Origin of the sequence: Amycolatopsis sp. NBC_01480 (assembly GCF_036227205.1) — a bacterium.
Lineage (GTDB): Bacteria > Actinomycetota > Actinomycetes > Mycobacteriales > Pseudonocardiaceae > Amycolatopsis.
On the sequence record NZ_CP109442.1, the window covers coordinates 6,689,836 to 6,745,645 of the forward strand.

The 55,810-nt window shown below is 70.5% G+C and carries 53 protein-coding genes (2 of these 53 running past the window's edge); 34 read left to right on the forward strand and 19 right to left on the reverse strand.

Going from position 1 to position 55,810, the window contains the following annotated elements:
- A protein-coding gene (locus OG371_RS31960; protein WP_329059195.1) for a helix-turn-helix transcriptional regulator crosses the window boundary here: on the reverse strand, window positions 1-174 show its 5' end (the start). 1,089 nt of this gene lie to the left of the window's left edge; the window shows 174 of its 1,263 coding nt (coding positions 1-174); it begins with the start codon at window positions 172-174; its stop codon lies off the left edge, out of view.
- A gap of 147 nt (window positions 175-321) precedes the next feature.
- On the opposite strand from OG371_RS31960, the gene OG371_RS31965 reads away from it, so the two are divergent.
- Window positions 322-1,407, forward strand: a complete 1,086-nt coding sequence (locus tag OG371_RS31965; RefSeq protein ID WP_329059196.1) for an S-(hydroxymethyl)mycothiol dehydrogenase — start codon at window positions 322-324, stop codon at window positions 1,405-1,407.
- Window positions 1,404-2,036: an MBL fold metallo-hydrolase gene (locus tag OG371_RS31970; RefSeq protein WP_329059197.1), complete on the forward strand. Its 633-nt coding sequence runs from the start codon at window positions 1,404-1,406 to the stop codon at window positions 2,034-2,036. The genes OG371_RS31965 and OG371_RS31970 overlap by 4 nt, the downstream gene beginning before the upstream one ends.
- Before the next feature lie 54 nt (window positions 2,037-2,090).
- Here the strand turns inward: OG371_RS31970 and OG371_RS31975 are convergent, their stop codons facing one another.
- The 4 genes from OG371_RS31975 to hxlA (OG371_RS31990) all read right to left on the reverse strand — a co-directional run bounded on the left by OG371_RS31975 (window position 2,091) and on the right by hxlA (OG371_RS31990) (window position 5,034).
- Window positions 2,091-3,293, reverse strand: a complete 1,203-nt coding sequence (locus OG371_RS31975) for an NAD(P)/FAD-dependent oxidoreductase (protein ID WP_329059198.1) — start codon at window positions 3,291-3,293, stop codon at window positions 2,091-2,093.
- 72 nt (window positions 3,294-3,365) lie between these two features.
- On the reverse strand, window positions 3,366-3,980 hold the full coding sequence (locus tag OG371_RS31980; RefSeq protein WP_329059199.1) for a GPR1/FUN34/YaaH family transporter: 615 nt from the start codon (window positions 3,978-3,980) through the stop codon (window positions 3,366-3,368).
- Window positions 3,981-4,044: 64 nt separating this feature from the next.
- Window positions 4,045-4,335, reverse strand: a complete 291-nt coding sequence (locus OG371_RS31985; protein ID WP_329059200.1) for a hypothetical protein — start codon at window positions 4,333-4,335, stop codon at window positions 4,045-4,047.
- A 72-nt stretch (window positions 4,336-4,407) separates the two neighbouring features.
- Entirely contained in the window at window positions 4,408-5,034 is a 627-nt protein-coding gene (gene hxlA, locus OG371_RS31990; protein ID WP_329059201.1) for a 3-hexulose-6-phosphate synthase, read from the reverse strand.
- Between the two features lie 594 nt (window positions 5,035-5,628).
- Between hxlA (OG371_RS31990) and pqqB the strand changes: the two genes are divergently transcribed.
- From pqqB to OG371_RS32035, 9 genes are all read left to right on the forward strand, one after another.
- On the forward strand, window positions 5,629-6,531 hold the full coding sequence (gene pqqB / locus OG371_RS31995; RefSeq protein ID WP_329059202.1) for a pyrroloquinoline quinone biosynthesis protein PqqB: 903 nt from the start codon (window positions 5,629-5,631) through the stop codon (window positions 6,529-6,531).
- Window positions 6,528-7,223: a pyrroloquinoline-quinone synthase PqqC gene (pqqC, locus tag OG371_RS32000; protein WP_329059203.1), complete on the forward strand. Its 696-nt coding sequence runs from the start codon at window positions 6,528-6,530 to the stop codon at window positions 7,221-7,223. Before pqqB ends, pqqC begins: the two co-directional genes overlap by 4 nt.
- Window positions 7,223-7,498 carry a pyrroloquinoline quinone biosynthesis peptide chaperone PqqD gene (gene pqqD, locus OG371_RS32005; protein WP_329059205.1) on the forward strand — a complete coding sequence of 92 codons (276 nt, stop codon included), beginning with the start codon at window positions 7,223-7,225 and terminating at the stop codon, window positions 7,496-7,498. Before pqqC ends, pqqD begins: the two co-directional genes overlap by 1 nt.
- Window positions 7,499-7,503: 5 nt before the next feature.
- The gene (gene pqqE / locus OG371_RS32010) at window positions 7,504-8,601 is read left to right on the forward strand and encodes a pyrroloquinoline quinone biosynthesis protein PqqE (protein ID WP_329073331.1); all 1,098 of its coding nucleotides are present in this window, start codon (window positions 7,504-7,506) and stop codon (window positions 8,599-8,601) included.
- Window positions 8,602-8,938: 337 nt separating this feature from the next.
- Entirely contained in the window at window positions 8,939-9,235 is a 297-nt protein-coding gene (locus OG371_RS32015) for a hypothetical protein (protein ID WP_329059206.1), read from the forward strand.
- 577 nt (window positions 9,236-9,812) lie between these two features.
- Entirely contained in the window at window positions 9,813-10,796 is a 984-nt protein-coding gene (locus OG371_RS32020) for a LysR family transcriptional regulator (RefSeq protein WP_329059207.1), read from the forward strand.
- Window positions 10,783-11,760, forward strand: coding sequence for a class I fructose-bisphosphate aldolase (locus tag OG371_RS32025; protein WP_329059208.1), 978 nt, complete (start codon window positions 10,783-10,785; stop codon window positions 11,758-11,760). Before OG371_RS32020 ends, OG371_RS32025 begins: the two co-directional genes overlap by 14 nt.
- A gap of 123 nt (window positions 11,761-11,883) precedes the next feature.
- Window positions 11,884-12,909 (forward strand): fructose-bisphosphatase class II, encoded by a 1,026-nt coding sequence (locus OG371_RS32030; protein ID WP_329059209.1) that lies wholly within the window; start codon window positions 11,884-11,886, stop codon window positions 12,907-12,909.
- Entirely contained in the window at window positions 12,902-13,960 is a 1,059-nt protein-coding gene (locus OG371_RS32035; protein WP_329059210.1) for an HAD-IIA family hydrolase, read from the forward strand. Before OG371_RS32030 ends, OG371_RS32035 begins: the two co-directional genes overlap by 8 nt.
- A gap of 94 nt (window positions 13,961-14,054) precedes the next feature.
- On the opposite strand, the gene OG371_RS32040 is transcribed toward OG371_RS32035, so the two are convergent.
- Window positions 14,055-14,525, reverse strand: coding sequence for a ribose-5-phosphate isomerase (locus OG371_RS32040; protein WP_329059211.1), 471 nt, complete (start codon window positions 14,523-14,525; stop codon window positions 14,055-14,057).
- A gap of 335 nt (window positions 14,526-14,860) precedes the next feature.
- Between OG371_RS32040 and OG371_RS32045 the strand changes: the two genes are divergently transcribed.
- The 6 genes from OG371_RS32045 to OG371_RS32070 all read left to right on the forward strand — a co-directional run bounded on the left by OG371_RS32045 (window position 14,861) and on the right by OG371_RS32070 (window position 20,810).
- Window positions 14,861-15,034, forward strand: a complete 174-nt coding sequence (locus OG371_RS32045; protein ID WP_329059212.1) for a hypothetical protein — start codon at window positions 14,861-14,863, stop codon at window positions 15,032-15,034.
- A 170-nt stretch (window positions 15,035-15,204) separates the two neighbouring features.
- On the forward strand, window positions 15,205-15,759 hold the full coding sequence (locus OG371_RS32050; RefSeq protein ID WP_329059213.1) for a manganese efflux pump MntP: 555 nt from the start codon (window positions 15,205-15,207) through the stop codon (window positions 15,757-15,759).
- Window positions 15,760-15,776: 17 nt separating this feature from the next.
- Window positions 15,777-18,014: a catalase/peroxidase HPI gene (gene katG, locus OG371_RS32055; protein WP_329059215.1), complete on the forward strand. Its 2,238-nt coding sequence runs from the start codon at window positions 15,777-15,779 to the stop codon at window positions 18,012-18,014.
- A gap of 290 nt (window positions 18,015-18,304) precedes the next feature.
- On the forward strand, window positions 18,305-18,760 hold the full coding sequence (locus OG371_RS32060; RefSeq protein WP_329059216.1) for an MSMEG_3727 family PQQ-associated protein: 456 nt from the start codon (window positions 18,305-18,307) through the stop codon (window positions 18,758-18,760).
- A 16-nt stretch (window positions 18,761-18,776) separates the two neighbouring features.
- Window positions 18,777-20,456 carry a PQQ-dependent dehydrogenase, methanol/ethanol family gene (locus OG371_RS32065; protein WP_329059218.1) on the forward strand — a complete coding sequence of 560 codons (1,680 nt, stop codon included), beginning with the start codon at window positions 18,777-18,779 and terminating at the stop codon, window positions 20,454-20,456.
- Window positions 20,457-20,603: 147 nt separating this feature from the next.
- Window positions 20,604-20,810, forward strand: coding sequence for a recombination activating protein 1 (locus tag OG371_RS32070; protein WP_329059219.1), 207 nt, complete (start codon window positions 20,604-20,606; stop codon window positions 20,808-20,810).
- A gap of 25 nt (window positions 20,811-20,835) precedes the next feature.
- On the opposite strand, the gene OG371_RS32075 is transcribed toward OG371_RS32070, so the two are convergent.
- Window positions 20,836-22,230: a DNA-binding protein gene (locus OG371_RS32075; protein WP_329059221.1), complete on the reverse strand. Its 1,395-nt coding sequence runs from the start codon at window positions 22,228-22,230 to the stop codon at window positions 20,836-20,838.
- A gap of 483 nt (window positions 22,231-22,713) precedes the next feature.
- Between OG371_RS32075 and OG371_RS32080 the strand changes: the two genes are divergently transcribed.
- Window positions 22,714-24,165: a DNA-binding protein gene (locus tag OG371_RS32080; protein WP_329059222.1), complete on the forward strand. Its 1,452-nt coding sequence runs from the start codon at window positions 22,714-22,716 to the stop codon at window positions 24,163-24,165.
- Window positions 24,166-24,216: 51 nt separating this feature from the next.
- Here the strand turns inward: OG371_RS32080 and rpe are convergent, their stop codons facing one another.
- Window positions 24,217-24,897: a ribulose-phosphate 3-epimerase gene (gene rpe / locus OG371_RS32085; protein ID WP_329073332.1), complete on the reverse strand. Its 681-nt coding sequence runs from the start codon at window positions 24,895-24,897 to the stop codon at window positions 24,217-24,219.
- A gap of 167 nt (window positions 24,898-25,064) precedes the next feature.
- Between rpe and hxlA (OG371_RS32090) the strand changes: the two genes are divergently transcribed.
- The 5 genes from hxlA (OG371_RS32090) to OG371_RS32110 all read left to right on the forward strand — a co-directional run bounded on the left by hxlA (OG371_RS32090) (window position 25,065) and on the right by OG371_RS32110 (window position 31,226).
- Entirely contained in the window at window positions 25,065-25,691 is a 627-nt protein-coding gene (hxlA, locus tag OG371_RS32090) for a 3-hexulose-6-phosphate synthase (protein WP_329059223.1), read from the forward strand.
- A gap of 110 nt (window positions 25,692-25,801) precedes the next feature.
- On the forward strand, window positions 25,802-27,904 hold the full coding sequence (gene tkt, locus OG371_RS32095; RefSeq protein WP_329059224.1) for a transketolase: 2,103 nt from the start codon (window positions 25,802-25,804) through the stop codon (window positions 27,902-27,904).
- A 302-nt stretch (window positions 27,905-28,206) separates the two neighbouring features.
- Window positions 28,207-28,794, forward strand: a complete 588-nt coding sequence (gene hxlB, locus OG371_RS32100) for a 6-phospho-3-hexuloisomerase (protein ID WP_329059225.1) — start codon at window positions 28,207-28,209, stop codon at window positions 28,792-28,794.
- 52 nt (window positions 28,795-28,846) lie between these two features.
- Window positions 28,847-29,815, forward strand: a complete 969-nt coding sequence (glpX, locus tag OG371_RS32105) for a class II fructose-bisphosphatase (protein ID WP_329059226.1) — start codon at window positions 28,847-28,849, stop codon at window positions 29,813-29,815.
- Window positions 29,816-29,846: 31 nt separating this feature from the next.
- Window positions 29,847-31,226, forward strand: a complete 1,380-nt coding sequence (locus tag OG371_RS32110) for an ATP-dependent 6-phosphofructokinase (RefSeq protein ID WP_329059227.1) — start codon at window positions 29,847-29,849, stop codon at window positions 31,224-31,226.
- Between the two features lie 11 nt (window positions 31,227-31,237).
- Here OG371_RS32110 and OG371_RS32115 read toward each other — a convergent pair whose 3' ends face one another.
- Both OG371_RS32115 and OG371_RS32120 read right to left on the reverse strand, forming a co-directional pair.
- Window positions 31,238-31,885: a CBS domain-containing protein gene (locus tag OG371_RS32115; RefSeq protein WP_329059228.1), complete on the reverse strand. Its 648-nt coding sequence runs from the start codon at window positions 31,883-31,885 to the stop codon at window positions 31,238-31,240.
- Between the two features lie 19 nt (window positions 31,886-31,904).
- Window positions 31,905-32,303 (reverse strand): VOC family protein, encoded by a 399-nt coding sequence (locus OG371_RS32120; protein ID WP_329059229.1) that lies wholly within the window; start codon window positions 32,301-32,303, stop codon window positions 31,905-31,907.
- A gap of 162 nt (window positions 32,304-32,465) precedes the next feature.
- Here OG371_RS32120 and OG371_RS32125 point away from each other — a divergent pair, with 162 nt between their 5' ends.
- Window positions 32,466-32,648: a hypothetical protein gene (locus tag OG371_RS32125; protein ID WP_329059230.1), complete on the forward strand. Its 183-nt coding sequence runs from the start codon at window positions 32,466-32,468 to the stop codon at window positions 32,646-32,648.
- Between the two features lie 632 nt (window positions 32,649-33,280).
- Here OG371_RS32125 and OG371_RS32130 read toward each other — a convergent pair.
- Together OG371_RS32130 and OG371_RS32135 are read right to left on the reverse strand one after the other, a co-directional pair.
- Window positions 33,281-33,988, reverse strand: a complete 708-nt coding sequence (locus tag OG371_RS32130) for a hypothetical protein (protein ID WP_329059231.1) — start codon at window positions 33,986-33,988, stop codon at window positions 33,281-33,283.
- Window positions 33,985-34,620 (reverse strand): TetR/AcrR family transcriptional regulator, encoded by a 636-nt coding sequence (locus tag OG371_RS32135; protein ID WP_329059232.1) that lies wholly within the window; start codon window positions 34,618-34,620, stop codon window positions 33,985-33,987. The genes OG371_RS32130 and OG371_RS32135 overlap by 4 nt, the downstream gene beginning before the upstream one ends.
- Before the next feature lie 82 nt (window positions 34,621-34,702).
- Here OG371_RS32135 and OG371_RS32140 point away from each other — a divergent pair, with 82 nt between their 5' ends.
- The 5 genes from OG371_RS32140 (at window position 34,703) to OG371_RS32160 (ending at window position 39,107) form a co-directional block, all read left to right on the forward strand.
- Window positions 34,703-35,452, forward strand: coding sequence for a hypothetical protein (locus OG371_RS32140; protein ID WP_329059233.1), 750 nt, complete (start codon window positions 34,703-34,705; stop codon window positions 35,450-35,452).
- Window positions 35,453-35,633: 181 nt separating this feature from the next.
- Complete coding sequence (locus OG371_RS32145; RefSeq protein WP_329059235.1) at window positions 35,634-36,176, forward strand: YbaB/EbfC family nucleoid-associated protein; 543 nt, start codon at window positions 35,634-35,636, stop codon at window positions 36,174-36,176.
- 13 nt (window positions 36,177-36,189) lie between these two features.
- Complete coding sequence (locus OG371_RS32150; protein ID WP_329059237.1) at window positions 36,190-36,522, forward strand: hypothetical protein; 333 nt, start codon at window positions 36,190-36,192, stop codon at window positions 36,520-36,522.
- Window positions 36,519-38,108, forward strand: a complete 1,590-nt coding sequence (locus OG371_RS32155) for a WXG100 family type VII secretion target (protein ID WP_329059240.1) — start codon at window positions 36,519-36,521, stop codon at window positions 38,106-38,108. The genes OG371_RS32150 and OG371_RS32155 overlap by 4 nt, the downstream gene beginning before the upstream one ends.
- A 174-nt stretch (window positions 38,109-38,282) precedes the next feature.
- Entirely contained in the window at window positions 38,283-39,107 is an 825-nt protein-coding gene (locus tag OG371_RS32160; protein WP_329059241.1) for an alpha/beta fold hydrolase, read from the forward strand.
- Between the two features lie 76 nt (window positions 39,108-39,183).
- On the opposite strand, the gene OG371_RS32165 is transcribed toward OG371_RS32160, so the two are convergent.
- Window positions 39,184-39,804 carry a TetR/AcrR family transcriptional regulator gene (locus OG371_RS32165; RefSeq protein WP_329059242.1) on the reverse strand — a complete coding sequence of 207 codons (621 nt, stop codon included), beginning with the start codon at window positions 39,802-39,804 and terminating at the stop codon, window positions 39,184-39,186.
- 192 nt (window positions 39,805-39,996) lie between these two features.
- Between OG371_RS32165 and OG371_RS32170 the strand changes: the two genes are divergently transcribed.
- On the forward strand, window positions 39,997-40,251 hold the full coding sequence (locus OG371_RS32170; protein WP_329059243.1) for a hypothetical protein: 255 nt from the start codon (window positions 39,997-39,999) through the stop codon (window positions 40,249-40,251).
- A 20-nt stretch (window positions 40,252-40,271) separates the two neighbouring features.
- Here OG371_RS32170 and OG371_RS32175 read toward each other — a convergent pair whose 3' ends face one another.
- The 3 genes from OG371_RS32175 to OG371_RS32185 are packed head-to-tail and all read right to left on the reverse strand — an operon-like array spanning window position 40,272 to window position 44,677.
- Window positions 40,272-41,036, reverse strand: a complete 765-nt coding sequence (locus tag OG371_RS32175) for a class I SAM-dependent methyltransferase (protein ID WP_329059244.1) — start codon at window positions 41,034-41,036, stop codon at window positions 40,272-40,274.
- Window positions 41,037-41,066: 30 nt separating this feature from the next.
- Window positions 41,067-43,811 (reverse strand): molybdopterin-dependent oxidoreductase, encoded by a 2,745-nt coding sequence (locus OG371_RS32180; RefSeq protein ID WP_329059246.1) that lies wholly within the window; start codon window positions 43,809-43,811, stop codon window positions 41,067-41,069.
- Between the two features lie 8 nt (window positions 43,812-43,819).
- Window positions 43,820-44,677 (reverse strand): FAD binding domain-containing protein, encoded by an 858-nt coding sequence (locus tag OG371_RS32185; protein WP_329059247.1) that lies wholly within the window; start codon window positions 44,675-44,677, stop codon window positions 43,820-43,822.
- 122 nt (window positions 44,678-44,799) lie between these two features.
- Here OG371_RS32185 and OG371_RS32190 point away from each other — a divergent pair, with 122 nt between their 5' ends.
- The 3 genes from OG371_RS32190 (at window position 44,800) to OG371_RS32200 (ending at window position 54,043) form a co-directional block, all read left to right on the forward strand.
- Window positions 44,800-46,200: a helix-turn-helix domain-containing protein gene (locus OG371_RS32190; RefSeq protein WP_329059249.1), complete on the forward strand. Its 1,401-nt coding sequence runs from the start codon at window positions 44,800-44,802 to the stop codon at window positions 46,198-46,200.
- Between the two features lie 474 nt (window positions 46,201-46,674).
- A complete protein-coding gene (locus tag OG371_RS32195) occupies window positions 46,675-49,035 on the forward strand; it encodes an HAD-IC family P-type ATPase (protein ID WP_329059250.1) in 2,361 nt (786 codons plus the stop codon).
- 202 nt (window positions 49,036-49,237) lie between these two features.
- The gene (locus OG371_RS32200; RefSeq protein ID WP_329059252.1) at window positions 49,238-54,043 is read left to right on the forward strand and encodes a DUF6531 domain-containing protein; all 4,806 of its coding nucleotides are present in this window, start codon (window positions 49,238-49,240) and stop codon (window positions 54,041-54,043) included.
- Between the two features lie 35 nt (window positions 54,044-54,078).
- Here OG371_RS32200 and OG371_RS32205 read toward each other — a convergent pair whose 3' ends face one another.
- The 3 genes from OG371_RS32205 to OG371_RS32215 are packed head-to-tail and all read right to left on the reverse strand — an operon-like array spanning window position 54,079 to window position 55,526.
- The gene (locus OG371_RS32205; protein ID WP_329059254.1) at window positions 54,079-54,699 is read right to left on the reverse strand and encodes a dihydrofolate reductase family protein; all 621 of its coding nucleotides are present in this window, start codon (window positions 54,697-54,699) and stop codon (window positions 54,079-54,081) included.
- Window positions 54,699-55,187 carry an SRPBCC family protein gene (locus OG371_RS32210; protein WP_329059256.1) on the reverse strand — a complete coding sequence of 163 codons (489 nt, stop codon included), beginning with the start codon at window positions 55,185-55,187 and terminating at the stop codon, window positions 54,699-54,701. Before OG371_RS32210 ends, OG371_RS32205 begins: the two co-directional genes overlap by 1 nt.
- Window positions 55,188-55,190: 3 nt before the next feature.
- A complete protein-coding gene (locus OG371_RS32215; RefSeq protein ID WP_329059258.1) occupies window positions 55,191-55,526 on the reverse strand; it encodes an ArsR/SmtB family transcription factor in 336 nt (111 codons plus the stop codon).
- Here OG371_RS32215 and OG371_RS32220 point away from each other — a divergent pair.
- On the forward strand, window positions 55,525-55,810 hold the 5' portion of the coding sequence (locus tag OG371_RS32220) for a nucleotidyltransferase family protein (RefSeq protein ID WP_329059261.1). Its footprint extends 239 nt past the window's final position; the window shows 286 of its 525 coding nt (coding positions 1-286); its start codon is at window positions 55,525-55,527; the stop codon falls past the right edge of the window. The genes OG371_RS32215 and OG371_RS32220 overlap by 2 nt on opposite strands.

The window sequence follows — 55,810 nt, forward strand, 5'->3', positions numbered from 1 at the left end:
GACTTTGCGCGGCCGGCCGGTGCACTCCCGGGTGAAGACGACGAGAGCGCGGTGCGGCCAGAGGTCGGCGAGGAAACGGGAGAACCGGCCGGCGATCTCGTGCAGCGGGCCGTCGACGACATCGCGGAGCGCGCGCAGGTCGACGGCGGCCGGGGAGTCCTGGTCAGCAGCCATCGCGGTCAGCCTAACCCGGCGGCCACCTGGTCGGAAGACCAGTAAATCCTCGACTGTCGGACGGGCGGCGGCCGGCCGCCGCCGGGTTAGCGTCGAGGACGTATGCGCTCCGGCGCACGGCTTGTCGCTCGGCACGAAGGAAGAGGAATGCCACAGCAGGTGCGCGGTGTGATCGCCCGTTCGCAGGGCAGCCCGGTGGAATTGGCCGACATCGTGGTCCCGGACCCCGGGCCCGGCGAGGTCGTCGTCGACGTGGCGGCCTGCGGGGTCTGCCACACCGACCTGACCTACCGCGAGGGCGGGATCAACGACGAGTTCCCCTTCCTGCTCGGGCACGAGGCCGCGGGCACGGTGGAAAGCGTCGGCGCCGGCGTCGACTCCGTGCGGCCCGGCGATTTCGTCATCCTGAACTGGCGCGCGGTGTGCGGCCAGTGCCGGGCGTGCCGGCGCGGGCGCCCGCAGTACTGCTTCGACACCTTCAACGCGACGCAGCGCATGACGCTGGCCGACGGCACCGAGCTGACCCCGGCGCTGGGCATCGGCGCGTTCGCGGACAAGACGCTGGTGCACGCCGGACAGTGCACCAAGGTGGATGCCGCCGTGGACCCGGCGGTCGCGGGCCTGCTGGGGTGCGGCGTGATGGCGGGCCTCGGCGCCGCGGTGAACACCGGCGCGGTCGGACGCGGCGACTCGGTCGCGGTGATCGGCTGCGGGGGAGTCGGGGACGCGGCGATCGCCGGCGCCCGCCTGGCCGGGGCGACCACGATCATCGCGGTGGACCGGGACGAGCGGAAGCTCGAGTGGGCACGTGACCTCGGCGCCACGCACACCGTCAACGCGTCCGAAACCGACACGGTCGCCGCGGTGCAGGATCTCACCGGGGGTTTCGGCGCCGACGTGGTCATCGACGCCGTCGGCCGTCCGGAGACCTGGAAGCAGGCGTTCTACGCCCGCGACCTCGCCGGCACGGTGGTGCTGGTCGGCGTGCCCACGCCGGACCTGCGGCTGGACATGCCGCTGCTCGACTTCTTCTCCCGCGGCGGCGCGCTGAAATCCTCCTGGTACGGCGACTGCCTGCCGGAGCGGGACTTCCCGATGCTGGTCGACCTGCACCGCCAGGGCCGGCTGCCGCTCGAGAAATTCGTCTCCGAGCGCATCGGCCTCGCCGACGTCGAGAAGGCGTTCCACGCAATGCACGCCGGCGACGTGCTGCGCTCGGTGGTGGTGCTGTGAGCGGGGCGCTGCGGATCGAACGGGTCGTCACCTCGGGCGTTTTCCAGCTCGACGGCGGCACCTGGGACGTCGACAACAACATCTGGCTGATCGGCGACGACCAGGACGTCGTGATCGTGGACGCCGCCCATGACGAGAAGGCGATCACCGAGGCCGTCAACGGCCGCAATGTGGTGGCCGTGGTCTGCACGCACGGGCACAACGACCACGTCACGGTCGCGCCCGCGCTCGGCGCGAACCTGCACGCCCCGGTGCTACTGCACCCCGGCGACCAGGCGCTCTGGGAGCTCACCCATCCCGGGCGGAAGTTCTGGCCCGTGCAGGACGGCGAGCGGATCGCGGTCGCGGGGACGGAGCTGCAGGTCGTCCACACCCCGGGGCATTCGCCCGGCTCGATCTGCTTGCACCTGCCCGAAGCCGGCGCGCTGTTCTCCGGCGACACCTTGTTCTCCGGCGGCCCCGGCGCGACCGGACGGTCCTTTTCGGACTTCCCGACGATCATCTCCTCGATCCGGGACCGGCTGCTCGCGCTGCCCGGCGACACGAAGGTCCACACCGGACACGGTGACGGCACGACCATCGGTGCCGAGGCGCCGCACCTGTCGGAATGGATCACGCGCGGGCATTGATCCGATCGGGCCGGCCGGGAGCCGTCCGAAATGGACGATTACCGGCCGGCCCGGTCAGGCGGCGCCGATTTCTTCGAGCGGCCGGCCGAGGTCGGCCAGGCGGTCCGGATCGACCGGGCGGCCGGAGCGGATGAGCGCGCCGATCGGTTCGACGACGTCCCAGACGTTGACGTTCATCCCGGCGACGACGCGGTTTTCCTTGAGCCAGAAGGCGATGAACTCGCGGCCGGGCACGTCGCCGCGGTACACGACACGGTCGTAGCCCTCGACGCTGCCGACGAATTCCATGCCGAGGTCGTACTGATCGGTGTAGAAGTAGGGCAGTTTCTCGTAGACCTCGTCCTTGCCGAGCATTCCGGCCGCCGCGACCACGGGCTGGTTGAGCGCGTTCGCCCAGTGCTCGACGCGCAGATGCCGGCCCAGCAGCGGGTGGTAGGCGTTGGCGACGTCCCCGGCGGCGAAGATGTCCGGGTCGCTGGTGCGCAGGCTCGCGTCGACCAGCACGCCGTTGCCGACCCGCAGCCCGCAGGCGCGCGCGAGGCCGGTGTTGGGCTGGGCGCCGATGCCCGCCACGATCGCGTCGGCCTCGAACTCCCAGCCGTTGGAGAGCGTGGCCCGCTTGCCCCGTTCGATGCTCTCGACCCGCACGCCGAGGTGCAGGTCGACGCCGTGCTGAAGGTGCAGGTCGGCGAAGACGGCGCCGACCTCCCGGCCGAGCGCGGACAGCAGCGGCAAGGGGAGCGCTTCCGCGACGGTCACGTCCAGCCCGGCCTGGCGGGCGGCGGCCGCGATCTCCAGCCCGATCCAGCCGGCGCCGATCACCGCCAGGCTGGCGGCGGTGGTGAACAGGCCCTTGAGCCAGTCCGAATCCTCGACCCGGCGCAGGTAGTGGACCCCGGCGGCACCGGGCAGCGTGCGCGGCCGCGCGCCGGTGGCCAGGAGCAGCTTGTCGTAGCCGAGGCCGCCGCCGTCCGAGAGCCACACCCGGTGGGATGCCCGGTCGATGGCGGTCGCGCGGACGCCCGGGCGCAGTTCGATCCGCTGCTCGGCGTACCAGGTGGCGTCGTGGACGTACAGGCTGTCACGGGCGGCATTGCCGGCCAGATAGTCCTTCGACAACGGCGGACGGTCGTAGGGCAGGTGGTCTTCGTCGCCGACGATGGTGATCTCGCCGTCGAAACCCTTGTCCCGCAAAGCTTCTGCCGCTTTCGCCCCGGCGAGGCCGGCGCCGATGATGAGGAAGGTCGGCGAGGTCACAGATGAACTCCTTCGGCGATACGTACGGATGCGGGCGGGCGGCCGAAAACCGGCCGCCCGCCCCGCCTCCGCTCAGGTCAGCACCGGACGGCCCAGCGGCAGCGGACTGCCGCCCGTCGCGGCGGACAGCGCGCCGGCGAACAGGTACACGCCGACGGCGGTGAACGCGAACACCACGTAGCCGCCCAGGGTGGTGAGACCGGTGGACCCGTTCAGGGTGCCGACCAGCACGAGCGCGAGCGCGAGGTCGATCAGGCCGAACAGAAGCGTGAACGCGGCGGGCAGCCGCAGGCTGGCCAGCGTCAGCAGGACGATCATGATCAGCCAGGCGGTCAGGAACAGGCCCTGGGTGGAGACCGCGGCGTCGGGGGCGATGCCGAACCAGTTGTGGGTCAGGCCGAGCACCAGCACCGCGTAGCTGATCCAGAACCCGGCGAAGATGCCGAACACGGAGGCGACGGCGCTCTGGCCCAGCGCCGCGGCCCACACCGCGGCGACGAGCTGGCCGAGGCCGGTGGCGGGCAGGATGATCGCGATCGAGGCCCCGACGGCGCCGGCCGGGACGTACCCGGTCAGCACCAGGCCGAGCGCGGTCGCGCCGACGATGAAGGTCGGCACGCCGATCAGGGACGGGTCGCCCTCGGGCAAGGCCCGGGCGGGCGCCTCGGTGGCTTCGGCATTGGTCATCGTGTACTCCTCGTTGAGTTGCGATTGATCCTCGAGTGCGGCCGGGCCGGCCGGCGGCCGTGGGTCAGGCCTTCGGCCACAGATGGGAAAGCTGGGGGTTGTCGTCGTCGAGCAGGCGGTGCGCGAGCGCGATCGCCTCTTTCGGATCGATGTGGTCGAACTCGGGCGACCCCTGGGCGATGCCCTCGAAGACGGCCGCCAGCTCGGCCGCCGCGTCCGGCGACAATGCCTTGTCCCGGCTGCATTTCACATAGCGCAGCCGGAGCACGCCCGCGGCCTGCAGCATCAACGAGCCGTAGCTGTCGCCCGCGGCCGGTGCCCGGCCGTCTCGAGCGCTTGATTTCCGTCCTTCCACGCCGACTCCCTTCCTCTTCGCTGATCGTGCGTTTCTGCCGTAGCCGGACAGCGTGCGGCGGGATGGTTGTGTTCAGGCGGCGAGTTTTTTGAGTTCCTTCGCGGCGGCGGCCGGATCAGGGGCGTTGTAGATACCGCCACCGACCACCGCGACCGTCGCGCCCGCCTCCCGCACCGCACCGATCGTCGCGGCCTTCACCCCACCCGCGATCGAGAACGCCACCCCCGCCTCCCGGCCATCCGCCAGCAAATTCTCGATGCTGTACCCCGCACGCGCCTGCTCGTCCAAACCCGCATGAATCTCCACGAACGACACCCCCAGCTTCGCCACCTCCCGGATCCGCGCCACCCGACCCACAGACACCGCGATCATGTCCGCCACCACCTCCTTGCCGTACCTCCGGCCCGCCGCCACCGCACCCCGCACCGTGTCGTCATCAGCCACCCCCATCACCGTCACCAAATCCGCCCCCGCCTCAAACGCCAACCCCGCCTCCAACTCACCCGCATCCGCCGTCTTCAAATCCACAAACACCAACTTGTCCGGATGCGCCGCCTTCACCGCCGACACCGCACCCATCCCCGCCGCCTTCACCAACGGCGTCCCCAACTCCAAAATATCCACAAACTCCGCCACCTCACGCGCCAACCCCAACGCCGAACCCAAATCCACCACATCCAACGCCACCTGCAACCGCATCACAAAACTCCTTCGCGATAGAAAGGGAAAAGTGCTCCGTACCCGACCGCCACGCCAAGGAACGTGACAGGTCACCAACCATCACCCCGGCGACCGCACCCGGCAACACCCGGCCACATGCGCAAATACAATCCCCTGATAGGCATAATCGATAACCGCCCGCCGTGTGGTGGTGATTTACCGTGGGCGCGCCCCCGGGCAAGGGGTTGCGGTCGCGAGCCGGCCGTCCCGCGGCTCGGCTCTCCGGAAGGCCGCGGCCGCAGCACCGGGGAATCGCTGGTCAGCGACCCCAAGGACCGGGTGTTCGGCGCCCTCGCCCTCGCCGCCCCGCTCGTCGCGGCGCGGCCGCCGTTCGTCCGTGATTCGGCTCCGGTCGTTTCCGATCGGTTGCCACGCCCGGCGCGAGCGAAGAAGCTCTCGGAGAGAATAGCCGAGTTCAGGGCGGGCGAAAGCCGGCAATCGCGCGGTCTGAACCCTCGGCGGGCAACGCGGCCCGGTGCGCGGCCGCTGTCACCGGTCGACAGTGAGGGAGACGCCATGAGGCGCGAAATTCCGGATTTCCCGGTGGCCGATTCCCGCGGCCGGCGTTGACAGATGTTGATTCACTGCCTCGGAGCCGCCGCGGGCGGAGGCTATCCACAGTGGAATTGTGCCTGCGCCGGGTGTGTCAAGGCGCGTGCCAAGCCGGAAGCCGCGACGGCGCACGCGGGGATCGCGGTCTCCGGCGACGGCGAGAAGTGGTTGCTGTTCAACGCCACCCCGGACGTCCACCATCAGATCGCCGCGGATCCGGCCTTGCACCCCGGTCCGGGCATCCGCGAAACGCCCATTGCCGGCGTCGTCCTGACGGACGCGGAATTCGATCACACCATCGGCCTGCTGATGCTTCGCGAGGAGTCGTCGCTGACGGTGTACGGGACGGATCCCGTGCTGGAGGCGCTGACCTCGTGCTTCCCGGTCCGGGCGCTGCTGGGCGATTACGCGGACCTCGCCTGGTCTCGGGTCGGCATCGGCGAGCCGCTGGACCTGGACGACCGGCTGCGCGTCACGCCCTTCCAGACCGGGTCCAAAGCGCCCCGCTACGTGGGAGCTTCACAGCTGCGCACCTCCTCGTCGGAGTGGGAGGTGGGCTACCGCCTGGAGGACAAGCTGACCGGCGGGACAGCGGTGTACGCGCCGACGTTGCCCCGATGGGACGAGAAGTTCGCGCACCAGCTGGCTTCGGCTGACTGCGTCTTCGTGGACGGAACCTTCTGGACGGACGACGAAATGTCCAGCACCGGCGCGGGAAGCCGGACCGGGCGGTCCATGGGGCACATGCCGGTCAGCGGCGCCGAGGGCTCCGCCCGCGCGCTGGCCGCACTGCCCGCGAAGCGGAAGATCTACACGCACATCAACAACACGAACCCGATTCTCGACGAAGCGTCCGCGGAACGACAACGGGTCACGGAGCTGGGTATCGAGATCGGCCGAGCCGGCTTGGAGGTGGAAGTATGAACGCCAGGTCTGCCGAAGAGTTCGAGGCGCACCTGCGATCGATCGGCGAAAAGCGGTACCACCATCTGCACCCGTTCAACGAACGGATGCACGCGGGCGAGCTGTCCGAGGCGGAGTTCCGCGGATGGGTCCGGAATCGCTTCTACTACCAGATGAACCTCCCGAAGAAGGACTCGTTCATCCTGACCAAGCTCCCCGGCCGGGACGACCGGCGCCGGTGGATCACGCGCATCACCGACCACGACGGGCGGACCGGCGACGAGGGCGGCATCGAAAAGTGGGTGCGCCTCGGCGAAGCGGTCGGGTTGAGCCGCGAAGAATTGTTCGACGTGGACACGGTGCTGCCGGGCGTGCGGTTCGCCGTGGACGCCTACGTGGATTTCTGCCGCGAGAAGCCGTGGCTGGAAGCGGTGGCCTCGGCGCTGACCGAACTGTTCGCCCCGGGTCTGCTGAGCCGGCGGATCATCGACGTCGAGAGGCATTACCCGTGGATCGCGCCGGCCGGCCTGGAGTACTTCCGGGCGCGCCTGGTCCAGCAGCCCAAGGACATCGCGCACCTGCTCGAGCTGGTGATCGAAAACGCCGGGACCAAGGCACAGCAGGACGCGTGCGCCCGAGCGCTGGAGTTCAAGTGCGACGTGCTCTGGAGCCTGCTGGACGCCGTCGAACTCGCCTACCGCAAGAGCTCGTGATGGACCGGCCCGAGCTGACCGCCATCCCGAAGCTGGCGACGAAGGCGATGCTGAAGCACGACAATGTCCGGGACGTGGAACTGCTCCTGCTGCCGGAACGAGTGGTGCTGCTGAACAAGTCCGGGGCGGCGATCCTGGGCCTGTGCGACGGCAGCCGGACGGTGCGCCAGGTGGTCGACCAGCTGGAGCGGGACTTCGAGGCCGACGATCTCGCGAGCGACGTGATGAAGTTCCTCCAGGACGCGCGGGGACGGGGCTGGGTGGTGGTCGCGTGAACGGGATTCCGCAGCCGTACGGCCTGCTGGCCGAAGTGACGCACCGGTGCCCGCTGCACTGCGTGTATTGCTCGAACCCGTTGGCGTTGCTCGACCGGCAGGACGAGCTCGGCACCGAAGACTGGCTCCGGGTGATCCGCGAGGCAGCCGGGCTCGGCGTGGTGCAGGTGCACTTGTCCGGCGGCGAACCGCTGGTGCGCGGCGACCTGGAGGCGCTGGTCGCCGAATGCCGCCGCCTGGGCTTGTACACCAACCTGATCACCAGCGGCCTCGGCCTGACGGCGAGCCGGGCGGAAGCGCTGGTCGCGGCGGGGCTCAACAGCGCCCAGCTGAGCATCCAGGGCGACGCCGCCGAATCGACGGACCTGGTCGCCGCGAGCAAGCGGTTCGACAAGAAGGAGGCCGCCGCGCGCATCATCCGCGATGCCGGCCTGCCGCTGAACATGAACGTGGTGCTGCACCGGCTGAACCTGGACCGGCTGGACGCGATCATCGACGTCTGCGTGGCGTGGGGCGCCGAGCGGCTGGAGCTCGCCAACAGCCAGTACTACGGCTGGGCGTTGCGCAACCGCGACCTGCTGATGCCGGGCAAAGCCCAGCTGGACGACGCGGTGGCCGTCTACGAACGCCGGAAGGCGGAGCTGGGGGAGCGCATGGAACTCCTCTGGATCCTGCCGGACTACTACGAGCCGTACCCGAAGCCGTGCATGGGCGGCTGGGCGCAGAACGCGCTGACCGTCGCGCCCGACGGCACCGTGTACCCGTGCCCGGTGGCGGCGGAGATCACGACGATGGCCTTCTCGTCGGTGCGGGACCACGGCCTGGAGTGGATCTGGGCGAAATCCGAGTCGTTCCAGGCCTTCCGGGGAACGGACTGGATGCCGGACCCGTGCCGGAGCTGCCCGCGCAAGGAGATCGATTTCGGCGGCTGCCGCTGCCAGGCGTTCGCGCTGACCGGCGACGCGGCGCGAACCGATCCGGTGTGCCAGCACTCGCCGGACCACCACCTGGTGCAGGACGCTCTGGTCCGTGCCAATCAGGACCACGGCGAAGCGGCGGAACTGGTTTACCGGCGTCCGACGGTGCCGGCGCGCGGGCGCTGACGGATGCCGTTGGCGGGAACGAAGCTCACGAGCGGCGAGGCAGCCGCGCGTTCGGCGAGGGTCTCCGAGGTCCGGTACGAGGTGGAGCTCGACTTGACGGCGGGCGAGCGCGAGTTCGCGACCACCACCGTCATCCGCTTCCGGCATTGTTCCGCCTCGCGTCGATCGGCAGCGACCTCGACGGGCTGGTGGACGTCGCGATGGGCGTGGATCCGGGGGACAGCGGCCGCCGGAACGCCCTGACGGTGGCCGCTGCTCGCCCCGACGCGGCCGGCAAGGAGGAGACTGGCAGCGGTTGTTCAGGGACGGCTTTTCGCTCGCGGAAAAGAAAGCGATCATGGCGGGCCTGCGGCAGCCGGCGCAGGAGGAGTTGCTCACCCCGTACGCGGATCGCTACCTGCGGGCGGTGGAGAGCATGCCGGGTGCCGTCGCGCCGGAGTTCGCGGTGGCGTTCGCCCGCGCGCTCTATCCCCGGTTCACGAACGCCGGGCAGAGCGTGCTGACGGGTACGGACCGCCTGCTGGAGAGCGACCTGCTGGCCGAAAACGTGGTGAAGGTCCTCCGGGAGGAACGGACCGAGCTCGTCCTCCTGCGAGCGGCGCGCGAGTGCGACGCCGCGTACCCGAGGCATTAGCGGGCCGGACCGGGCGGTGGAAGGCGCAAGGCTCCAGTTACGCTGACATCCTGGAGCCTTGCGCCGGCTGGAGTCGCCCTCAGCCCCGGTAGAAGTAACCCGTGGCTTCAGCGCAAACCTCGACGACGGTGTATTCCGGCGATTCCCACTTCACGGTATTTCCTCCTGGTGAGCGATTCTCGCGAGTGCTTCGGCGCGAAGCATCTTCGAAGCGGCGAAAGCGGGGCTACCGAAATGAAACAGGTGGCCTCGATTCGGTGACGAACGGTGCCGTCCTCGCCACGAAAGGCTCGGAGTTCCTTGTCTGGCAAGGCTTTGCGCCACTGGGTGCCTGCTCGGCGCCGACGGCTTCAGCGCCGGCCGCCCCGCAGGTGACGTACTGCACACCGTTCATGTCCGCAGGGCGCACGTTCGTTTCCCGCGGATTGACCAAGCGGGCCGGCCGGGGCACGCTCATGGCACATCACGGGTCACGGCGCCGGCCGATGACCGCGCATTCCGCGCACAACGAGTGTTCTGATCGCGCAGTACGACGCATTCCGGAGCGAGAGGGGAAATCGTGGTTCTTCCATCAAAAATGCCTCAGCTCGCCGATCTCGATCTGCTGCTGTCGGTCGAACATTACGGCAGCGTGGGGAAGGCGGCGCAAGCGCACAGTCTTTCCCAGCCGGCGGCCAGCATCCGGATCAGTGCCATGGAACGCCGCCTCGGCCTTCGGCTGCTGGAGCGGTCCCCTACTGGTTCGAAGCTGACTGAGGACGGGGAGATGCTCGCGAAGTATGCCCGCAACGTGATGCACGCGGCGCGGGAGCTGCTGGAGTTCGGGTCCGGATCCCAGTCCGCCGGCGCCGAGCGGCTGCGGCTCGCGGGCAGCCCGGGCGTGGCCGAGCACCTGATCCCGGAATGGCTGAACCGCTCCGGGTTCTCGTTCGGCGAGGTGCGGGTGGAGGTGCAGACCGGCGGCGTCGACGAGCTGCGCCGGCTGATCCGGGCCGACCGCGTCGACCTCGCGTTCGTCGACGGCTGGTGCCAGGCCGGAAGCCCGGTGCCGAAACAGTTTCGCGAGGACTTGGTCACCCAGTACATCTGCGACGACCGGCTGGCCGTGGTCGTCGGCGCGCTGCATCCGTGGGCGCGGCGGGCCGGTCCGGTCACGGTGCGGGAACTGGCGTCGGCCCAGTTGGTGCTGCGCGAGCGGGGATCCGGGCTCCGGGAGTTCACGGACGAGCTGCTGGGTTCGGCGCGCGCTTCGCGAAGCTACGTCGAACTCCCTTCCAGCGCGGCGGTCAAGCAGGTGGTCGCCACGGGCCAGCGGGTGACCGTGCTGAACATCTCCACCGTCCGGTCCGAAATCGCGGATGGCCGGCTGCGGCTGGTGCCGGTCGATCAGGAGATGCCGGCGAAGCCGATCTACGCGGCGTGGAGCGAACGCCGGGGACTGCCCGGGCATGCGCGCGAACTGGTCGATATCGCGGCGTCGAAGGGCAGTCCGATGCCGGGCGCCGAGCTCGGCCCGAAAGTCACGAGCACAGGAGGAATGACAGTCGATGTCCACTCTTAACAAGATCGCTCGCATCATGGTCTCCGAACGGCGGGGAATCCTCGCCGCCGACGAGAGCATCGGGACGATGTCTTCCCGGCTCGAAGGGGTGGGCGTCGAGGCGACCGAGGAGAACCGGCGCGTGTACCGGGAACTGATCGTCACGACCCCGAAGCTCTCGGAGTCGGTCAGCGGCATCATCCTCGCGGACGAGACGTTCCACCAGCGGCTGTCCAACGGGCAGACCTTCCCGGCGTTTCTGGCCGATCTGGGCATCCTCGCCGGGATCAAGGTCGACACCGGGGCGAAGCCGCTGGCGGGCGCACCGGGCGAGAACGTTACCGAGGGGCTCGACGGGCTGCGCGAGCGCGTACGGAATTACGCGGCGCTCGGGGCGACGTTCGCCAAGTGGCGCGCGACCATCACGATCGGCGACGGCCTGCCGTCGGACCGCGCGGTGCGGGCCAACGTGCACGCGCTGGCGCGGTATGCCGGCCTGTGCCAGGAAGGCGGCGTCGTGCCGATCGTCGAGCCCGAGGTGCTGATGGACGGGTCGCACTCGCTGGCGCGGTGCAAGCAGGTCACGACGTCGGTGCTGCGGTCGCTGTTCGACGAGCTCAACCTGATGCAGGTGCAGCTCGACGGCATCGTCCTCAAGCCCAACATGGTGGTCGCCGGGAAGAACTGCCCGGAGCAGCCGTCGGTCCGGGAAGTCGCCGAGGCCACAGTGGACGCGCTGCGGGAGACGGTGCCGACGTTCGTGCCGGGCATCGCCTTCCTGTCCGGCGGGCAGAGCCCGGAGAAGGCGACCGAGCACCTCGCGGCGATGCAGCGGCTCGACCCGCTCCCGTGGGAGCTCACCTACTCGTTCGGCCGGGCGCTGGTCGGGCCGGCGCTCGAGACCTGGCGAGGCGACAACGGCAAGCGGGAAGCCGCCCAGAAGGCGCTCTCCGACCGGGCCGTGGCGAACGCCGCCGCCCGCTGAGCGGCCGAGGGGATTGCTCGGCCGGTGCCCGTGGAAGCGGCATCGGCCGAGCCGGCCTTTTCCCGGCGCTTCGAGCGTCGGAGCACTTCACCCGCCGTCGCTCGAGCAAAGGGATTGATGTCGATGAGAACTCATGAACGGGGCACCTCCGAGGCTCCCGGCCGCGCCGCGGCAGCGGAAGGGGTGTTCGCCTGGAACGGGGGACTCGACGACGCCCTCGCCCTCGAACTCGTGCCGGTCACCGAGGCGGCCGCGCTCGCGGCCGGACGATGGGCCGGGCACAGCGGCGACAGCGCCAGGCTCGCCGCCGTCGACGCGACGCACACCGGCCTGCGGTCGGTCCCGATGCGCGGCGTTGTCGTGCTCGGCGCGGGCGCGCGCGAAGACACGCCCGCGCTGTTTCACGGCGCGGAGGTCGGCTACGGCGACGGGCCGGCGTGCGACGTCGGGATCAGCTTCGGAGACGGCGCGCTTTCGGAGACACGGGACGTACCGTGCGCGCTGACTGCGATCGCGGTGGCGGAGCGCGGCGCGATGCTCGACCCGCCGCCGGAGTTCGACCTGGAGAAGCTGGTCGTCGCCGCTGATTTCGCCGATGTCGTCGACCTCACCCGCCCGGTCGCGGAGAACGTGCGGATGCTCGCCGCGGCCAAAGGCGTTCGGGTGTCCGATGTGGTCGTCGCGGTGCTCAACCGGCCCCGGCACGTGGCTCTCGCACGGGAAATCCAGGACGCCGGCGCGCGCCTGCACCTGCTGGAGGGCGGCGAAATCGCGGGAGCCGTCGCCACCGCCCGGGCCGAGCGCCAGGTGGACCTGCTGCTGGGCACCGGGAGCGCGGCGCAGGGGGTCATCGCCGCGGCCGCGCTGTCCTGCCTCGGCGGATCGATGCAGGCCAGGCTGGTGCCCCGAGACGCCCGACGGGCAGGAGAGCCCGGCACCGGCGGGGTCCTGCGCACCGAAGACCTGGTGCGCGGGGAGAACGTCGTGTTCTGTGCCACCGGGGTGACCAGCAGCGAGCTGCTGGGCGGGATCCGGAACGAGGGCGCGGGGCGCGCCATCGCCCAGTCCGTCGTGCTGTGCTCGAACCCGGACACGGTGCGGACAGTCCGATCCGAACACCGGTACGCCAGGCCGTCCGGGCATGAGTGAGATCGCCGCCTCGGCCGGCAGCGCCGAACCTCTGCTTGCCCGCTACCGCGGGCTGATCTGCGACCTCGACGGCGTCGTATACCGCGGTGCGGCCGCGGTTCCGCACGCGGTCGAGACCTTGAACCAGGTGACCGAGCGCGGCGTCCCGGTCGTCTTCGCGACCAACAACGCGTCCCGGGCACCCGCGGACGTCGCCGATCACCTGCGTGAGCTGGGGATCGCCGGGGCCGGCTGGTCGGTGGTCAACAGTTCCCAGGCCGCAGCGGCCTATCTGGCGCGGCGGCTGGCTCCCCGGGCGCGCGTCTGCGCGGTCGGCGGGCCGGGAGTCGCCCACGCGCTGGCCGAAGCCGGGCTGACGCCGGTCCGGGTCGCGGACCTCGACGGCGCGCCGGTCGAAGCGGTCGTGCAGGGCCTGGGGTACGACATCACCTGGCGCGAACTGGCCGCGGTCGGCTACCTGGTGGAAGCCGGCGCTGCCTGGGTGGCCACGAACGTCGACCGCACACTTCCCACGCCGTACGGGAAAGCGCCGGGCAACGGCGCGCTGGTCGCGTTGGTGCAGACCACGACCAGCGCCTCCCCGCACGTGGTCGGCAAGCCGAAGCCGGCGTTGTTCGAGTTGGCCCGCGCCCGGCTCGGCACCGGGCAGCCGGACACGCTGGTGTGCGGGGATCTGCTGGGCACCGACATCGAAGGCGCCGGCTCCGCGGGTCTCGACTCGCTCTTCGTGTTGAGCGGATCTTCCCGGCTCCGCGATCTGGCGTTCGCCGAGCGCGGTGCGCGGCCGACGTACGTCGCTGCCGACTTGAGCGGGCTGCTCGCACCCGCGCTGCGGCTGGACGGCACCTCGGCCCAGTGTCTCGTCGAGCTCGGGCCGGACGACGTTCCCCGCCTGCCGAGCGCCGGCGACCACGGCAGAGTGCTCCAGTCCGTCGTCGCCACGGTGTGGGCGGCGCGCGACGACGGCCGGACCGTCTCTGACGACGCGCAGCTGTGGGAACGGATCGAAAAGCAGCTCGGTGTCGCCGGTCCGGGGCGACCCACGCCGTGATCCGGGCCGTGGTCTCGCCCGGCCACGCGGACCCGGATCTGAAGGGGCCTGCCGATCCCCGCTGAGCACCGGGTGAGATCGCGGCTGCCGCGGGTCAATCTCCGGGCAGGGCAGGCGGTTCGCCGGTGCGTTCGTACTCCGACAGCAGGTCGATCCGGCGCTGGTGCCGCCCGCCCTCGAATTCGGCGGCGAGGAACGCGTCCACGATGCGCTCGGCCTCCTCGACCGTGTGCATCCGGGCGCCGATGCCGGCCAGCAGGGCGTTGTTGTGCCGTCGCGCCAGCCGGGCGGTGTCCACGCTCCAGGCCAGCGCGGCGCGGGCCCCGGGCACCTTGTTCGCGGCGATCTGCTCCCCGTTGCCGGAACCGCCGATGACGATGCCGAGGCTGCCCTCGTCGGCGACGACGCGCCGTGCCGTCTCGACGCAGTACGGCGGATAGTCGTCGCCGGCGTCGTAGCCGGCCGGGCCGACGTCGGTCACCTGGTGGCCGAGCCGCGAAAGTCGTTCTGCGAGGTGGGTTTTGAGTTCGAGCCCGGCATGATCGGAGCCAACGTAGATTCGCACGCCGGCAAGTCTAATGTCGCCTTCGCGAATCCACGGGGAAACATTCGTCCGGCAGGCATTTAAATGCGTTATAGGCCGGACGGGGTCGCGGGCGGCCCCGGCGCCGTTGAGGTGCCCGCAGGACGCGTCGTAGGCTACGGCTCGCGGTGCGCCGCTCTGTCCCACGACCGGCCGTGCCCTGGGCGAGGCCGGGCCCGGCGCACGTCAGCGCGGTTCGCGCCGCCGGTGGCCATGCCCTTCCCACTCGTGCGCCTCAGAGCGCCGTTCAGCACTGGTTGCCCGCCGCTGGTGCCCCGTCGGTTGCTGCCGCTCTGTTAAGTCGAAGAAGCTGTTTCATGACCGTGAGATTTCGTGACGTTGTCGTCGAAATTGCGCGGATCACTTGTCCGGTGTCCGCCCGGGTCGTCGGGTGCAGCCAGCAGAAGGAGAATGACATCATGTGGGAAACTCCGGAGTACACGGTCATCGAGGTGTGTGCTGAGGCCACCGGCTACTTCTACCGGCGCTGACAGCCCGGCCGTACCGGCCGATTTCTCGGTTTCTCGTAGTAGCGGCAAATATCTGTAAGTCCGCGACGAAGCTACGTCCGCGCCGGCGCGAGGTCCCGGGCCCCGGGACCTCGCGCCGTTCGCCGAACGCGCGTTCGCTCGCGACGAGGCTCCCTGAGTAGGCGGTGCACGTGAATCTCGAATTTCTTCCGCTGGTGGCGCTGGCGTTCGGTCTCAGCCTCGACAATTTCCGCTCGTCGATCGCGATCGGCACCATTCCCTTCGGCTGGCGGCGCGCGGTGCAGGTCGCCCTGGTGTTCGGGGTGTGGGACGCGCTGGGCCCGCTGGTGGGCGGGTTCGTCGGCCGCTACCTCGGCGAGGTCATCGGCGACTGGTCCGAATACATCGGCGTGGCCGCGCTGGGGTTGTACGGCCTGTACTTCATCGTCTCGGCGATCCGGAATCCCGAGCCGGAGACCGAAGACCTGGACCATCCGTGGGCGACGCTCTTCGGCATGCCGCTTTCGCTGAGCGTGGACAACTTCATCGCCGGCGCCGGACTGGGGGTCGCCGGTTTCTCTTTGCTGGTCCCGATGTTCACGTTCGGCGCGATGACCGTGGTCATGTCGCTGGCCGGGCTGTTCGTCGGGCGGATGGCGGCCAAGGTCGTCCGGATCCGGTCGGACCTGTTCGCCGGCATCGCGCTCGTCGGGGCGGCGATCCTGCTGCCGCTCGCCTTCGACTGAACGGAGGGAGGGGCGCGATGCCCGAGAATCCCGACACTCACGTCTACCGCACCTACGACAAGGTCCTGGCCGGGTCGAAGGCGGCCGGGCGGCGGAATCCTCCGGTGGCGGGCGGGAAATCCGACGACTGGTGGCCGAGCCGGGTCGATGTCCGGGTGCTGCACCGGAATCAGCCCGCGGGCGATCCGCTGGGCCCGGATTTCGACTACGCCGAGGAATTCGCGACCCTCGATCTCGACGAGCTCGCGCGCGAGGTCGACGAGGTGCTCACGACCTCACAGGACTGGTGGCCGGCCGACTTCGGCCATTACGGACCGCTGGTGCTGCGCATGGCCTGGCACGCCGCGGGAACCTACCGCGTCAGCGACGGCCGAGGCGGTGCCGGTGCCGGCATGCAGCGCTTCGCTCCGCTGAACAGCTGGCCGGACAACCGGAACCTGGACAAGGCCCGCCGGCTGCTTTGGCCGGTGAAGCGCAAGCACGGCCGCAAGATCTCCTGGGCGGACCTGATGGTCTTCGCGGGCAACCGCGCGCTGGAGTCCATGGGCTTCAAGACTTTCGGGTTCGGCGGCGGCCGGGCGGACGTGTGGGAGCCCGACGAGACGTACTGGGGCCCGGAACGCAAGTGGCTGGCCGACGAACGGCACTACGGCCTGCACGAGCTCCAGCAGCCGTTGGCGGCCTCCGAAATGGGGCTGATCTACGTCGATCCGCAGGGCCCGGCCACCAATCCCGACCCGGTGCTCGCGGGCCGCGACATGCGCCAGACCTTCCGCCGGATGGGCCTGACCGACGAGGAGACCGTGGCGCTCATCGGCGGCGGGCACACCTTCGGCAAGACGCACGGCCCGGCGGACCCGAACGTGACCGGCGGCCGCGAACCCGAGGGGGCGCCGTTGACGGCGCAGGGGCTGGGCTGGCTCGGCGGGTACGGCACGGGCACGGGCCCGGACGCGGTGACCAGCGGGCTGGAAGGGATGTGGACCCGCACACCGGTCACCTGGGACCACACCTTCTTCGAGACCCTGTTCCAGTACAAGTGGGACGTCGAGCTCAGCCCGGCGGGCCTGTGGCAGTGGATTCCGGCCGACGGGCAGGGCGAAGGCACAGTGCCGGACCCGTTCGACCCTGCCGTGAAGCACCACCCGGTCATGCTCACCACCGACCTTTCGCTGCAGCAGGACCGGTTCTACGAACCGATCTCACGGCGGTTCCTGGAGCACCCGGACCAGTTCGAGGACGCGTTCGCGCGGGCCTGGTTCAAGCTGACGCACATCGACATGGGCCCGATCGGGCGCTACCTGGGCCCTCTCGTCCCCGCGGAACGGATGATCTGGCAGGACCCGGTGCCGGAGGTGGACCACGAACTGGTGGACGCCGGCGAAATCGCTGCCCTCAAACGCGAAATCCTCGGCTCGGGCCTGACCGTCGCGCAGCTCGTCTCGACGGCGTGGGCGTCCGCTTCGACCTATCGCGACAGCGACAAACGCGGCGGGGCCAACGGGGCGCGGATCCGGCTCGAGCCGCAGCGTGGCTGGGCGGTCAACGAACCCGCGCAGCTGGACGCGGTTCTTCCTGTGCTGGAAGGGATTCAGGAGCGATACGGCGCATCCCGCAACGGCGGCAAGCGAATCTCATTGGCGGACGTGATCGTGCTCGGCGGGTGTGCCGCGGTGGAACAAGCGGCCGCCGCGGGCGGGCATCCGGTCGAGGTCCCGTTCCGGCCCGGGCGCACGGACGCGACCCAGGAATGGACCGACGTCGAGTGGTTCGGTGCGCTCGAGCCCGCCGCTGACGGCTTCCGGAACTACCTGGGCGACGGTTTCCGGCTGCCGCCCGAGCATTTGCTGATCGACCGGGCGGACCTGCTCACGTTGTCCGCGCCGGAGCTGACCGTGCTGATCGGCGGCCTGCGAGTGCTCGGCGCGAACCACCGAGGTTCCCCGGCGGGCGTTCTGACCGCCGCGCCGGGTTCGCTGACGAACGACTTCTTCACCGCCCTGCTGGACATGGGGACCGAATGGCTGCCGCGAGCGGGCGGAAACGTCTGGACCGCGGGATACGAAGGCCGTGACCGGCGGACCGGCGAGCTCAAGTGGACCGCGAGCCGCGTCGACCTCCTCTTCGGCGCGAACTCCGAGCTGAGGGCGATCGCCGAGGTCTACGCGAGCGAGGACGCCGGCGGGAAGTTCGTGCGGGACTTCGTGTCCGCGTGGGTGAAGGTCATGGAACTCGACCGATTCGACCTGCGCTGATGTCCCAGCGGGCGAGTGCGGCGACGGTGGCTTTGGTGTCTATTGTGGACACTCAGATTGTGGCGCGGGGCACACGAACGGTAGCTCCTGCCGGGGGAGCGGTGGCCACCGGCCGGCCGGTGGTCATCGATATCGGAACGGGTTGTCCGGGAGTAGCGTCGAAATTCGTTACAGGATCAGGAACCGACGAAATCGATCCCTGTAATCGACGCGCCGTGTCCACTGCGGACGCGGTGCGTGTTCCGGGAAATCTGTCAGAAGGTTCACATGCGCGGAGGAGGTGACGTCCGATGACGACTACCGAGGATCGAGAAGATCTCCTTTCGGAGCTCAGCGGACAGAACAAGGCAACCATCGGTGCCGTGCTCGGCACCGGCTCGATCGGCAAGGCGACCGAGCGCGCCGACGGCGTGATGGAAGCGACCATCCGAATTCCGGAGGACGCGATGCAGTGGGATCCGGGGATCCTGATCCTGCCACATGGCGGCATCCTCGAGCTGACGATCATCAACGACGACAAGAACACCCACGCCTGCCTGCTGCCCAGCAACGGCGACCGGCAGTTCATCGGCCTGCTGAACCACTCGAAGGGCCGGGCGACGCTCGAACTGGACGGCCCCGGCTGCTACTGGTACGGCTCGCCCGCCGGCAACGACGAGGGCCGCGGCCTGACCGGCGCCATCGTCGTGAGCGGTGAAGTGCCGCCGGAGGCCAAACTCGACCGACCCGCCCAGCCGCGGCCGTAGCCAGGGAGGAACAACCATGACCATCGAATACGTCGATGCCGGCGAGGCCTTCGACCACGCCAAGCTTTCCAATATGCCGCACAGCGCCCCGGATGTGACCAGGGGCATCAACTACGAGCGCATCCTCCAGGCGCGCAGCGAGTCGCACAACTGGATCACCTACTACGGCGACTACGACGGCAAGCGGCACAGCCTGCTCGACCAGATCAACGCCGACAACGTCAAGAACCTGAAGGTCGCCTGGATCCACCAGGCGAGCGCGACCGGCGTCATCGCCTCCACTTCGACCTACGCGTTCGAGGCCAGCCCGCTGGTCGTCGACGGCGTGATGTTCGTGACCGGCTGGGACGGCTGGCTCTGGGCGCTCGACGCGCGGACCGGCGAGCAGCTGTGGCGCTACAAGCACGCGGTCCCGGTGGACGTGACGCTGTGCTGTGCCAACGTCAACCGCGGCTGCGCGGTGGCGAACGGCAAGGTCTACATGGTGACCCAGAACGCGCAGCTGGTGGCTCTCGACGCCACCACCGGGCGGAAGGTCTGGCAGAAGACGATCGGCGACGTGCGCGCGGGTGAAAGCGCTTCGATCGCTCCGCTGGTCATCAAGGACACGCTCATCACCGGTTCCGCCGGCGGCGAGTACGGCGTCCGCGGCCACATCGACTGCTGGGACCTCGAGACCGGCGAGCAGCGCTGGCGCACCTACACCGTGCCGAAGCCGGGTGAGCCCGGCTCGGAGACCTGGCCCGCCGACGGCGAGGCCTGGCAGCGCGGCGGTGCGAACCACTGGGTCACCGGCACCTTCGACCCGGAGCTGAACCTGTACTACGCGGGCACCGGCAACCCGGCGCCTGACTTCGACGGCGAGGTCCGGGAAGGGGACAACCTCTACACCGACAGCGTGGTCGCGCTGGACGTCGACACGGGCGAGATCAAGTGGCACTACCAGTTCACGCCGCACGACCTGTGGGACTACGACTCCACGATGGAGATGACCCTGTTCGAGCGGGACGGCAAGAAGCTGCTGGCCCACTTCGACAAGAACGGGTACATGTTCGTCATCGACCGCACCAACGGCGAGCTGCAGCACGCGACGCCGTTCGTGGACCGGATCGACTGGGGGACCATCTCCCGCGACGGCAAGTTCGTGGCGCGGAAGTACCCGGACAAGGAGGGCGAGCCCTGCCACTTCTTCCCCGGCCCGGCCGGTGCGAAGGAATGGACGCACGCGTCGTACAACCCGAACCACGACCTGTTCTACGTTCCGGTCGCCGACGTGGGCGCCACCGCCACCCGGCGCCGTCGCGAGTTCAAGGAGGGCATGCCCTACTGGGGCGCGGCGGTCGAGGTCGACGTCGACAACATGGCCGGGTCGGTCAGCGCGTTCGACTCCCACGGTGAGGAGAAGTGGCGCTACCGGCTCGACATGCCGATGGCCGCCTCGACCCTGAGCACCGCGGGCAACGTGGTGTTCGCCGGCACCCCCACGGGCGAGTTCATGGCGCTGCACGCCGAGACCGGCGAGAAGCTCTGGAGCTTCCAGTGCGGCAGCGGGCACCACAGCAGCCCGTCGACCTGGTCCCTCGACGGCAAGCAGTACATCTCGGTGCCGGTCGGCTGGGGTGGCTGGCTGGAGGGCATCATCCCCGGCATGTCCGGTCAGGGCCACGGCGCCGCACTGATCACTTTCTCGCTGTGACCGGGAAAGCGGTGCCGGCGCGAGACTCCAGGTAGGTTCCTGGCGGTTTCCGCCTGCTGCCCGCCCGGTGCTCGAGTCGCCCCGACGATTCGAGCACCGGGCGGGCTTTTTTCGGGAGAAGCAACGACAGAAACACAAGGTGATCCGATGGACCAGTCGTCGACGCCACTGACGGAACCGCGAGCCGAGCGCCTGTCCTGCTGGCATTGCGGGGAGGACTACGGGCCGGACGAGCGCGCCCGTCACACCGAGCCGGTGCAGTGCGGGCCGTGCATCGTGTGCGCGGGCAAGCCGGCGTGTTGCAGCTGCCGCCTGATGTACTGCGTGTGCGAGGTGCACCGGTACCGGGGCTGAGCGGGCCCGGCCGTGGCGGCAGCGGTCAGATCGCCAGCGCTCGGCGCACCGCCGGGGTATTCCGCCGGGACACCGGCACCATGGTCTGCGCCTGGTCGTCCATGACGAGCAGCAGCTCGCCCTTGAACCGGCGCTCGACCTCGCGGATGCGGCTGAGGTTGACCACGTACTGGCGGTGCACCCGCAGGAAGCCGGCGTCGCCGAGCTCGGTTTCGAGCTTGTCGAGCCCGGGCGAGGCGGAGCGCAGCCGGCCCTGGTCGGTCGTGAGCCACACGTCGTTGCCGTCCGACTGCGCGAACGAGACTTCCGGCAGCCGCAGCAATATCATCCGGTTCTCGCGCGTCGCGACCATCCGGTGCGGCGGGGTGCGCAGCGGGCTGTCCTCGCCCGGGCGGGGCAGCGGAACCCCTTCGGCCAGGCCGAAGGTGACCAGATTGCCGAGCAGGTGCCCGGACCGGAACACCGGCCGGAAGCTGATCGGCATCGGTTCGTTGGCGAGCCGGGTGAAAATCTGCGTCGAGCCGAGCCAGTCGCGATTGCGCGTCGCCTGCTTCGCGGCGTAAACGGCGGCCTGGATGAATTCCGGCAGTTCCGGCTTCCACCGCACCGCGGGGTCGGGCGCCGGCGTGGAGCCCGGGATGCCCAGCAGCACGCTCGCGGTGTCGTCGGCGAGCACCACCCGGCCCGAGGGGTCCACTGCCGCCAACGCGGCGCTCGAGCGCGACCTGGCCTGGTTGAACGCGGCCATCAGCTCGGTGCCGTCGCCCTTGGCGCGCCGTCGCAGGATGCGCTGCGTCATCGTGGCCGCGTTGCTGAGCCAGGCCCCCGCGGCGCCGGGGAGATCGCTGCGCCAGCACGAGATGTTGAGCACCGCGACCGATTCCCTGGTCACCACGTCCCGGATCGCGACACCGGCGCAGTTCCACTCGTGGAAGGCCTGGCACCAGTGCTCGGCGCCGCGGACCACCACCGGGGCGTAGGACAACAGCGCGGTGCCCATGCCGTTCGTCCCGGTGGCGCCCTCGGACCAGCAGAACCACGGCGCCAGGTTGGCCGCGGAGGCGACGTTGCTGGTCGCGTGGTCTCCCCATTGGGCCAGGACCCGGCCGCCGGCGTCGGTGATGGTCACGATGCCGCCGTGGGTGTTGACTTCGTGCGCCAGCGAGGCGGCGCGGAAGCCGAGCTCGGCGATGACGACGTCGTGCTCCAGCGCGTGGCAGACCTCGGCGACGGCGATCGGGGCCTCGGTGAGATGGGGGTCGACCCGGAACTGGTCCCGGCAGCGCTGCCAGGAGATCGCGACCTCGGGCCGCACGCCGCGCAGGTCGTCTTCGCCCCGCACGAACCGTTCCCAGGCCTGGTACACCGTCGCTTCGCCACGGCTGCGCGATGCCGCGTCGAGCCGGCGTACTTCCGCCATCTGAGACCGCCTTTGGTCTTCGTGCCGAACCCGGACGGAGTCAGCCCGGGTCGTTTGGCCGCCGTCGCAAGCTAAACTCCCGGTCCACACGAGGGCAAGCCAGGCGGGATGAGTGCGGGCGAACGCCGGACGAACGGTGGGGAACCCAGCACGACCGGCGGCCATCGGCGCACCAGCGGCGGACCGGCCCCGGCGGCGCCGGCATGGCTTAGTCTGCTGAGCACGCGTCGTCCGGCTCTAGCCGGCAGGCGTGGCAAGGAAATACTTCGGCACTCGGCCGCGAGCCGTGCGGATTTGTTCGCCCGGCAGGAAATGCGCAGTTCTCCAGGGCGAGCGAGCCGATCTTGTTGTTCTACAACTTGGTAACCGGACGATGCGGACCTGTCTTGTAATCTCGAGCTGCTCCGGGTTACGTTGTAGTTCGGCGTTTGCAGCCCGGCAGTCCCGCGAACCCCGGGGGCCCAAGGCGACGAGGAGGTCGCGATGACCCTGAGCGTGCCGCCATTGGCGATCGCACCGAGTGAGCCCGGCAGCCGCGGCATCGCTGCGAAAGGCTCCCGGGAGACAGCCTCGTCCGCGAGAGAAGTAGCTCGTGCCTGGGAGAGCTTTGCCGCGGGCGAGGACGTCGAAACGGGCGTCCGGCCGGAGATCCTGGCGTCGTGGTACCGGTGCCGGGATCGCTACGAGGTGGACCGGACGCTGGACGTCGCGCCGGGGGCCCGGGGCAACGACGTCCAGCGGCTCGACAACGGTGTCATCTTCACTACGCTCGGTGGCCTCGGGGCGCTGGCCGGCCAGGAAGTGGAACGCGACGGCGCCGTGGTCACCGTCGCGGACGGTGACGGGCGGGTCCTCGGCGCGTGGGGCGATCCCAGCGCGCAGCGGCGGGCCGAGCTGTACAACCTCGCCCCGTGGTCGTCCTGGTCGGAGGAGTGCACCGGCACGAACGGGATGGGCACCTCGCTCGAGCTGTCCGGGCCGGTGACCGTGACCGGGCCGGAGCACTGGTGCGAAGCGTTCCACCGGTGGTCCTGCGCGGGCATTTCGGTGCGCGACGTGGTGACCGGGGCGCCGGTCGCGTCGATCAACATTTCGCGGTGGAACGCGGCGCTGTCCGAACTCGTGCCGGGGTGGCTGTCGCAGGCGGCCGCCTGCGTCGAGCAGGAAATCTACCGGCGCGCCATCTACGAAGCCGACAAGGTCATCTCCGAGTTCAACCGGAAATGCGGGCAGGTCGCCGAGCCGTTCATGGCGATGGACCGGGGCGGGAATGTGATCGCGGCGAACGACGAGGCCGTGTCGCTGCTCGGCCTGACGCCGGAGAGCTCCATCGCGATGGGCGCGACAGAACCGGCGAAGCGGTGGACTCCGGACATTTCCGGACTTCCCGAGGTTATGCGGTGGGCCAAGGAGCGGGCGCAGGGGCCGGCCCGGTGGAGCGGCTACGCGTGCCTGCCGGTGAGCCCGGGGGAGGACGCCACTCCGGTGACGCTGCGTCCCGTCGTCGACTCGAACCACGTGGTGGGCATGCTGTGCCTGTTCGGCGTGCAGGAAGGCGAGCCGTACGAGGAGCACGTGGAGGCCTCGGTGGGCCCGCTGCCGCGGCGCATCGTCGGGCTTCGCAACGACCGGCTGGTGCTGCTCGCCCCGTCCGAGATCCGCTACGCCGAGGCCGACCGGAACATCGTGTGGCTGAACACCGAACGCGGACGGATCCAGGCCGCGACCCGCGGACTGGACAACATCGAGCGGTCGCTGCTGTCGTGCGGGTTCAGCCGGGTGCACCGGCGCTTCCTGGTGAACCTCCGCCGGGTGGCCGAGCTGGAACGGGGCATCAAGGGTGAGCTGTTCCTGATCATGGACCCGCGGTCGCATGATTCGGTTCCCGTTTCGCGGCGGCAGGCTCCCGAGCTGCGCAGGATGCTCGGCATCTGAGCGGCCGCACCGGCTTTTGCTGCCGCTGGCCCCTTCTCCAGGGGCTCGCGGTCAGCGTTCCTGGTGCGCGGACAGGGCTTCCACCTGCCGGCGCAGCCCTTCCACGGCACGGGCCGGGTCTTCGGCCGCGTAGACGGCCGAGCCGGCCACGAAACAGTCGACGCCGGCCTCGGCTGCCTGTTCGATCGTTTCGGCGTTGATGCCACCGTCGATCTCCACCACCAGGTTCAGATGGCCGGTGTCGACCAGCCGCCGGGCCGCGCGCACCTTGTCCAGTACTTCGGCGATGAACGTCTGGCCGCCGAAACCGGGTTCCACCGACATCACCAGCAACGTGTCGTAGTGCTTGAGCACGTCGACGTACGGATCCAGCGACGTGTTCGGCTTGATCGCCAGTCCGGCCTTCGCGCCCGCGGCGTGCAGGTTCTTCGCGAGCATGACCGGATCGTTCGCGGCCTCGACGTGCACCGTGACGTTGTAGGAACCCGCTTCCGCGTAGCCGATCGCCCAGCGGTCCGGGTCCTCGATCATCAGGTGGCAGTCGAGCGGGATGTGCGTGGTCGCCAGCAGCGACCGCACCACCGGAAGGCCCAGGGTCAGATTCGGCACGAAATGCGCGTCCATGACGTCCACGTGCAGCCAATCCGCTCCCCGGCCCGGCGGTCCTTCCACGGCCGCCACTTCGTCGGCCAGCCGGGCGAAGTCGGCGGAGAGGATGGACGGGGCGATCAACGAATTATTCGACACGGGACCGATCGTAATTCGGCGCGGCGAGGACCGGGTATTCGTTGTGCGTATCGGGGGATTGTGTTTGCGCATGTGGCGAAGTGTTGCCGCGCGCGGGCCGGGGAGGCGATGGTGGACCGGGTTTTGTCGGCGATTCGCGAAGGAGTTTTGTGATGCGGTTGCAGGTGGCGTTGGATGTGGTGGATTTGGGTTCGGCGTTGGGGTTGGCGCGTGAGGTGGCGGAGTTTGTGGATATTTTGGAGTTGGGGACGCCGTTGGTGAAGGCGGCGGGGATGGGTGCGGTGTCGGCGGTGAAGGCGGCGCATCCGGACAAGTTGGTGTTTGTGGATTTGAAGACGGCGGATGCGGGTGAGTTGGAGGCGGGGTTGGCGTTTGAGGCGGGGGCGGATTTGGTGACGGTGATGGGGGTGGCTGATGACGACACGGTGCGGGGTGCGGTGGCGGCGGGGCGTAAGTACGGCAAGGAGGTGGTCGCGGACATGATCGCGGTGACCGAGGGTCGGGTGGCGCGGATCCGGGAGGTGGCGAAGCTGGGGGTGTCGTTCGTGGAGATTCATGCGGGTCTGGATGAGCAGGCTCGTCCGGGGTACAGCATTGACACTTTGCTGGCGGATGGGCGGGAGGCGGGGGTGGCGTTCTCGATCGCGGGTGGGGTGAAGGCCGCGACGATCGGCGCGGTGCGGGATGCGGGCGCGACGGTCGCGGTGGTCGGTGGCGGTATCTACAACGCCCCCGACCCCGCCGCCGCCGCCAGGGAACTCAGGAAACTCGCCGCCTGACCACAAGCACCCCGCCGCGCGCCGGGTCCGGCTCGGCGCGCGGCGGAGACCACCGGCTCGCCTTTTCAGGAATTCACGAAAGAAACTGAAATCATCAGGAGTACGCGTCCATGGTTGCAAACGAATCCCCTGACGAGGTAACCCGCTTGACCACCAAGCGGCTCCCGGAAGACTGGACCAGGCTGGACGAGCGCGCGGTGGACACCGTCCGCGTGCTGGCCGCGGACGCGGTCGAGGAGTGCGGGAGCGGGCACCCGGGCACGGCCATGAGTCTCGCGCCGGTCGCTTACGCGTTGTTCCAACGGGTTCTGCGGCACGACCCGAGCGATCCGGAGTGGATCGGCCGGGACCGCTTCGTGCTGTCGGCCGGGCATTCGAGCCTCACCCTGTACATCCAGCTGTTCCTGTCCGGCTACGGCCTGGAGCTGGACGACCTGAAAGTCTTGCGCAAGTGGGGTTCGCTGACCCCGGGCCACCCCGAGCACGGGCACACCGCGGGCGTGGAGATCACCACCGGCCCGCTCGGCCAGGGGCTGGCGAGCGCGGTCGGCATGGCGATGGCGGCGCGGCGCGAGCGCGGCCTGTTCGACCCGGACGCCGAGCCGGGCACGAGCGTGTTCGACCACCGGGTCTACGTGATCGCTTCGGACGGCGACATCGAGGAGGGCGTCACCTCCGAGGCTTCGTCGCTGGCCGGGACCCAGCAGCTGGGCAACCTCACGGTGATCTACGACAGCAACGAGATCTCCATCGAGGACGACACCCGCATCGCGCTGTCGGAGGACACCGCGAAGCGCTACGAAGCCTATGGCTGGCACGTTCTCACCGTGCACGGCGGCGAGGACGTGGCCGGCTTCCTCGCCGCGATCGAGCAGGCCAGGGCCGAGACCGCCCGCCCCACCCTGATCGTGCTGCGCACGGTGATCGGCTACCCCGCGCCGACGAAGATGAACACCGGCGGCGTGCACGGCGCCGCGCTCGGCCCGGACGAGCTCGGCGCGGTCAAGCGGGCCCTCGGCTTCGACCCGGAGCGGCGTTTCCAGGTCGAGGACGAGGTTTTGCGGCATGCTCGCGAGGCGGCCGCGCGGGGCCGGGCCGACCACGAGAAGTGGCAGCTCGAATTCGATGCCTGGGCGCGGGACAACCCGGAGCGCAAGGTGCTGCTGGACCGGCTCGGCCGGCGCGAGCTGCCGGCCGGCTGGGCCGACGATCTGCCGGTGTGGGAGGCCGACGAGAAGGGCGTCGCCACCCGCAAGGCATCGGCCGCGGTGCTCGCCAAGCTGGGCGAGGTGCTGCCCGAGCTCTGGGGTGGCTCGGCGGACCTGGCGGAGAGCAACAACACCACGATCAAGGGCGCGGATTCCTTTGGCCCGGCCGAAATCTCCACGGACGCCTGGACCGCCCAGCCCTACGGCCGCACGCTGCACTTCGGCATCCGCGAGCACGCGATGGGCTCGATCCTCAACGGTATCGCGCTGCACGGCGGAACCCGTCCGTACGGCGGCACCTTCCTCATCTTCAGCGACTACATGCGCCCGGCGGTGCGCCTGGCCGCGCTGATGGAGCTGCCGGTCATCTACGTGTGGACACATGACTCGATCGGCCTCGGCGAGGACGGCCCGACGCACCAGCCCGTCGAGCACCTGGCCTCGCTGCGCGCGATTCCCGGAATGTCGGTGGCCCGCCCGGCGGACGCGAACGAGACCGCGTACGCCTGGAAAGCCGCACTGGAGGACACCGGCGGCCCGACCGGGCTGGCGTTGACCCGGCAGAACGTGCCGACGCTCGCGGGCACCTCGGCCGAGGGCGTGGCGCGCGGCGGATATGTGCTCGCGGAGGCGTCGACAGCCACGCCCGAGGTGGTCCTCATCGGCACCGGATCCGAGGTCCAGCTGGCGGTGGCGGCCAGGGAAGTCCTTGAGGCGGAAGGGATCGGCACCCGGGTCGTGTCCATGCCGTGTGTGGAGTGGTTCGACCGGCAGGACCGGGCCTACTGGGAAGAAGTGCTGCCCCCGGCGGTACGCGCGCGGGTGGCCGTCGAAGCGGGTATCGCGCAGCCGTGGCACCGGTTCGTCGGCGACGCCGGCGAGGTCGTGTCGCTGGAGCACTTCGGCGCTTCGGCGGACTTCAAGACCCTGTACAGCCGATTCGGCATCACCGCCGAAGCTGTGGTGGAAGCCGCACGCCGGAGCGTGCGCTCTGTCCGGCGGTGACGCCTGCCTCGCAGGCGGCAGGAGGCGTCCGGGCCCATCAGCCCGAGTACGTCCACAAGGGCTGATGAGTACCTCCTGAACGGTGCGCCTGCGCGAAGCGGCCCCGGCGACCCCGCCGGGGCCGCTTCCTTGTGCCCGGCATTATTCGTCATCCCAATCAGGGGATAGCTTTTCCTGATGCCGCAAGCCTTGCTGGCCACCCGCGGGTGGCGAATCCTTGTGTTCTAAGCAGATTTGTCCGCGCGATGGCCGCGCAGGTGACGCAGGCAGGTCATCCGCCCTGCGAGTGGAGGAAGATCTCGTTGACGAAGACGATTCCCCAGGAGTTCGACGACAGCCTTTTCGCCGGCGCGACCCGTGCCGTGGTCGGGGAGGTGGACCGGGTGAGCGCGGCGGTGCAGACCGAGTCCTGGATCCGGGCCGGCGCGATGCTGCTCGAGGCGCCGGCGGTGTTCACCATCGGCACCGGACGGAGCGGGCTCGCACTGCAGATGGCTGCGATGCGGTTCATGCACCTCGGACTTCCCACCCACGTCGTCGGCGAGGTGACGGCCCCGGCCATCGGCGAGCGCGACGTGCTGGTGGCGGCATCGGGCTCCGGCTCGACCGCGCGGGTGGTGCGGGCCGCGCAGACCGCTCGCGACCAGGGCGCGAACGTGATCGCGTTGACCACCGCGCCCGACTCGGCGCTGGGCAAGATCGCCACCGAGGTGCTCCTCATCCCGGCCGCGGACAAGCAGGACTTCGACGGCAAGGCCTCCGTCCAGTACGCCGGCAGCCTGTTCGAGCAGTCCGTTCTGCTGATCACGGACTCGCTGTTCCACGCGCTGTGGCAGACCAGCGGCACCCAGGCCCGCGAACTGTGGCGGCTCCACGCGAATCTCGAATAGCCGCCGCGCGCTCTCTCATTCCTGGTGCTACAGAAAAGAATTGGAGCCGGACATGCAGTATCGGAGTGAGGTCGCGCCGCGCGCGGGCGTCGATATCCACGCACTGGAGGCGGCGGCGCTGGCCGCCACCCGCAGCGCCGCCGTGGCCAGCTACTCCTGGGTCGGCCGGTACGACCAGAAAGCCGCCGACGCGGCTGCGACCAAGGCGATGCGCGAGGCGCTGGCGGCGGCGCCCGGCCGGGGGACCGTGGTCATCGGGGAGGGCGAGAAGGACGACGCCCCGATGCTGTTCAACGGCGAAGTCGTCGGCACCGGCGACGGCCCGGACTTCGACATCGCCGTCGACCCACTGGAAGGAACGTCCTTCTGCGCCAAGGATCTGCCGGGTTCCCTGGCGACGATCGCGTTCGGCGAGCCGGGCACGCTCTGGTCGCCGGGACCCGGGTTCTACATGGACAAGATCGTGGTGCCCCCGCGGGCGAAGGACGTCGTCGACCTCGACGACCCGCCTGAGCGCACGCTGGCGAACGTCGCCGCCGCGCTCGGCAAGAAGGTCGGCGACCTGCGCGTGATGATCATGGACAAGCCGCGGCACCAGGACCTGATCGCCCGGGTGCTGCGGGCCGGCGCGGCGGTGCAGACCCCGGCGGGCGGCGATGTCGGCGGAAGCCTGGCGGTGCTCTTGCCGACGCTCGACGTCGACCTGCTCCTCGGCGTCGGCGGCACCCCGGAAGGCGTGCTGACCGCGGCCGCGGTCCGTGCGCTGGGCGGCGGGATGCTGGGCCGCCTCGCCCCGCAACGGGACGAGGAGGCGGACGCGATCCGCGCGGCGGGCATGTCGACCGACCGGGTCTACGAATGTTCCGAACTCGCTTCCGGCGACGCGTTCTTCGTGGCCACTGGGGTCACCGGGGGAACGCTCCTCGATCGCCCCCGCACTTGCGACGGCACGACCACCTGCGCATCGCTCCTGATCTCCAGGGGCGAGATCCGCTACCTCACGCACACGACCTTCGAGTGACGGCCGACGTGCGCACGACCAGGGAGATTCGGTGACGCTGCATCTGGACGACCTCCGCGTCCGTCATCTCGGCGAGTGTCGTTACGATTCGCCGCTCGCCGAGATGCTGTCCACCAAACAGACCTCTCCGCACTACGTCGCGGAAGGCGACCGGGTCCTGCTCGAGGACACCGTGTCCATGCTCGCCGAGCACCGCCTCCCGCCCGCCCGCGTTCCGAGCTTCGAAGGCGCGGGCCCGCGCCGGAAGATCTACTTCGACCCGGCCGGTGTCACCGCCGGGATCGTCACCTGCGGCGGGCTGTGCCCGGGGCTGAACAACGTGATCCGCGGTCTCGTCCAGGAACTCGCGGTGCACTACCGGGTCAAGCGGATCCTGGGCTTCCGGAACGGCCTGCAGGGGCTGACCGCCGAGCACCGGCACGACACCGTCGAACTGACGCCCGCGCGCGTTCGCGACATCCACAAGGACGGCGGCACCATCCTGGGCAGCTCGCGCGGCGGCCAGGACGCCGGCGAGATGGTCGACAGCCTCGTCGCGCGGGGCGTCGACATCATGTTCGTCATCGGCGGCGACGGCGGGATGCGCGCCGCGACGTACCTCAGCGACGCGATCCGGGCGCGGGGCCTCGACATCGCGGTGATCGGGGTGCCGAAGACGATCGACAACGACCTGCCCTTCACCGACCAGTCGTTCGGGTTCCAGAGCGCGTTCGCCCGGGCGACCGACTTCATCTCGTCGGTCTCGGTGGAAGCCGCGTCGAGCCCGGACGGCGTCGGGATCGTGAAGCTGATGGGCCGGCACTCCGGGTTCATCGCCAGCTATGCCGCACTGGCCGCGAACGGCGCGGACATCGTGTTGATCCCGGAGATCCCCTTCGCGTTCGAGGGACCGGACGGCCTGCTCGCCCACGTCGAGCAGCGCGTGCGCGCCAAGGGTTACGTGGTGATCGTCCTCGCCGAAGGGGCCGGGCAGGATCTGCTCGACCAGCCCGGCCCGCACCGGAACGGGCGCGGCACGGACGCGTCGGGCAACGTCAAGCTCGGCAACGTGGGGGAGCTGGTCAAAGAGCGCATCGCCGCGCACCTGACCGCGGCCGGCCTCGCCCCCACGATGCGGTACATCGACCCGAGCTACGCGATCCGGAGCATCGCGGCCAACGCCTACGACAGCGTCTACTGCCTGCGGCTGGCGCACGCCGCGGTGCACGCCGCCATGGCGGGCCGCACCGCGGCGGCGGTCGCACGCTGGCGGCGGCGCTTCGTGCACGTCCCGCTGTCCCTGATGACCAGCCGCCGCAACCAGGTCGACCCCCACGGCGACCTGTGGATGTCGGTGCTGGAAACCACCTGCCAGCCGGCCGCGTTCGGTACCGGGCCGGACCGGGAGAAGGTGAGCACGGGCTTCTGCTGAGCCCCGCCGCGTCACATTCCGTGCGCGGTGACGTCGTCGAAGCGGAAGTCGAGCTCATCGCGGACGGCGACGACCCCGCGCACGCGCTGTGCCGCCTGAACTGCTTGCTCTGCCACGCTTCTCAGCCCGACGGCGCCGGTAAGCGTGACGATGCCCTGGGCGACCTGCACGTCGATGTCCGCCGGTGCACCGGTTTCGGCCTCGGCCCGGATCTCGGCGTCCGGCCGCAGGAACGCGGACAGGACGTCACGGTGGGAAATCAGCCCGATCAGCCGGGTGTTCTGGTCCACCACGCAGAGCTGGGCCGATCTGGCGTCGGCGAGCCGCCGGAGCGCCGCGTGCAGGGGCGCGCCGGCGGCGATGGTGGGCGCGGGCGCGGTCATCAGCTCGGCGGCGGTGCTCGCGCCTGCCTTCCGCCACCGGCTCCGGCGCCGCGGCCCGCCGAGGGTGGGCAGCCGGTCCGCGCCGCCGTGGAACTCGTGCTTCGCCGCCACGTCGGCCGCGGTGACGAGCCCGATCGGCCGACCGGCCGGATCGATGACCGGCACCGCCGGCGCCCCGTGTTCCAGCAGAGCCGTGACCAGTTCCCGGAACGACGTCTCGCGTCCAGCCGTGACGACCTGGCGCGCCATCACGTCCGCTACTCGCTGATCGCACATGGCTTTCCTCGGGGTGTGGTCATTCCGGGCCGGCGAAGAACTCGAGCGGGATGTTGTCCGGGTCGCGGAAGGAAACGCCGCTGCCGTAGTGCGCTTTCTTGACCCCGCCGTGCCGGATGCCGAGCTCGTCCAGCCGGCCGGCCCACTCCGCCAGCTCGGCCTGCGACCCGACCGCGAACCCGACGTGGTCCAGCCCGGTGCGGCGTTCGTCCGCCCGGTCCCGGGTTTCCTTGCCGAGGTGGGTGTGCAGCCCGAAGAGCATGCCGCCGCCGAGCTCGAAGACCGTGTGGTGGAACTCGCCGCCTTCTTCGTCCTCGTCCAGGACGGGCCCAGCGCCGAACAGCTTCGTGTACCACTCGATGCTGCGCGGAAGATCGGACACGGTGATCGCGACGTGCTGCAAACCTGGGAAACCCATGTGCACCCCTTCGTGCGGCCGGTATGCCCGCCCGGCGTGTGGGCATACCGGTGTTCTTACCAGCCGCCGTACCGCCGGAGCCCGTCCGATCGAACGGGCGGCGGCGCGGACGGGACGAACGGGGGCCGGGGCTGAACGAGCGGAGCACGAAGTCCTGACCCGATGCGAGCGGCGGCCAGGTCCGCGAGCGACCCGAAGGCCGCCAGGAGGTTCGCGGCCGAGGTTGCGCTGTCGCCGAAGCTGGAGCGAGGCCGTCCCTCGACCGGCGAAGGACTCGGCAAACGCGAGATCATCCGCTGCCTCGAGCGCTACCTCGCCCGCGAGACCTACACCGGCCTTCCCTGATCGTCGGCTTGAGCGTCCGGTGTCGCAGGACAGGCCGCCGGTGTCGTTGGTCATGCAGTAGACGGCCCGGCTCGACTCGGAGTCGGTCGGATCGCTCTGGTCGCCGACCCTCTGGATGGTGATGTGCCGCGGGTCCTGGGGGCGGCGCCGGCACCGGCGGCTTGCCCCAGGGGTGCCACGCCAGCAGGCCGCCGCCGAAACCGGCGAACAGGACCGCGGCGATCAGCAGGCCGTGGCCGCTCCGGGGTCTGTCAGGCATGGCCTGGGGCTGCGGGAACGACGGTTGCGGGGCAGGGGTGTCCGGGTTCGACATTCCGGACAGTCAACCGCATCGCCGCCGGGCCCGGGACGGTAATCGCGAGAGACGGCGGGGACTTCCACGTCGCCGTGGCAGCACCGCCCGGCGGCAGTGCGAAGGTCCACTCCGGACAGACCGTGCGCGTCCTGGGGACGAGCGGCGGCCGCCGGTGGCGCAGCGCCCACTCGCGATAAGCGTTGAGCGGCAACCGGATCCGCGCCTGCGGGGTCCGGCTGCCTGCCACGGCCGCGGTGAACTGGCGGCAGGAAAGGGTGATCAGGTGCGCCACCGGCGCGTCCCGCGTGCTCGTCGTCGATTCGGCACGCCCGGCAACTCAGCCGTTCTGCCGCTGGTAGGCCTGGATTTCCCGGACGCGGCCGGTGAGACCGCGTCGCCGGTTCACGGCGAGTTGCAGATCCAGGGGAGCGACCGGCACGTCGTGGCCGCGCCAGCGCACGTGCTCGAGCCGGGCGGCGGCGGCCGGTCCCTGCTCATGCGGCTCGGGCTCATCGACGTCGGCATGCACCCCGGCGATCCATTTGAGCAGGCAGCCGGCGAACGCCCGGCCGCCGCTGTCGGCGATCCAGCCGGTCATCGCGGTGACCGGCTCGACCAGGAGATCCTCGAGGAGGGCTCCGGCGAGCTGGGCGTCGTCCACCCAGAAGTCCAGATCGCCCGGCCCGACCTCGATCCCGCGCACGGCCAAGGCGCCGGAGCCGTAGAGAAACCAGCGCAAACGGCTGCCTTCGGTCCGCGCCAGGAAGACCTCCAGCGCCTCGCGCCACCGCACGGGGCTCCGCCGGGCGCTCTGCAACAGCATCTCCTGCAGATGGCGGGCGAAGTTGGCGTGCGTGCGCCGGACGTTCCCGGTCGCCGAGAGGCGGCGGGCGAACCCGCCGGCGGCGGGGGTGAAACCCATGTGCAGCAACCGTTCCCGGTAAAGCGGGTCGTCGGTGCGAACCTCGTAGACCGCTTGGCCGCGGTGGATCTCCACCGAGGTGGCCAGCCCTGGCGCCGGGTGGAGCTCCCCTTCGCCGGTCATTCCTGGCCACCAGCCCGAAGACCGTCGATGCCCGCGCAGAGCAGCCGGATGCTCTGCGCGAACGTCTCGTCCGGCCCGTGTTGCGAAGCGCTCGCGATGGTCAGTGGGAAGCGTTCGCCAAGATCCGCGAACGTGGCCGCGTCGATGTCGGGAGTGTCCGATTCGCTCTGCTCCTGCAGCACAAAACCGGTGACGTAGCTGAGCAACGCGTCCGCGCCGATGATGCGGTGCGGGTCGGGGACTCCGGCGTCGGCCAGGGTTTGCAGGAGGCGTTCCATTACCGACAAGGCGCCGGAGCTGAGGACTTTCGGGCTGTCGGCGAGCAGGATCGCGCCGCCGGGGTGGCGTTTGATGCTTTCGCGCAACGTCGAGGCCTGCGCTTCGACGCGCGCCGGCCAGTCCGCGTCCTCGGGTAGGGCGGCCAGGGCGGCGGTTCCGTCGTCGTAGGCCTGCCGGGCGACGCGGTCGGCCATCAGCTGGAGCAGGGCGCCCTTGTTCCGCACGTGGTAGTAGAGGCTCCCGGCGTGCACGTCGAGCCGCTCGGCCACCTGCCGCATGGACAGCGCCTGGTAGCCCACCTCGGCGAACGCGGTCATGCCCGCGTCGATGATCCGGTCTGTGGTCAGCTTCACAACCCCAGCGTAGCGCATCTTTCAAACACTGTTTGAAACTGGCCGCGGCAGCTGTTACGGTCATCCCCAGCAGATTCAAACGGTGTTCGAAACTGGGGGCTCACGCATGGACGCGGTGCTGTTCAACCTGACCACGGCGGCACTGATGGTGCTGGTTTTCCTGAGCGCCCGGACGGTGGTCGGGGTCGAAACGATTATGAAGCGGCGCATCCCGTGGTTCGCCGCCGGGCTGACTTCGGTGGCGGTGGCCGGGCTCGTCACGCAGGTGTGCTGGAGCGGGGCGATGGACCTCTTCGACGCCGACCCGGCCAAATCCGGCTGGTGGCGGATCGTCACCTCGGTGTTCATGCAGAACGGCGGCCCGGTCGGGGACGCCTACAACCTGCTGACGCTCGCCGTCATCGCCGCGCTGGCCGAGTGGTTCTGGAGCGGCCCGCTGATGCTGGCGCTGTTCGCCGGGGGCATTTTCCTGCCGCAGCTCGTCGACACGCTGTTCGGCGCGACCGGCGGCAGCACCGACCCGCGCAACTTCGCCGGCAGCTCCGGCGCGACCTACTTCCTCGGCGCGACGCTGGCCGCGGCCCTGCTGCTGCGCAGCCGCGTGGTGAAGGAGCGGCTGCTCGGGGCGAGCGTCCCGGTGTTCGGCCTGGTGCTGTGGTTCGCCCAGGAGAACGGGCACGGTCTGGTGGCGGCGTACGGTTTCGTGCTCGGCGGCGTGGTCTGGCTCGTGGGACGCCGGCTGCTCGACCCGGAGCGCGACCTCACGCGGGCCCCGCGCCGCACGGTCGGCTCGGTCGCCGCGATCGTCCGGAAGCCGCGCGCCGGGGTCTGATCCCGGAGTCCGTTTGCCTTGCGGTGGCCGGGAAAGAACCAGGCGGTTCGGGCAGAAGCGCGGAGCAACCAGGGCAGTTACCGGGTGAGTTCAACTTCCGTCCCCTCCGGCGTCGTCTGGGGTTCAGGCGGTGCTGGTCGACTTGCCGGTGTTCCTGACCGGCCGGCTCGTAGAGGACGAAGTGACACAATTCGCACAAGGCGGGGATGGTGACCCGCTGGCCTCGTACACCGCCGAGGTCGAGGACATCAAAGCCAAGGCCGAGGAGATGACCGAGCGGCTGCGCACCGCCGCCGGGACCGCGCGGACGCCGGACGGCGCCGTGTCCGTGACCGTCGGCGCGGCCGGGGTCCTGCAGGAGATCACCTTCGGTGCCAAGGCTTATCACCGGCCGCCGGAGGCGCTCTCCGCGACCGTGATGCAGCTGATCGCCACCGCGCAGAAGCAGGTTTCGGCCGAGGTCTACGGCGCGTTCGGCGGACTGGTCGGCGGTGAGGGCTCCGAGGCGATATCGATCCTGCAGGAGTTCCTGCCGCAGCCGGACGATGAGGAGGACGAGCCGGCGCCGCCCGCGGCCGCGCCTCCGCCTCCGCCGCCGCACCAGCAGCATCCGCCGCCACCGGCTGCGCCGCCCCGTCCGCAGGAGAACCCGCCGTCGCCTTCGCCGCGCCGCCCGCCCCGGTCGGCCCCGGTCGAGGACGACCTCGACAACAATCCTTGGTAGAAAGGCAGAACCGGTGGCAGGCAACGGTTTCACGGTCATCCCGGACGAGCTGCACAAATTCAGCGGCTACCTCACCGGCACCACCGCGCCCGCGGTGAAGGAGGCCGCCAGCGGCGTGCACGGCGCGAACGGCTTCGACAACCAGGCGTTCGGCATCCTCCTCGCGCAGATCCTCGCCGTCCCGGCGCGGATCGCGATGGGCGTCGTGGCGGGCAACCTGGACAAGATCTCGGACGACGTCAACGCGACGGCGGACGCCACGAAAAAGGCCGCGGAGGCCTACACCAACCAGGACGAGGCCGCTTCGAAAGGGCTCGGGACCTTCAAGGCGGAACTGAAACAATGACAGTCCCCATCACGTCCTCGAACTCGACGACCGGGGCCGGCGCGATCGACAGCTGGCACAGCGTGGCCTCGGCGATCACCGAGATCAAGACCGCCCACGGGGCCGACGCCGCGGCGATCGGCGTCGAGATCGGCGTGACGGTGATCGGCGCGATCGCCGACACCGCCGCGCTGCTGCTGGACCCGCTGGCGAAGCTGGTGTCGGCCGGCCTCGGCTGGCTGATCGAGCACATCTCCTTCCTCAAGGAGCCGCTGGACCAGGTGGCCGGCGACCCGGCGGAGATCAAGAAGCTGGCCGACGAGCTGCACAAGATCGGCGAGACGCTCCGCAACGCCGCCAAGGACATGGACGCGACGCTCGCCGCCCAGGTCACCAACTGGAAGGGCGACGGGTACGAGGCCTTCAAGAAAGAGGTCGAAACCCGGCGCGGGCAGATCGACGACTCGGGCCACTCCGTCGACATCGCCGGCTACGTGGTCGAGACCACGATGGCGCTGGTCACCGCGGTGCGCTCGCTGCTGCGCGACCTGATCACCACGGTGCTGGGCGACATCATCGCCACGGTGCTGGTCGGGCTGGCGATGGCCGCGTTCACCTTCGGCGCGTCACTGGTCGCGGCGGTCGGCACGAGCGTCGCGCTGGCCGCGGCGCAGGCGGTGTCGTTCGCCGCGAAGCTGGCCAGGCTGATGGGCCTGGGGGAGCGGACCGTCGCGCGGCTGGTGAAGCTCTCCGCGTCGATCAAGCCGGTCCCGAAGACCAGCGGGGCGGGGCACGAGCTGACCTCGATCACGCCGCACACGGGCGGCACCGGCACGCCGCACACCGAAACCCCGCCGGGCTCGCCGACTCCGCACAACGACACGCCGGAGGGCACTCCGCCGCCGACCCCACACGACGAGACTCCGTCGCCGACCCCGCACGAGGAGACCCCGCCGGGCACCCCGCACAACGACGACGAGGTGCTGAACGACTGGGTCAACGCGGACAACCACTTCAACGGCCCACCGCAGGGCCAGCACAACCCGCCGCACGAAGACGCGCCGAACCCCCACGACGACACTTCGAGCACCCACGACGACACCCCGACCCCGCACGATGACACGCCGAGTCCGCATGACGAGACGCCGACGCCCCACGACGAGACGCCGACCCCGCATGACGAGACGCCGAACCCGCACGACGAGAGCACGAACACCTCCGGGGACCACACCGACACCCCGCCGGCGAAGCCCCCGGAGCCGCAGTCGCCGCTCAAGCCGTGGGAAATCAAGAAGATGAAGGCGCACGAGGACTGGCTCAAGGGCGCGAGCTGGGACAAGGTCAAGTGGGTCGAGAACCAGTTCAAGACCAACCCGAAGCTCCAGCCGTACTACCCGGTGCTCAAGGGCCTGTCGGACGCTAAGAGCAGCAAGAACTTCGCCGGCTGGGTCGGCAAGGACTTCGTGAACATCGACAAGGCGCTCACCGACATCCAGATGCAGGCCGACGCCGCCTGGGCGGATTCGGACAAGCAGTGGCGCGAGCAGCACCCGGACCCGGCCGGGTCCGATCCCGCCCCGGCCGACTCCGGCCAGCAGAAGGCCTGACCGCCCAGTTTCATAGCTGTACCACCGAGATCCCGCTGCCGACCGGCAGCGGGATCTCGTCGTCTGAAGGGTGCTGGGCGAACGGTCCGGAAGTCTTCGTGAGAGTGCACTTGCATGAACGCACGCGAGTCGTCTACAGTCATGCGAGTCAGCTCTTACGAAGGAGATTCACCCATGACCGCCTCAGCCACCACCAGCCGCACCCGGACCCTCGACCTGGCTGACGGCTTGTCCGTCACCGTCACCGAGTTCGGCGAGAACACCGACGGGCAGGCCGTGCTCCTGCTGCACGGCGGCGCCGGGCCCCGCTCGGTGGCCGGCCTCGCGACCGCGATGTCCGAGCACGTGTACACCGTCGCCCCGATCCACCCCGGCTTCGACGGCACGCCGCGGCCGGAGTGGGCCGACAGCTACGAGGACCTGGCCTGGGCCTACCTGGACCTGCTCGACCAGCTCGACCTGAACGGGGTCATGGTGATCGGCAACTCGCTCGGCGGCCAGATCGCCACCGAGATGGCGCTGCGCGACACCCGCGGCCGCGTCGGCTGCCTGGTCCTGCTCAACGCCTCTGGCCCGAAGCCCGACGACGAGGGCGACATCCTCGACATCCGCACCATTCCGCCGCTCGAAATCGGCGGGCTGTCCTTCGCCAACGCGGCGTTCCGGCCGGACATGGCGAAGCTGACTGACGAGCAGCGCGCGGGCATGGCCGCCAACCAGAAGACCCAGGCCGTGTACGCGGGGGAGAACTTCGTCTACGACCCGAAGATCCGCCGGCGCCTGCACCGCGTCACCCTGCCGGTGCTGGTGGTCTGGGGCGAGCAGGACGGCATCTTCAGCGCCCGTTACGGCCGCACGTACGCCGGCGCGTTCCCGAACAGCCGTTTCGTGCCGGTCGAGGGCGCCGGGCACTTCCCGCAGATCGAGCAGCTGGGCGCCACCCTCGGCGCCATCGGCGATTTTGTCGACACCGTGGTGAAGCCGGGCCAGAACGCCTGATCGAACAACTCGCCGCGCCGGGGGCTGCAGAGCCTCCGGCGCGGCGTTTTCGGTTCCGGGTACGGAAACCGCGGCCTCACTTCTTTCGCTTACGCCGTCCGGGATTCTCCTGGACGAACGCCCGGGTCAGCGTGGCCGCCGTGCTGACGGCGCTGGCGATCGCGTCCTCCGGGTCGAGCCCGGCCAGGTCGATCAGGGTGAACAGCGCCTCGGCGCTGACGACCACGGCCAGGCTGCGGTGCAGCTGCGTCAGCGCGGGGCTGTCCGGGTCGTGTGTCGCGGCCAATGGGGCCAGTGCGTCTTCGATCAGGCCGAACCGCAGGCCCGGGCGGGCGGCGGGGCCCGGATGGGCGACGGTGGCGGCGATCATCGCGCGCACCACCCCCTGCCGGGCGAGCACGTGCCGCAGCAGGAACTCGGCCGCCGCGGCCACCCGTTCCACCGGGTCTTCGGAGCCCTCGACCGACTTCAGCGCTTCGGCCGGCGTGGGCAGCTGCCCGGCGATCGCTTCTTTCAGGAGGCTGGCCAGGTCCGGGAAGTAGCGATACGCGGTCGCTTCGGAAACCAGCGCCGCCTTGGCGATCTCGGGCATGGTCACCTCGCGCCCGGTCCGGCTCAGCTCCGCCGCGGCCGCCACGATCGCCCGGTGCGTGCGCAGCTTCTGGTTCACGCGACCGCTGGTGGTCTGCTCGGTCATCGCTCGCCCCTTCCGTCTCCGGCCAGTTTAGCGTGTCGACTCCGACGATGAGAGCAGACTTGCATAACTGAGACTGACGGGGGTCCCTCGTTCGCGCGGTCGAGGCCGGGCCGGCGAAGTCGTCCTCGAGGCTGATCACCGCCGGCGGCCGGCTGCGGAGACTGGGTGCCCAAGCCGAAGGAGGTCCACCCCATGTCCCGTGTGCTGCGTGACAAAACCGAAGTGTCCTGGAATCGCCTGGTGCCGCGTACGGTCGGCCGGGCCTGGTTCAACGTCGCGCTGGCCGTCGCCGCGGTCGCCTGCATCGCCTTGTCGTTTGTCGTCAATTACGACGGGCGCTGGCAGACGAGCGTTCCGTTCGGGGTGGCACTGGTCTGCTCCTTGACGCTGATCCCGCGGGCGATCGCGGGGCTCGTGATCCTGCGGCGGGAGGCCCGCGATCGGTGAGCGGCCGGTGAAATGCGGAATTACGGCCGGGCGACGATCAGCCGCAGCGAGCCGTCGAACTCCGGCTGGGCGGCCACCGCGCCGTAACGGCGGTGCCACTCGCCCGACGCGAGGTCGGCGCGCAGCCGGGCCACGGTCCGGTCGACGGCTTCGGGCTCGACGAAGCCCCAGGCCGACTGCGACTGGCGGACGGCGGGGTCCAGGAATCGCTCGGGCCGCGCGTAGTAAGCCTCGGTGAACCCGTCGACGCAGTCCGACGGCACCGGGACCGGCGTCACCGTGCTCGTGCCGCCCAGCACCTGCCGGATGTGCTCGATCGCGGGGTAACGGCGGCGTTCGGCGGTGATCAGCTCGGGCGCGTAGTCGGCGAGCCACAGCCGGTCCAGCGCGTCGCCGTCGAAGGTCAGCACCACGACCGGGCCCCGGCTGACCCGCCGCAGCTCACGCAGCCCGGCGTCGGTGTCGGCCCACTGGTGGACGGTGACCGTGGCCATCGCGGCGTCGAAACTCTTGTCCCCGAAGGGAAGGCTCTCCGCGGTGGCGTCGATCGCCTCAGCCAGGTGCGCGGGGCGCTGGGCCCGCATCGACGCGGACGGCTCGACCGCGGTGACCTCGCGGTCTTCGGGCTCGTACGAGCCGGCCCCGGCGCCGACGTTCAGCACGGTCCGGGCGTCGCCGAGCGCGGCGTGGACGAGGGCGGCGATCCGCGGGTCCGGCCGGCGCTGCACGCCGTACCCGGCGCCGTGGGTCTCGTAGTCGAAATCGCCTGCGATCCGGCTGTTCATCGGTCCCCCTCGTCGAGTCCTGCCTCCGCCTCACCCTGCTGGAGATTCCGGTTGCGCGTCAAGGTGTTTCACGGCGAGCCACACCCGGTCGCGGGTCAGCGGCAGCTCGGTGAACCGGACGCCCGTCGCGTCGCGCAGCGCGTTCGCCAAAGCCGGGGCGACGGGGTTGAACGGGCTCTCGCTCATCGATTTCGCGCCGAGCGGGCCGATCGTGTCCGCGGTGGTCATGAAGTGGACTTCCGTGCGCGGCACGTCGGCGAACGCGGGCAGCCGGTAGCGGCGGAAGGCGGCGGTGCCGACCGCGCCGCGCTCGTCCACGCGGACGTTTTCGAACAGCGTGGCGCCGAGGGCCTGGGCGACCCCGCCCTCGACCTGGCCGCGGCACTGCATCGGGTTCATCACCTCGCCGGCGTCGGCCGCGTGCACGCTGCGCAGGATCCGGATCTCGCCGGTGCCAGGGTCCACGGCGACCCGGAACCACTGCGCGTTGAAGGCGACCGAGCGCGGGGTGCCGTCGAAGTGGCCGTCGGCAGTGAGTTCCCGGCCGGCGGCGAGCGCGGCCTGGTGCAGTTCCTTGAGCAGCACCCGTTTCCCGGCGTAACCGACGGCTTCCTCCTCGAGCCGGCACAACGCCCGGTCCACGCCGAGGTGCTCGGCCGCGAAGTCCAGGATCTGCCCGGCCAAGCCCCCGGCCGCGCGCAGCACCGCCTTGCCCGCGACCACCGTGCCGGTCGAGCCGAAGGCGCCGGTGTCGTGGCGGACGAGGTCGGTGTCGGACTGCCGGATCGTCACCTGGCCGGCCGTGGTGCCGAGCTCGCCGGCCGCGATCTGCCGGTGCACGGTGGTGGTGCCGTTGCCGAACTCCGCCGTGCCGACGGCGACGTCGAAGGTGCCGTCGGGGAGCAGGCTGACCCGGGCGTCGGCGAAGTGGCCACGCGGTGGGGCGGTCGCGATCATCGCCAGCGCGGACCCCTCGCCGACGAGCCAGCCCGGTGGCGCGGGCTCGGCGGGTTCGGCGGCGGCCGTGCGGATGATGCCGAGGCACTGGTCGAGGCCGTAACTGGCGATGTGGAGGTCTTCCTCCTCACCGTCCGCGGTGATCATCGCTTCGCCGGCGCGGATGACGTTGCGCTCGCGCAGCACCAGCGGGTCGAGGCCGAGGCGGGCGGCCAGCTCGTCGAGGACCGACTCGACGGCGAAGATCACTTGGCCGAGCCCGTAACCGCGGAACGCGCCCGAAGGCACGTTGTGCGTGTAGACCGAGTAGCCGTCGGCCTTTTTGTTCGGGCACCGGTAAACGGCGAGCGATTCGCCGCAGGCGTGGAAAAGCACGCCGGGGCCGTGGTTCCCGTACGCGCCGGTGTCGGCGACCACGTGCAGGGCCAGCGCTGTGAGGGTGCCGTCGCGGCGCGCGCCCGCCTTGACCCGCACGGTGAACGGGTGCCGCGTGGTGGCGCCGAAGAACTGTTCGGCCCGCGTGTATTCGAGCTTGACCGGGCGGCGCAGGCGCAGGGCCGCGAGCACCACGACGTCTTCGACCAGCATCTCCTGCTTGCCGCCGAAACCGCCGCCGACCCGCCCGGCCACCACGCGGATCGCGTCCTCGGGCAGGTCGAACAGCGCGCACAGCGAGCGCCGGGTGAGGAACGGGGTCTGGGTGCTGGAGCGGACCGTGAGCCGGCCGGTGCCCTCGTCGTCCTCGTCGAACCAGGCCACCGCGCCGTGGGTCTCGAGACTCGCGTGCTGCACTCGCTGGGTCTGGAATGTGTTCTCGTACAAGGCATCCGCCTCGGCGAAGCCCGCTTCCACGTCGCCGACCTCACCGTGCAGCTCGGCGGCGACGTTGTCCTGCGGCCGCGCGATCCCGCTCGCGGCCGGGTCCTTGTCGTGGACGACGGGGGAGCCGGGCCGCAGCGCCTCGCCGGGCTCGATGACCGCTGGCAGCACGTCGTAGGTCACCTCGATCCGGCGGCAGCCCTCCTCGGCGGCGGCCTCGGAATCCGCGACCACCGCGGCGACGCGCTGGCCGACGTGCCGCACCACCTCGTCGAACACCCGCGTGTCGGCCGGGTCGTCCTCGACGTGTTCGTGCTGGGCGCTGGAGTAGAGCCGGTCCGGGGCGTCGTGGTGGGTGAGTACCAAGTGGACACCGGGTACGGCGAGCGCGGCGGCCGTGGTGATGTGGCGAATGCGCGCGTGGGCGTGCGGCGAGCGCAGGAGCTTCAGGTGCAACAGGCCTGGAACGTCGAGGTCGAAGGTGTACCGGGCGGTGCCGGTGACCACTTCAGGTCCGGCCGGCGCGGGCAGGTTCCGCCCGACCGCCTGCCCGCCGGCCGGCTCCTCGACGTGCTTCACCCCGCGCACGGCGTCCTCGATCGCGCGGTAGCCCGTGCACCGGCAGAGGCTGCCCTTGAACGCGCGGGGCAGGTCGGCCAGCTTGTCCTCGTCGAGCGCGGCCGTGGTCATCAGGAAACCCGCCGTGCAGAAGCCGCACTGGAAGCCCTGGGCGTCGAGGAACCGTTGCTGGACCGGGTGCAGCTCGCCGTTCTTGGCCAGGCCCTCGACGGTGGTGACGCTGCGCCCTTCGGCGCGGACGGCCGGGTAGACGCAGCTGTGCACGGGCTCGCCGTCCACGTGCACCGTGCAGGCGCCGCAGTCCCCGGCGTCGCAGCCCTTCTTCACGCCGAAGCAGCCGCGGTCGCGGAGGTAGGTGCGCAGGCACTGGCCGGGCCGGGCCTCGGCCTCGAAGTGCTGCTCGTTGACGGTGATCTTCATCGGGCACCTCACAGGGCGTGTCTGGCCAAGGTCGTGGGTCGCTGTGCGGCCTTCTCGGACCCGCTCAGCTCGCGGCGGATCTCTTCGGCAAAGCGGAAAGCCATGTGGCGCCGCCATTCCGGCAGTCCGTGGATGTCGTCGAACCAGTCGTCCGGGGTGATGGCGCGGGCCAGGGCGTCGTGGAGTTCGCGCTCGTCCGGCAGCGCGGGGAAGTCGAAGCGGAACGGCCGCACGGTCGAGGCCGTGACGGTCACCGCGAACGCGCCGCTCGTGTCGAGCGTCCCGATCACCAGCGCGCCCGAGCGGCCCAGCCCGTAGAGCGAGGCCTGGCGGAACGCCGTGCGCCGGGCCAGCGCGGCGGCGGGCAGGGTGACCGACCGCAGCAGTTCGCCGGTGGCCAGGACCTTGCGGCCGGCGCCGGTGACGAACTCGGTGACCGGCACGCGCCGGGCATCGCCGTCCTGCGCGGTGAGCAGGCAGACTCCGTCGAGCGCGGCGGTCAGGGAGATCATCGGGCCGGCGGGCAGCGCGTTGCACAGGTTTCCGCCCACCGTGGCCATGTTCCAGATCTTGAACGACGCGAGGAACGCCCGGCAGCACTGCTCGACCAGCCCTGTGGCGGGGCGGCCGTCCTGCGCGGCGAAGCGGGACAGCTCGGCGATCGTGCACGTCGCGGCCAGCTCGACCGAACCGTCGCCGAGCCGCTGGACGGGCAGCCAGCCGAACCGGCTCAGGTCGACCAGGCGGCGCAGGTGCGGCTGCGGCTCGGAGAACAGGTAGGTGCCGCCGGCCAGCCAGGCGTCGCCGGGCCGCCAGGGCTCCGCGCGGCGCGGGTCGAGCACGGCGGTCACGGTGTTCAGGTCCACGCTGTCTGCTCCTCTCGCGAGCCGGTCCTTGAAGGAAACAAGATCCGGCGCGGTGATACGAGTGGAGTGCGCTACGGAAAATTCTTCGTGAAACCGGGCGGATCTGGAGCATCATCCAAGGCATGCGGGTGGCTGAACTGCTGGAGCTGGAAACCCTGGACCTGACCCTGACCTGGGGTGATGACGCGCTGTCGGCGCGCGAGGTGCGCGGGGTGACGGTGACCGACCTGGAAGACCCACGCCGCTTCGTCCGGCCCGGTGACCTGGTGCTGAGCGGGCTGGTCTGGTGGACGCCGGAGCACGGCCGGGCCAAGGCGGAGCGGTTCGTCGCGGCGCTGCGCGAGGCCGGGGCGGCCGCGTTGTTCGCCGGCGAGGAGACCCACGGGTCCGTGCCCGCCGCGGTGGCCGACGCCTGCCGCGAGCACGGCGTCCTGCTGGCCCGGGTCCCCGCGCACACCGATTTCCGGGCCATCACCGACGCGGTTTACCTGCGCCAGTGGGGCGACGTCGGCCGGCTGCAGGCGCTGCCTTCGGACACTCACCGCGATCTGGACCGTCTCCTCGCCGAGGGGGCGCCTTTGGGGGAGCTGCTGGACCGGGCGCTCGCGTCTCTTGGCGTGGCGGGCCAGGTCGTGACCGCGACCGGACGGGTGCTGGCCGGGGCTTCGGCGCTGGAGAACCCCCGTGAACTGCCCATCGAGGGCGGCTCGTCCCGGTATGACGCCTGGCGCCTGCGGACTCCGGCCGAGGCCCCGGTGCCGCCGCGGGCGCTGCACGAGATCGCCGCGGTGCTCGGGCGGTACCGGGCTGGGCTGCCTGCTGGGCGGGTTTTGGGGGACCGGTTGGTGTCCGATGTGGACGCACGGCTGGCCGTCGAGGATTCCGGTCTTCCTGGTCCTGGGCCCTACTTGGTGCTCTCGCTTGCCGTGGAAGACGGGGTGGACGCGCTTGACGAGGCTTTGGCTTGGCTGAGCGGAAAGCCGTTTGTTTCCGGGATGCTGCCCCGTGGGGAGGCCGTCGCGGTGGTGTCCGGTGTGGACTGTCTGGCGGAGCTGGCGTCGGTGTGGCCGAAGCTGCACGCCTGCGCCCCGGACGTGCCGTTGCATGCCGGTTTGAGCGCACCGGCCCAGGATGTCGTCGACCTGCCCGGTGCGCTGGACCAGGCCCGGCACGCCGCGGCGGTGGCGCGCCACGGGACGACGGGTTCCCGGATCGTCGCGGCGGGGGAGGTGACCGCGTTGGCTGGCCTTCTGGCTGGGCTGCCTGCGGCGGTGCGTGCCGCTTACCGTGCTGAGGTGCTCGGGCCGTTGCTGCGCCACGACGCGTCGTCGCCGGCGCTATTGCTTGACACTCTGGAGAACTTCCTTTCCTGCAACGGTTCCTGGACGCGTACGGCCGAGGTGATGCACGTCCACGTGAACACGGTGCATTACCGGATCGAACGGGTCGAGCGGCTCACCGGCCGTGACCTCTCGCGGCTGGATCACCGGCTCGACCTGCGGGCCGCGCTCCTGTGCGGATAACCGTCAGAACGGGAAGCCGTGCGCCCGTTCGCGGACGGTCAGCCACTGCCATTGCGTGAACTCGTCCCAGCTGCTCTGCGAGCCGAACCGGGCGCCGTTGCCGGAAGCGCCGAACGGGGCGTACGCGTCGTCCGCGGTCGGCGGAGCCGGTCTGGATGGCGGCGAACAGGCCGTACTCGGTGTCGTTGGCGACCGCCGCGGTCACCCCGGCCAGCACGGTCGGCGAGTAGAACCGCTTCTCGTGGGTGCCGCCCCGCGGTCATGCGGACCTGGCCCTGGTGCATGGCTGTCTCGGGCTTTCCGGGCCGAGTATGGGGTTTCTCCTTCGGAGCTGAGGAGAAACGCCCTCGGCGGCGGCGCGGCGCCTCGCGCGTAATCGCGTCAGGGAGAGTCCCACGATCGTGGTGTGAATGGCTTCCCCAGGCTTGCTTCAGAACAGGCGGCCCGACCGGGACCGTGCGTAGAGTCGGGCCCATGCCAGGGGACGAAGGCCTGCTCACCGAGGGTGTCACGCAGGGGCTGAGCGCCGCCGAGGTGGCGGAGCGGGTGGCGGCGGGGCGGACCAATGATGTGCCCTCGCGGGTGAGCCGCGGGAGCTGGGAGATCGTCCGGGCGAATGTGTTCACCCGGATCAACGCGATCTTCGGCGTCCTGGCGGTGATCATCTTCTCCACCGGGTACCTGCTCGACGGGCTGTTCGCCGGGCTGATCGTGGCCAACAGCGTGGTCGGGATCGTGCAGGAGCTGCGGGCGAAGCGGACGCTGGACCGGCTGGTGATCGTCGGGCAGGTGCGCCCGACGGTGCGGCGCGACGGCGTGAGCCGGGAGGTGCCGCCCGGGGAACTCGTCGTCGACGACGTGGTCGAGGTCGGCGCGGGGGACCAGATCGTGGTGGACGGCTCGGTGCTGGCGGCGGAAGCCCTGGAGGTGGACGAGTCGCTGCTCACCGGCGAGTCGGACCCGGTTCTGAAGCACCCGGGTGAGGAGGTCATGTCGGGCAGCTTCGTGGTGGCGGGCAGCGGGGCGTACCGCGCGACGAAGGTGGGCCGGGAGTCCTACGCGGTGCGGCTGGCCGAGGAGGCCGGGCAGTTCACCCTCGTCGATTCCGAGCTGCGCCGGGGGATCGACAAGATCCTGAAGGTCGTCACCTACGTGCTGGTGCCGGCCGGCGCGCTGTCGATCTACAACCAGCTTTCCGGCTCGCAGGCCCTGCCCGACGCGCTGCGCGGGATGGTGGCCGCGCTCGTCCCGATGGTCCCCGAAGGCCTGATCCTGCTGACCTCCGTCGCGTTCGCGGTCGGCGTGGTGCGGCTGGGCAGGCGGCAGTGCCTGGTCAACGAGCTGCCCGCGATCGAGGGGCTGGCGCGGGTGGACGTCGTGTGCGCCGACAAGACCGGCACGCTCACGGAGAACGCGATGCGGCTGGCGGAGGTGCGGCCGCTCGGCGAGCCGGACGTCGCCCCCGAGACCGTGCTGGCCGCGCTGGCCGCCGCGGATCCCCGCCCGAACGCGAGCCTGCTGGCGATCGCGGAGGCGACCCCGCCCGCGCCCGGCTGGACCGCCGGGTCGGTGACGCCGTTCTCCTCCGCGCGCAAATGGAGCGGCGCGAGTTTCGGCGAGCACGGCGACTGGGTGCTCGGCGCGCCCGACGTCCTGCTGAACGCGGGGTCGGAGGAGCGCGCGGAGGCGGAGCGGATCGGCGCGCAGGGACTGCGGGTGCTGCTGCTCGGCCGCGCCGGGCAGGCAGTCGACGGGCCGGGCGACGTGACCCCGGTGGCCCTGGTCGTGCTGGAACAGAAGGTCCGCGACGACGCGCTCGCGACGTTGGACTACTTCGCCGGCCAGGGCGTCGCGGTCAAGGTGATCTCCGGTGACAACGCCGTTTCCGTCGGCGCGGTCGCCCGCACGCTCGGGCTGCCCGGGGCCGACGCGCCGGTCGACGCCCGGACCTTGCCCGAAGACCCCGAACAGCTGGCCGGGAAACTCGAGGGCGCCGCGGTGTTCGGGCGGGTCACGCCGGCCCAGAAACGGGCCATGGTCGCGGCCCTGCAATCGCGCGGGCACACGGTCGCGATGACCGGGGACGGCGTCAACGACGTGCTCGCGCTCAAGGACGCCGACGTCGGCGTGGCCATGGGCGCGGGCAGCCCGGCCACCCGCTCGGTGGCGCAGATCGTCTTGCTGGACAACGCTTTCGCGACCTTGCCGTACGTCGTGGGCGAAGGCCGGCGGGTGATCGGCAACATCGAGCGGGTCGCCAGCCTGTTCCTCACCAAGACGGTGTATTCGGTGCTGCTGGCCCTGATCGTCGGCGTTCCGGGCCTGATCGGCTACGACGCGGTGCCGTACCCGTTCCTGCCCCGGCACGTCACGATCGTCGGCTGGTTCACCATCGGCCTGCCCGCGTTCGTGCTGTCGCTGGCGCCCAACAACGACCGGGCCCGCGGCGGGTTCGTGGGCCGGGTGCTGCGGACGGCGGTGCCGGCCGGGATCGTGATCGCGGCCGCCTCCTTCACCGCGTACGTCCTGGTGCATTCGGGCGCGACCGACCAGGTCCAGGCGAGCACGACCGCGCTGATCACCGTGATGGCGCTCGCGTTGTGGGTGCTGGGCGTCGTCGCCCGGCCGTACACCTGGTGGAAGGCCGGGCTGGTCGCGGCGATGGTCGTGATATCCGGGCTGATGTTCGTGGTGCCGCTGAGCCGGCGGCTGTTCCTGCTCGACCCGAGCAACAGCGCGTACACGTTGACCGCGCTCGCCTGCGCTGTGGCAGGCATCATCCTGATCGAACTCAGCCGCTGGGTCGAGCGCCGGGTGCGTCCGGACCAGCGTTGAACCCGCAGATCAGGCGGCGGTGCCGCGCGCACGGCGAGGCCGGGTAAGTCGGGCAGACTCGTTGCCCCGAGGCGCGTCCCGGCGGTGCCGGGGCGTGACGCGCCGTGACGGCTGCTAATTTCGAGGGGAGGCCGATCATCACCGGTGCGACCGGTTTACTTGGGTGGAGTTTCGAGTCGTGAGTAATCCGCTGGTTGCGCCCGTGAAGGATTCGACGACGGGGGTGTCCGGCGTCCCCCTGCTGGAGGACGCGACCGGGCTGAAGTCCGCGATCGAGAGCAAGGACTGGGCCGGCGTCGCGATGGGCGCGGTGGGGACCGCGCTGGACGCGCTGACCGCGGTGATGGACCCGTTCGGCGCGATTTTCGCCGCCGGCGTGGGCTGGCTGATCGAGCACGTCGGCCCGCTCAAGGAAGCGCTGAACGCCCTGACCGGGGACGCGGACGCGATCGCGGCGCACGCGGAGACGTGGGCGAACGTCGCCAAGGAACTCGAGAGCGTCTCCGCGGAGCTGACCGATCTGGTCAAAAAGGACTTGCAGAGCTGGACCGGCGACGCGGCGGACGCGTACCGCAAGAAGGCCGACGACACCTCGGCGCTGATCGCCAGCGCGCAGAAGGGCTGCGAAGGCGCCGGCAGCGGCGTGAAGACCGCGGGCGAGGTGGTCGGGGCCGTCCGCACGCTGGTGCGCGACACCATCGCCCAGCTGGTCGGGCACCTGATCTCCTGGGCGCTGCAGGTGGTGTTCACCCTGGGCATCGGCATGACCTGGGTGGTGCCGCAGGTGGTGGCCGCGGTGGCGAAGACCGCGTCGAAGATCACCGAGGTCACCACGAAGCTGGTGAAGGCGATCAAGGCGCTGGTGCCGCTGCTGAAGAAGGCCGGGACGCTGTTCGAGGACGCAGGCAAGGCGCTGAAGGGCATCAAGGGCGGCGACGTCAAGGCGCCCCCGAAGCCCAAGGACATCACCACTCCGAAGGGTGAGCCGGGCAAGGGCGGCGGAAAGAGCGGGGACTCGACCACGCCGTCCGGCGATCACACGCCGCCGAAGGACGACTCGACCAACCCCTCCGGTGACCACACGCCGCCGAAGGACGATTCGACCAGCCCGTCCGGCGACCACAGCCCGCCGAAGGACGATCCCGGCGGCAAGTCCGGCGACCCCAAGGCGCCGAAGGACGACTCCGAGGCGCCGCCCCCGGACCGGGCCGGGGACGAGGCCGGCGGTGGCGCCGAGAAGCCGCCGCCGGAGAAGGACAAGTCGATCGAGAACGAGAACGACCGTCCGCGGGCCGACGACAAGAAGACCGAGGACCGCGAGGACTGCGGCGACCCGATCGACATCGCCAGCGGGCAGATGTTCATGACCCAGGTGGACGTCGAACTGGCCGGCCTGCTCCCGCTCGTGCTGTCCCGCACGCACATTTCGACCTACCGGCTCGGCCGCTCCTTCGGCTCCGGCTGGGCGTCCACTGTGGACCAGCGGCTCGAGCTGGCGCCGGACGGGATGGTGCACTTCGCCGCCGAGGACGGCATGCTGCTGCGGTACCCGTCGGTGCCGGAGGCGGGCGCCGGGGTGCTGCCGGTCTCGGGGCCGAGGTGGCCGCTGCTGCGTACTGACCGGGGTTTCGCGATCCGGCGCACGGATTCCGAGAGCCTGCTGCACTTTGTGGACGACAACTCGGGCCGGCTGCCGATCAGCGGCGTGACCGACGGCGACGGCAACCAGTTCGACTTCCAGCGCGACGAAACCGGTGCGCCGTCCGGCATCGTGCACTCGGCGGGGTACCGCGTCGCGGTGGACACCGAGGACGGCCTGATCCTGCAGTTCCGGCTGCTGACCGCCGAGGGTGACGCGTCGCTGGTGATCTTCGGCTACGACGAGCACCGCCGGCTCACCGAGGTGGTGAACTCCTCCGGCCTGGCGCAGCGGTTCCGCTACGACGCGGACGGGCACCTGGTCGGCTGGGAAGACCGCAACGGCATGTCCTACCGCTACCGCTACGACGCCGAAGGCCGCTGCGTCGAGACCGAGGGCGCGGACGGCTACCTGAGCTACCGCTTCGACTACGGGCACCTCGTCACGCGGGTCACCGATTCCCTCGGCCACGTCAGGGTTTTCGAGCTGGGCGAGGACTTCCGGGTGATCCGGGAGACCGACCCGCTCGGTAACGCGACACTGTCCACTTGGGACGAGACCGGCCTGCTGCTGTCCCGCACCGACCCGCTCGGGCGGACCACCCGCTACGCCTACGACGACGCCGGCCGGATGATCGAGACGACCCGGCCGGACGGAAGCCAAGCCCGTACCGAGTACAACGCCTTCGGCCGCCCGGTCACCCTGGTGGACTTCGACGGCGGCGTGTGGCGGCGGGAGTATTCGCCGGACGGCCTGCTGACGGCGGAGATCGACCCGTCCGGCGCCCGTACCGGCTACGCGCGCGACGCGCGGACCACATCGGTCACCGATGCCTTAGGTCGCACCACCCGGTTCGAGCACGACGCCGCCGGGCTGCCGGTCGCGGTCACCGACCCGCTCGGCGCGGTCACCCGCTACCGGTACGACCCGCTCGGCCGGCCGGCCGAGATCACCGATCCGCTGGGCGGCACCACCCGGCTGGCCTGGAGCGTCGAGGGCACGCTGACCGGGCAGGTCCGGCCGGACGGCACCAGGCAGCTGCGCGCCTACGACGGCGAGGGCAACCTCCGCCGGACCGGCGAGCCGGAAGCGGGCACCAGCACCGGCATCGCGCACTTCGACCTGCCGGTGTCCCGCACCGCGCCGGACGGCAGCCGGCTGTCCTTCGGCTACGACACCGAGCTGCGGCTGACCTCGGTCACCAACGAGCAGGGGCGGGTCTGGCGCTACACCTTCGATCCCGCGGGACGGCTGGCCGAGGAGACCGACTACGACGGCCGGACCACCACGTTCGCCTACGACGCGGCCGGCGACCTGACCGGCTACACCAACGGCGCGGGGCAGACCGTGCGGCTGGTCCGGGACGTGCTGGGCAACATCGTGGAGCGGCACAGCGACGGCGTGCTCACCCGCTACTCCTACGACGCCGCGGGCCGGGTCGTGCGCGCCGTCACCCCGCACACCGACCTGGTGCGGCAGTACGACGCGTCCGGTCGGGTGCTGTCCGAATCGCTGAACGGCCGGGTGCTGGCCTCGCGCTACGACGCCGCGGGCAACCGGATCTGGCGGCGAACCCCATCCGGGGCGGAAAGCACCTGGCAGTACGACCAGCGCGGGCGGCCGCTTTCGCTGCGCACCGGCAGCGGGCTGCTCCGGTTCGGCTACGACGCGGCCGGCCGCGAGGTCCAGCGCCAGCTCGGCCAGTCGGTGCGGCTGACCCAGACCTGGGACGAGACGCACCAGATGCGCGGGCAGACCATCGAGGCCGGCCCGGGCCGCGTGCTGCAGCAGCGCAGCTACGAGTATCGCGCGGACGGGCACCTCACCGAGGTGCACGACCGGCTGAGCGGGCCGCGGCGGTTCGACCTGGACGTGACCGGGCGGGTCACCGGGGTGAACGGGCCCGGCTGGTCCGAGCGTTACGCCTACGCGCCGACCGGGGACCTCGTGCAGGCCGCGTGGCCGAGCGCGCCCGCGACGAACGCGGAAACCTGGGCGGCGCACCAGGCCCAGGGCCCCCGTCAGTACGCCGGGACCCTGCTGGAGCGGGCCGGGAACGTGCACTACCGGCACGACGGCGAGGGCCGGATCGTGCAGCGGCAGGTGGAACGGGCACCGGGCGTCCTTGATTCGTGGTCCTACACCTGGGACGCCGAGGACCGGCTCGTCGGCGTGACGACCCCGGACGGCACGGCGTGGCGCTACCTGCACGACGGCCTCGGCCGCCGGGTGGCCAAGCAGCGGCTCGGCGCGGACGGCCGGGTCGCCGAGGAGGTGTGGTTCTGCTGGGACGGGACCGACCTCGTCGAGCAGGTCAGCGACGGGCGCCACGCGCTGGTGTGGGACTGGTCGCCGGACGGGATGCGGGTGCTCGGGCAGACCGAGCGGACCGCGGAGCCCGGCTCGGACCAGTGGCTGGACCGGCGGTTCTTCGCGATCGTCACCGACCTGGTCGGCTCGCCGGCCGAACTGCTGGACGCCCAGGGCATCGTCGGGCACCCCGCGCGCACCACGCTGTGGGGCACCGCGGTGGCGGGCTCGGGCCCGGCCACGACACCGCTGCGCTTCCCCGGGCAGTACCACGACCCGGAAACCGGGCTGCACCAGAACTTCCACCGGTACTACGACCCGGCCACCGGCCGGTACATCACGCACGACCGGCTGGGCCTTTCGCCGGGCCCGAACTCGCGCAACTACGTGCGCAACCCGACCGGCTGGACCGACCCGCTGGGCCTGGCCCCGTGTGATGCCAAGAACTACGCCGAAGCGGTCAGGGACTACCGGACGGCACTGGGCTGGAGCAGGGAGAACAGCCCGCACCAGCTGAGCGGGAAGCTGAACGAGGACTGGACGACCGTCGGCGTCGGCAAGCTGGCCTACGGCGAGAAGGACGACCTCAAGATCGTCGTGGACAAGGCCAACGGCTACCTGGTGGGCTACATCAAGAAGGGCGCCGACGGCGCGCCCGACGAGATCCACCACGTCGCCGAGGTGGACCCGAACAAGGTCGCGCCGGGCGCGGTCTCGAAGCCGTTCCACCCCGACGAAACCTTGACCTACAAGAACATGGGCAACATGGAAATCGGCCCCAAGGGCGTGAGCGGGGCGGTGACCAACATGATGGACAGCAGCAAGGGCGAGATGGGCTCGCTGAAGACCCTCGCCGCGACCATCGCGGAGGGCGGCCGGTCCAACGCCTATGCCAAGTCGGTCATCGACGATCTGAAGGCCGGCAACGACGTCAAGGTCGGGCCGTACCGTGACGAGCTGGCCCACGGCTGGGGGACGAAGAGCAACGACTTCCGGGACACGGGCAACAACCCGGACAACGAGCTGGCCCTGCTGAACCGGCCCAACGATCGGCCCTGACCCGGGGCTCTGCACAGCCCCGGGCCGCCGGCCTGCTACCGCTCCCGGACGGTGTAGGTCAGGTGGGTCACCCGCGGCGTCGGCTCCGAGAGGACCGGCTCCAGGGCCACGCGGCTCGCGTCCACGCCCTCGAACAGGCGGACTCCGGAACCGAACAGCACGGGTGAGAGGGCGATCGAGAACTCGTCGATCAGGCCGGCGTTCGGGTACTGCAGGATCGCCGCGCCGCCGCCCGCGATGCGGACGTCGCGTTCGCCGGCGGCGTCGCGGGCCTGCTCGAGCGCGGTCTCGATGCCGTCGTTGACGAAGTGGAAGGTGGTCCCGCCCGGGCGCTCCCAGGGGTCGCGTTTCTCGTGTGTCACCACGAAAACCGGGGTGTGGAACGGCGCGTCCTCCGGCCAGGCCTGCTCGCCGGCGTCGAACATGCGCTTGCCCATCACGTTCGCGCCGGTGCGCTCGAACGTCTCCCGCAGGATGTCGTTGTCGCGCCCCTCTTCGCCGCCCCCGCCGAGGCCCAGGCTCGCCCGGAAGAACCGCTGCGGGAAGACCCACCGCTGCAGTTCCATCCACTGCTTCCCCATCAGCTCGTCGGGGGACTCGGGCGCGATGAACCCGTCCAGTGACATCGACACGCTGAAGAACACTTTCCCGGCCATCAGCTGTTCGCTCCCTTTTGGATGATCTCGGCGACGTACGCGGCCAGGTTGCCCAGGGTCTGCTGCCCGCCTTCGATGGCGTGGTACTTCTCGGCGGCCTCGTCGCGCAATTCCTTGGTGGGGAACACGGTCCGCATCTCGATCCGGGTGGCCGCGCCGTCGGGCGCGAAGGTCAGGACCGACTCGAAGGCGTTCGGGTCGTCGCGCGATTCCCCGTGCCGCAACGCGATCCGCTCCGGCGGGGTGATCTCGGTCCAGCAGATCCACTCGGAGTAGTCCGTGCCGTCCGGCCCGTGCATCACGAAGTCCCACTCGCCGCCGACGCGGAACTCGAACGCCCGTGTGGTGGTGCTGAACCCGTCCGGCCCCCACCACCGGGATAGGTGCCGGACCTCGGTGAACGCCTTGAACACCAGCTCCCGCGGCGCGTCGATGACCCGCGAGACGACGATCTCCCGGCCCGGCGCTGCCTGTTCCGTCGCGCTCATCAGTTATTCCTCCTGCTTTTTGAGGTCCTGCACGTACTCGTCGAGCCGGTCGAACGTCTGGGTCCAGAACCGCTCGAACCCGCCGGCCCACTCGTGGACCGGCCGCAGCCCGCGGGCGTCCAGGCCGTACAGGCGCTGCTTGCCCGCCTGCCGGTCCCGCACCAGCCCGACCTCCCGGAGCACCCGCAGGTGCTTGGACGCCCCCGGCTGGCTCAGCCCCAGCTCCCGCGCCACCTCGGTGACCGGCCGCTCACCCGCCCGCAACAGCACGAGAATCTCCCGCCGCCGGGGCTCGGCGATCGCGTTGAAGACGTCCGAGGTCGTCGCTGCTCGTGCCATGGGAGCTATCATATTCCCATATCGGTATGCGTCAAGTCGCGGGGAGAGCGGGCGGGCAAGGGCCGCAAGGAGCGCTAGAAGTTCGAGAGCCCCGACGGATGGCATCAAGGACTACGACCTGTTCTCCTTCGACGCCACCGACCTGTCGTGGGAAGCCGAGGACGCCGTGATCCAGGCGGCGAAACCGGCTTTCGCCGGCCTTCCGGCCGAGGTGGAGATCCGCAACGAGGCGCGGGTCCACCTGTGGTACGAGGAGAAGTTCGGGACGCCGTGCCCGGCCCATA

What these genes read in the sequence shown, in the direction of transcription:
- OG371_RS31965 (WP_329059196.1), top strand. Translation starts at nt 322, where the DNA reads ATGCCACAGCAGGTGCGCGGTGTGATCGCCCGTTCGCAGGGCAGCCCG.
- OG371_RS31980 (WP_329059199.1), bottom strand. Translation starts at nt 3,980, where the DNA reads ATGACCAATGCCGAAGCCACCGAGGCGCCCGCCCGGGCCTTGCCCGAG.
- hxlA (WP_329059201.1), bottom strand. Translation starts at nt 5,034, where the DNA reads ATGCGGTTGCAGGTGGCGTTGGATGTGGTGGATTTGGGTTCGGCGTTG.
- pqqB (WP_329059202.1), top strand. Translation starts at nt 5,629, where the DNA reads ATGTTGATTCACTGCCTCGGAGCCGCCGCGGGCGGAGGCTATCCACAG.
- pqqC (WP_329059203.1), top strand. Translation starts at nt 6,528, where the DNA reads ATGAACGCCAGGTCTGCCGAAGAGTTCGAGGCGCACCTGCGATCGATC.
- pqqD (WP_329059205.1), top strand. Translation starts at nt 7,223, where the DNA reads ATGGACCGGCCCGAGCTGACCGCCATCCCGAAGCTGGCGACGAAGGCG.
- OG371_RS32015 (WP_329059206.1), top strand. Translation starts at nt 8,939, where the DNA reads ATGGCGGGCCTGCGGCAGCCGGCGCAGGAGGAGTTGCTCACCCCGTAC.
- OG371_RS32020 (WP_329059207.1), top strand. Translation starts at nt 9,813, where the DNA reads ATGCCTCAGCTCGCCGATCTCGATCTGCTGCTGTCGGTCGAACATTAC.
- OG371_RS32025 (WP_329059208.1), top strand. Translation starts at nt 10,783, where the DNA reads ATGTCCACTCTTAACAAGATCGCTCGCATCATGGTCTCCGAACGGCGG.
- OG371_RS32030 (WP_329059209.1), top strand. Translation starts at nt 11,884, where the DNA reads ATGAGAACTCATGAACGGGGCACCTCCGAGGCTCCCGGCCGCGCCGCG.
- OG371_RS32035 (WP_329059210.1), top strand. Translation starts at nt 12,902, where the DNA reads ATGAGTGAGATCGCCGCCTCGGCCGGCAGCGCCGAACCTCTGCTTGCC.
- OG371_RS32045 (WP_329059212.1), top strand. Translation starts at nt 14,861, where the DNA reads ATGACCGTGAGATTTCGTGACGTTGTCGTCGAAATTGCGCGGATCACT.
- katG (WP_329059215.1), top strand. Translation starts at nt 15,777, where the DNA reads ATGCCCGAGAATCCCGACACTCACGTCTACCGCACCTACGACAAGGTC.
- OG371_RS32060 (WP_329059216.1), top strand. Translation starts at nt 18,305, where the DNA reads ATGACGACTACCGAGGATCGAGAAGATCTCCTTTCGGAGCTCAGCGGA.
- OG371_RS32065 (WP_329059218.1), top strand. Translation starts at nt 18,777, where the DNA reads ATGACCATCGAATACGTCGATGCCGGCGAGGCCTTCGACCACGCCAAG.
- OG371_RS32070 (WP_329059219.1), top strand. Translation starts at nt 20,604, where the DNA reads ATGGACCAGTCGTCGACGCCACTGACGGAACCGCGAGCCGAGCGCCTG.
- OG371_RS32075 (WP_329059221.1), bottom strand. Translation starts at nt 22,230, where the DNA reads ATGGCGGAAGTACGCCGGCTCGACGCGGCATCGCGCAGCCGTGGCGAA.
- OG371_RS32080 (WP_329059222.1), top strand. Translation starts at nt 22,714, where the DNA reads ATGACCCTGAGCGTGCCGCCATTGGCGATCGCACCGAGTGAGCCCGGC.
- hxlA (WP_329059223.1), top strand. Translation starts at nt 25,065, where the DNA reads ATGCGGTTGCAGGTGGCGTTGGATGTGGTGGATTTGGGTTCGGCGTTG.
- tkt (WP_329059224.1), top strand. Translation starts at nt 25,802, where the DNA reads ATGGTTGCAAACGAATCCCCTGACGAGGTAACCCGCTTGACCACCAAG.
- glpX (WP_329059226.1), top strand. Translation starts at nt 28,847, where the DNA reads ATGCAGTATCGGAGTGAGGTCGCGCCGCGCGCGGGCGTCGATATCCAC.
- OG371_RS32115 (WP_329059228.1), bottom strand. Translation starts at nt 31,885, where the DNA reads ATGTGCGATCAGCGAGTAGCGGACGTGATGGCGCGCCAGGTCGTCACG.
- OG371_RS32120 (WP_329059229.1), bottom strand. Translation starts at nt 32,303, where the DNA reads ATGGGTTTCCCAGGTTTGCAGCACGTCGCGATCACCGTGTCCGATCTT.
- OG371_RS32125 (WP_329059230.1), top strand. Translation starts at nt 32,466, where the DNA reads ATGCGAGCGGCGGCCAGGTCCGCGAGCGACCCGAAGGCCGCCAGGAGG.
- OG371_RS32130 (WP_329059231.1), bottom strand. Translation starts at nt 33,988, where the DNA reads ATGACCGGCGAAGGGGAGCTCCACCCGGCGCCAGGGCTGGCCACCTCG.
- OG371_RS32155 (WP_329059240.1), top strand. Translation starts at nt 36,519, where the DNA reads ATGACAGTCCCCATCACGTCCTCGAACTCGACGACCGGGGCCGGCGCG.
- OG371_RS32160 (WP_329059241.1), top strand. Translation starts at nt 38,283, where the DNA reads ATGACCGCCTCAGCCACCACCAGCCGCACCCGGACCCTCGACCTGGCT.
- OG371_RS32165 (WP_329059242.1), bottom strand. Translation starts at nt 39,804, where the DNA reads ATGACCGAGCAGACCACCAGCGGTCGCGTGAACCAGAAGCTGCGCACG.
- OG371_RS32170 (WP_329059243.1), top strand. Translation starts at nt 39,997, where the DNA reads ATGTCCCGTGTGCTGCGTGACAAAACCGAAGTGTCCTGGAATCGCCTG.
- OG371_RS32175 (WP_329059244.1), bottom strand. Translation starts at nt 41,036, where the DNA reads ATGAACAGCCGGATCGCAGGCGATTTCGACTACGAGACCCACGGCGCC.
- OG371_RS32180 (WP_329059246.1), bottom strand. Translation starts at nt 43,811, where the DNA reads ATGAAGATCACCGTCAACGAGCAGCACTTCGAGGCCGAGGCCCGGCCC.
- OG371_RS32190 (WP_329059249.1), top strand. Translation starts at nt 44,800, where the DNA reads ATGCGGGTGGCTGAACTGCTGGAGCTGGAAACCCTGGACCTGACCCTG.
- OG371_RS32195 (WP_329059250.1), top strand. Translation starts at nt 46,675, where the DNA reads ATGCCAGGGGACGAAGGCCTGCTCACCGAGGGTGTCACGCAGGGGCTG.
- OG371_RS32205 (WP_329059254.1), bottom strand. Translation starts at nt 54,699, where the DNA reads ATGGCCGGGAAAGTGTTCTTCAGCGTGTCGATGTCACTGGACGGGTTC.
- OG371_RS32210 (WP_329059256.1), bottom strand. Translation starts at nt 55,187, where the DNA reads ATGAGCGCGACGGAACAGGCAGCGCCGGGCCGGGAGATCGTCGTCTCG.
- OG371_RS32215 (WP_329059258.1), bottom strand. Translation starts at nt 55,526, where the DNA reads ATGGCACGAGCAGCGACGACCTCGGACGTCTTCAACGCGATCGCCGAG.